This is a genomic window from Acinetobacter sp. ANC 4218 (assembly GCF_002135245.1).
Taxonomy (GTDB): domain Bacteria; phylum Pseudomonadota; class Gammaproteobacteria; order Pseudomonadales; family Moraxellaceae; genus Acinetobacter.
Genome location: NZ_NEGD01000007.1, coordinates 56,930 through 114,600, shown reverse-complemented (window position 1 = coordinate 114,600; position 57,671 = coordinate 56,930). Strand labels below are relative to the sequence as shown.

Below are 57,671 nucleotides of genomic sequence, written 5' to 3'. Positions count from 1 at the left end.
GGATCAGGCACGCGCTTCAAAGGCGGGTGCATTGATCGTTACTTCCTCTCTAAAAAATCAGTTAGATACGCACAATAATTTTATTGTAGTTGACAATCCTTATCTGGCTTTTGCCATTCTGACGCATGTATTTGAAAAGAAAAATCTGCATCAGGGCATAGAAAGTACAGCTCAAATTCACCCTTCTGCCATAATTGCCGATAGTGCCTATATTGGACATTATGTTGTTATTGGTGAGCATTGTGTGGTGGGTGATGATACCGTCATTCAGTCACACGTTAAAATTGATGATGATGTCGAAATTGGTCAGCAATGCTTTATCGATTCACATGTCACATTAACTGGTGAGACAAAAATTGGGGATCGTGTCCGTATTCATGCCAATACCGTGATTGGGGGAGAGGGCTTTGGTTTTGCTCCTTACCAAGGTAAATGGCATCGTATTGCACAATTAGGTTCAGTTAAAATCGGAAATGACGTCAGAATTGGATCAAATTGCAGCATTGACCGTGGCGCACTCGATGATACTCTTCTGGAAGATGGTGTCATTATTGATAATCTTGTGCAAATTGCCCATAACGTAAAAATTGGTGCAAATACAGCACTTGCTGCGAAATGTGGTATAGCAGGTAGCACAACAATTGGCAAAAACTGTGTACTGGCTGGAGCCGTGGGGGTGGTAGGTCACATTAATATTGCCGACAATGTCACAATTACCGGTATGTCAATGGTCACAAAAAGTATTTCTGAGGCAGGAAGCTATTCTTCTGGCACACCAATGCTGGAAAGTTTGCACTGGAAACGGGCTGCAGTACGCTTTAAACAATTAGCAGATGTGCCATTGACCCAGTTACTTAAACGGCTTGATCATATACAGGCTCAAATCGAGTCCCTTGAATCAACTTTTAAGCGTAAATAGATATGATGACTGAGTCGAATACTCCTGCATTTACGAAACCTGAATTGCCAATGCACATTCAACAAATTCGTGAATATTTACCTCACCGCTATCCATTCTTATTGGTCGATCGCATTGTAGATGTGACTGACAATGGCATTGTGGGCTATAAGAATGTTTCAATCAATGAAGAGTTTTTACAGGGGCACTTCCCGGGCTACCCGATTATGCCAGGCGTTTTGATTGTTGAGGCATTAGCTCAAGTCTCTGGTATACTTGGTTTTATCATGAATAATGAAAAACCTGGTCCAGGATCATTGTTTCTTTTTGCGGGTGTTGAAAAAGTCCGTTTTAAAAAACAGGTCGTTGCTGGTGACCAATTGGTATTAAAATCAGAATTGGTTATGCACAAACGTGGAATTTACAAATATAATTGTATCGCCACAGTGGATGGCGTTGTAGCAACAACCGCGGAAATTACGGTTTCGCATCAGAAAATAGAGCAGGCATGAGTAATAACGATTTAATTCACCCAACCGCCATTATAGACTCATCTGCAGTCATTGCTGCAGATGTACAAATTGGCCCTTATTGTATTATTGGGCCACAGGTCACCATTGGTGAGGGCACCAAGCTACATGCACATGTAGTGGTTGGTGGTTATACTCGTATTGGGAAAAACAACGAAATATTCCAGTTCGCGAGTGTGGGTGAAGTTTGTCAGGATTTAAAATATGCTGGCGAAGAGACCTGGCTTGAAATTGGCGATCATAACTCTATTCGTGAGCATTGCAGCTTGCATCGTGGTACGGTTCAAGATCAAGGTCTTACCAAAATCGGTAGTCATAATTTATTGATGGTCAATACACATATTGCACATGACTGTGTGGTGGGCGATCATAATATTTTTGCCAATAATGTTGGTGTTGCCGGACATGTTCAGGTTGGCGATTATGTGGTTGTGGGTGGAAACTCAGGTATTCATCAATTCTGCAAAATTGATTCTTACAGCATGATCGGTGGTGCTTCCTTAATCTTAAAAGATGTACCTGCTTATGTCATGGTTTCAGGTAACCCAGCGCATGCCTTTGCTATGAATGTTGAAGGTATGCGTCGTAAGGGTTGGTCTAAAGATGTGATCCAGGCCTTACGTCAAGCCTTTAAATTGATTTATAAAGAAGCTTTAACCACTGAGCAGGCCATACAGCAGATTCGCACCGACCTGTTGCCTGAAGCTCCTGAAGTACAGTTATTGATTGATTCATTAGAGCAATCCAAGCGTGGTATTGTTCGTTAATCGAATATACTGCTATAAAAAAGACACCTATTAAGGTGTCTTTTTTTGTCTTTTATTTCTTTAAATATCCAACTTCTTCAGATTTGGGATAATTTTTTTGTAATTTTATTTTTAACTGATTGGCGAGAGTCGTATTGTGATCGACATCTTTGGCTATATTGTAGAGTTGATATAGGGAACGTGATGCCTTGGCAGAATTGGGGTATTGATTGACCACGATATTATAGTTCTTTTTAGCTTCTGCATAATTGGTCGGTTCCACGGCCAGATTAAATTCAGCGAGCCAGAAATAGGCATTACTAATGTAGATACTATTGGGATTGTTCTTGATAAAGTTTTGCATAGGAGCAATGGCTTTTTTTGCACCGCCTTGTTTATAAGCATCCAGCGCTACAGTATAGGCTGCTTTATCAAGTTCAGTTGAAGAGGGCTGAGCATTGGCGGAAACTGCTTGCTTGGCTGTTGCTGGAGCCACTTCTTTAGCGGATGTATGAGATGCTACTGTGGCTTGGCTGTTTGAGCTGCTGGGAGAAGTATCCTGTTGATTATCCTCCTCTGGAGCTGCACTTTCTGGGTCTACTTTCTGTTGTAGAAGTTCCAGACGTTGGTCCAAGTCGGTATAACGATTGGTCAATTCGTGTTTAAGCTGTTCAATTTCGTTGTCCTGTTCTTCAATTTTGCCGCGTAATACGCGAATGTCATTTTCTAATTGCTGGTTTTTTTGCATGATTTGCCAATTTAAATTGGTTGGCACATTGGCAACTGTTGCACCTGGGTTCATAGCCACATTGTTGGCACTGAGGTCAATACTGTTGTTTTGACTCAAGCCGCGTGATTCAATCGGCACATTGGCGTAAAGTGAAGCCGAACCCAAGAAGGTGAGTACGCATAAGGCATGCTGTTTGAGCATCATAAAAAACATCCATTTTGTATTTTTCGGTCCATTCTAAATACAATATTTTAGAGTGTGACCATTTAAAAGACATGACGACATTAAAAACGTCCGGCCCATGAAATGCAATATGCGTTTACAATCTTGTCATAGTTTTAAAGTAATTGATTGTGCAGATAAAAAACATTCAAGAATGCTGTTTTTAATCAAGATTGTTTTTTTAATAAGCAAACAAAAGCAATGTTGCTAGAAAACAGGTTGGAGTACTTGCAAGTTAATTAAAAATCTCTATACTCTGTTCTTGCAATGGTAGCCCTGCCGGTTACTTCGCAATTGTACTCTACGAACCCCGCCAGGACCGGAAGGTAGCAACGGTAGTAGAACTATGATGTGCCGAAGGTTTGCTGGTAGGGTTGCCACCAATTTTTATAATAATTCATATTTCCCTATATTTATATTTCATCTGCTTTTTTGCTAATTGCTTTCATAATTGCATCCATTTCAAACCCACGATACATCAAAAAGCGTATTTGTTTGGCTTTCAGTTTTGGCTCTTTTTCAACATCAAGACCGAATTTTTTTACTTTCAGTTGATAGGCTTGTTCATTCCAGTCTGTTTCTTTTAATTCATCCTGAATTAGACTGCTATCAATTTTTTTTGATTTTAATGCCATCTTGATGCGGTTTGGACCTTTACCTTTACGTTTCTGGCTCGACAGCATCATTTCAGCTACACGCTGATCACTCTGATAATTTTCACTCGCCAGTTCATCCACCAATTTTAGCACTTCATCACGATCCACTGCATAAAGTGCAAGTTTCTCGACCAGATCCGCTTTTGAGTATTCCTTACGTGTCAGTACAGCAAAAGCGTAGGAGCGTAAGCGTGTGCCCGTCAAGCCTTGATGTTTGGGCTGGGTTTCAGTTTCAAAGTGTAAAGCATCGGATTCTTTAGGTGGAATTGAACAGGTGGACAATTCTTCAGGCGACTCATCAAATTGTTGCTTGAGTGCTGCGTAATCCAGCATATTGGGAAATTTGGGATTGCTCATAAGGGTCTATATCACATCAAATATAAAACGCCCCGTAGGGCGTTTTACAGTTTAACTTTTATTATGCCGGAAATTAAGCGTCTAAAAAGTCTGGTTCAGCTTCATCCTTGTCTTCTACCGGTGCTGTACCTGTAGTGAGGAGCTGTTCACGAATCAGTTTTTCCACTTCCACTGCAATTTGTGGATTTTCTTCCAGATGGCGAATCACGTTGTTTTTACCTTGGCCAATTTTATCGCCCTGATAAGAATACCATGCACCTGCTTTCTGGATGATCTCTTGCTGTACGGCGAGGTCAATCAATTCGCCTAAATGGTTGACACCTTTACCATACAGAATCTGGAATACCGCTTCTTTAAATGGAGGCGCCATCTTGTTCTTCACGACTTTTACGCGGGTTTCCGAACCGATGATTTCATCACCTTCTTTTACCTGACCGATACGGCGGATATCCAGACGTACGGAAGCGTAGAATTTAAGCGCATTACCACCCGTTGTGGTTTCAGGGCTACCAAACATCACACCAATCTTCATACGGATCTGGTTAATGAAGATCACCATACAGTTAGAGCGTTTTGCATTACCGGTGATTTTACGGAGTGCCTGGCTCATTAAACGGGCTTGCAGACCCATATGCGAGTCGCCCATTTCACCTTCAATTTCTGCGCGTGGGGTTAGGGCTGCAACGGAGTCGACCACGATCAGGTCAATGGCGCCAGAACGTACCAGCATGTCGGCAATTTCAAGAGCCTGTTCACCATTGTCAGGTTGTGACACCAAAAGATTGTCGATGTCTACGCCTAACTTGCGGGCATATTGTGGATCAAGTGCATGTTCAGCATCAATGAACGCACATGTACCACCCGCTTTTTGGCATTCTGCAATGGCTTGCAAAGTCATGGTGGTTTTACCTGAAGATTCAGGACCGTAAATTTCAACGATACGGCCTTTAGGTAAACCACCAATACCCAGAGCAATATCTAGAGTTAAAGAGCCTGTAGAGACCGCTTCAACGGCCTGTACAGTATTGTCACCAAGGCGCATTACTGTATTTTTACCAAACTGTTTTTCAATTTGGCTTAGGGCAGCATTTAGCGCCTTGCTTTTATTATCATCCATCTCACAACCTCAAAACGATGTCACAAAAATATTCACTTAAGTGGATGTGTTGCTTTCAAACGTGTTCCACCCAAGTATAGTGACAGATTCATTCCTTATGTACTATATCAATTCAGTCGAATGCGACAGAATGTGACGCTTAAATATCAACAGCTTCTAATCATGATATGACCAGTGCTGATCGAACTGCTGATCATTATCTTGTTTGAATTTACTGATTTGTCTTCGATCTTTTTTACTCGGCCGATGTTCAGGTCGGGCTAGATTATGCAACTTTCTTTGGGTGGCAATCAACTCTCGTCTTGCAACACTCACTTCGGTTTCTTCATAAAGTTGCTGGGCAATCGGTGCTGCACCGCGAACGGCGGATAAGGCCTTGATGACAACGGTTTTACGGTCAAAACCCTGCTGGATGGTGAGCTCTATACCGACACGAACTTCTTTGGAAACTTTAACCCGTTCACCGTTATGATGAACTTTACCGCCTTCAATGGCAGCTTTGGATATTGAACGTGTTTTAAAAAAACGTGCTGCCCACAACCATTTGTCAACACGCATACTTTCAACATTGTTCTGTTGAGAAGAATTAGGCATATTTTTTCAGATCCTCAGCTTGTTCTAAGATCACCATTAAATCGGTCAGCTCTTGTAAAATGGGATAGGAACTTTCAGTCCTAACTTCTTTTTGAGATGAGGGCTGGGCAATGGTAATTAAATGCTGGATACCAAATTTTTCTGCACCTTTGAGTACTTTTTCAGTGTCATCAATAAAATAGGTATGTTCGACCTGAAAGGGGTGCAGTGAATGGAGTTTCTGCCAAAATTCGATGTTTTCTTTGGCGTGACCAATCACTTCACTACTGATTATGACATCAAAGTAATGTGCAATCCGGGTCTGTTCAAGTTTGAATTTTAGGCCTTCACAATCGGCATTGGTTGCAATCCAGCAGGCATAGCCCTGAGCTTTAAGATATTCCAATAATTCAATACAGCCTGGGCGTAAAGCCACCTTGTGTTGAAATTCCTGTTGCAGCGCCAATGTATCAACCCCTACTTTTGCACTCCAGAAGCGTGTGGAATACCAATTTAAGGTATGATTGTATTGCTGGTAAAACTGAAATAGCGCTTGGGTACTTTGTTCGAGTGTACAGTTATGCTTTTCTGCATAGCGAATAGGGAGTTGATGATTCCAGATGAAATCATCATAAGCAAGATCGAGAAGCGTACCATCCATGTCAAAAATGATGGTGGGTTTTTCTGAGGAATTCGGCATATGAAGGTAATCTATGTTTAATGCAACTACGGCACCGCAAGATGCTCTGATTTTACAGTTAGTTCCCATTGTGACACAGGCATGTGAAATTTTGCGAGCAGAATATCAAGCCTATTGTGCAGGTGAAACTTTTGATGTCGAGCATAAAAATGATCAATCACCCGTAACCCAGGCAGATTATCGGGTCAATGCGTTTATCACGACCGCATTACACAAAATTTTTCCGAACATCTCGTTGTTGTCTGAAGAAGGTGACTATACCGAGCGTGAGCAATGGCAAAAATTCTGGTTGCTTGACCCTTTGGATGGTACCAAGGAATTTCTGCATAAACGTCCTGAATTTACCATTAATTTGAGTCTGGTTGAGGGGGCGCATACCACCTTCGCTGTATTAGCCATCCCTGGTGAACAAACGATATATTTTTGTCCTAAACATGGCCTGCCTTTAAAATTAGAAATTGCAACGGGGCAATGGCTGCAATATGTTGATGATCTGCCGTCTGAAACTGTTCAGGTCGGTTTAAGTCAAAGTAGTCAGAACAAACCCAAATATGCTGAATATCTGGACATCCTGAAACAGCAGGTGGATATTGTAGAGTTTAGGGCGGGCAGTGCCTATAAGTTCTGCATGATGCTGGAAGGTAAAGTGGATATTTACCCACGCTTTCATCCGACCAGTGAGTGGGATACCAGTGCAGGGCAATGCCTGATTGAACGCATCGGTGGCGGGCTGGTAGATTTTAAAGGCAGACCCTTTATATATAATCAGCGCGAGAGTTTACTGAATGGTGGTTTTATCGCATTTCGTAATATCGAGATGAAAAATTTGGCATTCCAGGCTCTAGGACTTATGGCGAACATACATTGAGCGGATGCATTAACATGCTATAGTATGCTATGTACCCATGTTTAATTTTGGCTGCTTCATGGCGTTAGATTTACTCCCTATAAGTATGCTGAAGGCGATTGATTTATTGCCTGATGCTAAAACACCTGTCACTCTGTTTACCCGCCATTCTATTCGCGAGGTCGTTACAGGGCAGGGTTTGGCAGGCTATGACTTGCAGTTAACCGAACAAGGCCGTGAGCTTGCCCAGGCATGGGGTAACTATTTAATTGATAATACGGACCGTAGCATCCAGCACTGCATTTCAAGTCCGATTCAACGCTGTGTCGATACTGCTGCTTTAATGATACAGGGTGCCGATTCAAGTACGCTGGTACAAAATACCCATCATATTGAAATTGTCCAGCAAGGCTTACTGGTTGAGCCGGGAAGTTTTGTGCTCGATATTAAACAGGCGGGGCCTTATTTTCAGAAACAGGGTGCTTTGGGTTTTATTAACAGTTTTGTCAATAATGCCTTGCCGGGAATGAAACATCCGATTACCGGTGTGGTCGATGTATTGGAGCTGATTTATAACACCCATCCGCAAGATCATTTTGGTTTAAGTCTGGCTGTGAGCCATGATACTATTTTGGCAGCCATTATTGCGGTGATTTCCGGGCGTAATACCGTTAGCCATGAAGACTGGCCAAAAATGATGGAAGGCCTGTTTGTCTGGTTTGAAGGTGATGTGTTTTTAGAATCCAAACTGAAATGGATTTGGCGTGGTCAAGTGAATGAGCTGTCGATTCGCGAGTTTCAGAACCTGGAAAAAATAAAATAAAACAGCATTGCTTTTAAAAAACGCCCTCTTGATATTCTTCCTGAAGAAAGTAAGCCTAAAAAAAATTTTAATAGAAGTTTTGAAGTGCCTTATGTTTTTATAAGGTGCTATTTTTAGACCTAATAATTTTTTATAGACGTAAAAAAAGCCCTAAAAGGGCTTTTTTTAATGCAACAACTTAGTTAGCTAAAGCTTTAACTTGTGCATTTAAACGGCTCTTATGACGAGCAGCTTTGTTTTTATGGATGATACCTTTATCAGCCATACGGTCAATTACAGGAACCGCAGTTTTGTATGCTTCTGTAGCAGCAGCATAATCACCAGCAGCGATTGCAGCTACTGTACGTTTAAGATAAGTACGAACCATAGAACGTAAGCTTGCGTTGTGTTTACGTGCTTTAACGTTTTGACGAGCACGTTTTTTAGCTTGAGCAGAGTTTGCCACTCGTGCACTCCTTGAATTAGATTGGTCTGGGCGGGCTGAAATTACAACTGAAAACCTTCATCAGAAGAATTATCACCAGCCCGTAAACAAGTGCCATATTGTGATTAAACTATGGCGTTAAGTCAAGTCTTGACTTGATTCAGCAACATTTTAGATGCATAAAAAGTATAAAAAAACTGTTACGTTAGTAAAACCTATAGAGATCGATTAAAAAATGACTAAATCAATTAAAAGTGTAATTGTGATTGGTGCAACAGGTCTAGTGGGACGTGAATTGCTGAAACAGCTCAACGAGCTTGAAAGCTGTGAGAAAATAACGGCTGTGGTTCGGCATGAAGATCAGCAGATTAAAAGTCTGGAAAAAGTACAACAATTTATCTTGCAGGATTTTCTGTTACTGAACGATGAAGATGTAAATGGTTATAGTCATGCCTTCAGCTGTTTAGGCACGACACTAAAAAAGGCCGGTTCAAAACAGAATTTTTATAATATTGATTATGAAATCAATGCACATTTTGCCGATTTATTTGAATCGACCCAGACCCACTATTTATTAATTAGTACCATGGGCGCAAACGCACAATCCAGAATTTTTTACAATAAAGTCAAAGGTGAGCTGGAACAGCATATCCAAGGCTTAAATCTGGAATATGTATCTGTTCTGCGCCCATCACTATTAATCGGTGAACGACCAGAACAACGCACCTTAGAAGATATGACGCAAAAATTGTATCAAAAATTCTCGCATTGGGTTCCTGATACATTTAAATATAAGCCCGTGACAGCAGTACAAGTAGCTCATACTATGGTCGAGGCTGCACAAACTCAGACTGAAAAGTTTGAAATTTATGATAATTTACGCATACAAAATTCCAAACGAGGGAAATAAAAAGTGTCTAATCCAGCATTCGTAACCTGTGACCTACTTGATGACAATCCAGAAAAAGAAATTCAGGTGGTCACCCCATCAATGGATGGAAAATTCTTTAAAAGCTATGGTGCACGTAAAAGTTTTGGTGGTCAGGCAGTCACTGTAAAGTGTTTTGAAGATAATTCACGTGTCAAAGAACTGCTCGCAACCGATGGTACTGGTAAAGTGCTTGTGGTGGATGGTGGAGCATCTATGCGCTGTGCCTTGATGGGCGATATGATTGCTGAATCAGCGGTGAAAAATCACTGGAATGGGGTAATTATTTACGGGTGTGTACGTGATGTCGATGCCATTGCCGAACTGGACCTGGGTGTACATGCATTGGCTGCAATTCCGCAAAAAAGTAATCGCAAGGGCATAGGCGAAGTGGATTTAACTTTGTATTTTGGTGGTGTAAGCGTCAGTTCTGGCGATTATATCTATGCCGATAACAACGGCATTGTGGTGGCAAAAGAAAAATTAGTCGATTTATAACGACAAATAAACAAGGACAAAATATGGTGAATCATCAAATTAAAGTGATACAAGCGCTGGCTTCATCTTTGACTGAAGGCGGACGAGGTGTGAGCGGTACGGCTTTTCCCAAGCAGCCTGAAAAATCACTGAAACTTTATGAGTTTGAAGGTTCGCCATTTTGTCGCCGTGTGCGTGAAGTTTTAACCTTGTTAAATCTGGATTATGAGGTTTATCCTTGCCCTAAGGGTGGCCAGAAATACCGGAAAATTGTCAAAGAAAAAGGTGGCAAAAAACAGTTTCCATTTTTCGTAGATGAAAATACCGGTACAGAAATATATGAATCACAAGCCATTATTAATCATTTATTTAAACATTATGGCCGAACGGGAACCACACCGAAAAAATTTGCCCATTATCCTAAAATCCCTGTTGTAGCTTTAGCTGGCACCATCGTGAATGGTGCACGAGGCGTCTGGATTAACCGGAAAATTAAAGATCGTGCAGCACCTGAGCAACTTTTGGAGTTATGGGGTTTTGAAGCCAGTCCTTTTACGCGTGTGGTACGAGCGATGTTAACCGAGCTTGAGCTACCGTATATTTATCATAACGTGGCTAAAGAGCGCTGGCAGGATATGGGGCCGGCAATATTGCGTTTAAAACCTGGAAAATATCAACCCTTAGCTGGTGGTAAACGTGAAAAGACTGTTGAAATTATGGGGCAAGATATTCAGGTTCCTTATTTAATTGATCCGAATACCGGAGTGAAAATGTTTGAGTCTGCAGAGATTGTGAAATACTTAAACCAGCAATATGGTCACTAATCTCATCCGAAGTAAGAAACCGCTAAAACAGCGGTTTTTTTTTGACCTATATCTGATTAATTTAAGCAAAAACTAAAGTAAGTTATACCCTGTATGATAGTCAGAATATTGAATGGATAACTGATGGCTAAATCATCGATTGAAACTTTAAAATTTGTATTTTATGGTCTTAACTCTGGCTGATTACAATGCAATAGTAAATAAAATTGATCGTTTATTAATATAAAAGTTATTAAATTACCTGATTTTAGGGATATTGTTTAGCTTGTATTTTTCGCTATAGTAGGCAGTTATAATAGGGGGTGCTGTGTGTCAGAATTAGCAACGATTTTACCCGTTCCAGTTTTAATTGTTGAAGATGAAGGGCTGATTCAAGAACGATTAAAAAAAATATTGGCAGAACTGGGCTATAGTGAAGATATGCTTATTTTTGCTAAAAACTTGCAACAGGCTTTTGTAGAAATAGAGCAGCAACCTGTTTCCTTAGCTTTGGTTGATTTGGGACTGCCTGACGGTAACGGCATAGAGCTGATTGAAAAGCTTCATGCACAGGATAGCAATGCCATGATCTTGGTGATTTCAGCCTGGAGTACTCAGGAAAGTTTATTTTCAGCAATCAAGGCAGGCGCGACAGGTTATGTTCTGAAAGAACGTGATGATGTTGAAGTTAAGTTATCCATTCGCAGCATTTTACGTGGCGGTGCGCCGATAGACCCTTTTATTGCTCAAGAAATTTTGAAACAGATATCAGCTGCGGTTATACTGGCAGTGGCTGATCAGAAAATCATAGATGCAGATATGGAGCTGTTAACCAGCCGGGAAACTGAGATTCTAAATCTGGTCGCTCAGGGCATGAGTAACCGGGAAATAGCCGAACAACTCTTTGTTTCTAAATATACGGTTGAAAGTCATATTAAGCATATTTACCGGAAATTGTCGGTAAGCAAAAGAACAAAGGCCGTGAGTGCAGCACGATCCTTAGGGATTTTATGAAGCAGTTGATTGGGCATTATTTTTTTATTTTTGTTCTTAGCCTGCTGAGTCAATTTAGTTATGCTGAAATAATTGAAAATATCAATGCACAATGTGCAGTGCACATTCATTCTGTTGATACCGTTAAAACCAGTTCATTTACAGTTTTACCCCGACAGGGCTGGCAATCTGTAGATTTGCCTGATCAGTGGCAAAAGCGCTGGAAAAATTATAATGGAGCAGCATGGTATAAAATTCAGTGGAGCTGGTCATGTCAGAATCAGGCCAGACTTGCAGAACCGATTGCTTTTGCAATTGATTATATTAATTCTGCCGGCGCAGTGTTTTTAAATGGCGATTTACTCTGGAGAGACAAGCATTTACAGGAGCCGCTGTCAAAAAGCTGGAATATGCCGCGTTACTGGATTTTACCGATATCGGGATTAAATAGTGGCGAAAATGAAATTTTAATTTATGTGAAGGGCTTTGCTTACCAGTCTCCTGGTATTGGTCAGATTTCTTTTAATAATATACAAAACAATTATGAGTCATATCAAAGTCAGGTATGGAATCGCCGGACTTTATTTCAAATTAATCTTATTGTATCCCTTACCTTTGGAGTGGTCTGTTCTGTTATATGGCTATCGCGGCGAAAAGAAAGCACTTTTGGATGGTTTGCCTTAAGTTCCTTGTTATGGGTGCTATTTATTTCCAATATGCTGACTACAGAAACATTTCCCTATCCAAATACACTAATTGCAGCACAGGCCAATTTGGCTTTTTTTGTTCTTTATGTCGTAAGTTTTTGTATTTATTCATTCAGGTTTATCCAAAAGCGCTTTATTAAAGTTGAGACAGTTGTTTGGGGAATTACGGGACTGATTATTGCAGGTATTTTTCTAACCCCGCAGCAGTCTGCTTATTGGGTTTTTGCGCTGATATTTTTAATCTATGTTGGACTGTTTATTATCGGTTATTTATATGCCTGTTATCATGCAATTCAATCTAAAAGAACAGATTATATCTTTTTAGCCATTTGCCTAAGCGCTATTGTCATTTTTATGATATTCGACCTTTTATTATTATCGGGAGAGGTGGTTGTAAAGGATGTTCGACCATTATCTCCCTATACCGGACCGATTATCACCTTTTTTATGGTGATTATATTAGGTTCAAGATTGGCACGTAATGTTAAAAAAATTGAAACATTTAATGCCCAGCTAGAAATGAAAGTTCAGCAGGTCAGTAATGATTTAAGCTCCAGTTTGAATGAAAAACATCAATTAGAGCTTAAAAATGTCAAGCTACAAGAAAGAATCAATTTATCTCATGATTTGCATGATGGTTTAGGCGCATCATTGGTTCGCTCGATGATTTTAGTGGATCAAAGCACGCATGATATTTCCAACAAGCAATTTTTATCGATGCTTAAATTACTAAGAGATGACCTCAGGCAAATTATCGATAGTGGTTCATCTGCAGATAATAAAATTCCAGTCAATCCCATACTGTGGGTGGCACCCGTTAGGCATCGTTTTAGTCAGCTTATGGATGAGCTGGACATTCGTTCTAAATGGATTTTTCCCCAGGAATGGCAAGCCGTGCCGAGTGCTTTGCAGTGTCTCACCTTGATTCGGGTACTGGAAGAAAGCCTGACCAATATTATTAAACATAGTCAGGCCAGGCTGGTAAAAATAGCGATGGTCTATATTCGAGAAAACCAGTTTATTTTGAGTATAGAAGATGACGGTGTCGGTTTTGACGCAGATAGTGTAGTGCAACAGGGATTAAGTATTGGCATGCGCAGTATGAAAATGCGTTTGGAACGCATGGGCTGCGAGTTTAAATTATCTTCTGAACCGGGTTGCACCATCATTCAGGCGATTGTTCAGCTGAAATAAGCAATTAAATTTTTTTTGCTTTTTAAATGTCGGTTGCTATTTCAGCATTTTATAAAATTGGAAGAAATTAAAATAAGTGAGTTATTTTGTTTTTGATCTAGAGAAGAAATAAATATAAATTTTTTAAAATATAAAAATGGGGAAAATGTTATTTTCCCCATTTTTGTAGCTTTATTTATTCTTCATCTTCTGCAGGCAACAGCATCAGAATAGATTCATTGAGCAAATTCACAATGTCTTCGAGAATGTCGGAATCGTAAAGATTTTCATCCAGTAATACTGAACCGCCATCAGCCAACTGTTTTAAAATTGGGGAAAAAACTTCGGAGATACAAATGCCTTCACCATTTGCCCAAAATAGCAACTCACCTTCAGCTTCAGTATAAAGCAGGCGTGATGCAGGCTCGAGCATAAGTGAATAGCCCTGATCCAAAGCTTCTTCCAGATCACCTGTACCAATGGCTTCTGCCTCTGGAATATTTTCCGGATATTTCGCTTCTGACATTAGGCTCATCAGGGCATCCTCAAGCACAGCCGGATTTTGCAATTGTGCCAAAAGTTCAGTTTTTAAATACTCCAGCTCATTTTGGGTAATTTGACCAATCGGGCTGATCTTGTCACGCAGAATGTCTTTTAATGGATTTTTAAGCAACTGATCGTCTGCGAATTTGTCACTGACGCGATCCATCATTTCTGCCACATTTGGCATGCGGAAACCGAAAGAAAAAGTCAGGCAATCATCTTCCGCTACGCCGTAGTGTGATAAACCAGGTGGTACATATAGTAGATCACCGGGAGCAAGTACCTCATCAAAATTGACTTCCATGTCTGGCAGTAATTTTAAAGGTTGGCCTGCAACGAAGTCAGTGTCGGCATCACACATTTGTCCTAATTGCCAGCGGCGATGACCATAACCTTGAACCAGAAACACGTCATAAAAGTCGAAGTGCTTACCGACAGATCCACCTTTGGGTGCATAAGACACCATGATGTCATCACGGCGCCACTGAGGAATGAAGGGGAATTTTTTCCACAGCTCAGCCAGATCAAAGGAATAATGGTCTACCGCCTGAACCAGTAATGTCCAAAGTTTAGGCATCTTTTGGAAGTCTGCTTTAATCAACGGTGAGGATTTGACTGACCATTGGTTTGGATCTTTATCTTTTTGCTTGATTAAGCGGGCAGTGATATTTTCATCCAGCGCCAGTTCCATAACATCATGAGGTTCTAAAAGGCCTGCAATTTCAGGGAGAGCGTTACGAACCAGTAATGGCTTTTTTTGCCAGTATTCGGCAAGGAATTGTTCGGCGGTAATTCCGCCAAGCACGTCTAGAGGCTGGGACATAAGATAAAGCACCTATAAATTTATGCTTATTGTCTATGGAGTTGCAGGTGAGAGCAAGTTGTAAATCAGTTGGTGGAGATTCCTTAGTCTGCATTATGGGAGTGAAGTAGTGTGGGAAGTTTTGAAATTGATAATAGCGCAATGCTAGCCATGAATCATGGACAAGAAAAGCTTGAGCAAGGAGGGCGGAACCCTCAAATAAGCCAACCATTCAACATGGAAGGATTGGCTTAAGCAGAATTTGAGCTAGGGTACTAACACATTCAACTGACGCAGGATATGACAAAGCTGAATCATCGGCATACCCATCAAAGTGGTTTGATCTTGCCCGGTCATCTGTTCAAACAGACTGATGCCTAAGCTTTCACACTTAAAACTGCCTGCACACATTAAAGGTTGATCGACTTCAATATAACGTTCAATTTCGGACAAACCCAGTTTGCGGAATTTCACTTTATAATGTTCAACCAGGGTCTGTTCAAATCCCGTCGATTTTTGCTGTACGCTGAGGGCGGTACTGAAATAAACGATTTTGTCCGAATTGGCCTGTAACTGTTTGATGGCTTTTTCCACAGTCAAAGGTTTGCCAATAAAAATATCGGGTGCCCCTTCACGCCACGCCACCTGATCGGAACCAATCACAATAGCATCGGGATATTGTTCGGCAATAACGTTGGCCTTTTCAAAAGCCAGCCGTTTCGCCAGTTCATCTGCATGGTCTTCGCCCCGTGGGGATTCATCGATATCTGGTACCAAGCTCTGATAGTCGATACGGAGACGATTCATCAGGTCTTTACGGGTTTGACTGCTTGAAGCCAAAATAATGTTGGGAGTATTCATTACACTGCATATTCCATGAGCACATCAAGCGGAACATATGAGAGCACAGCTTGATGGCAAGCTTGTATTTTAATAGGCGGAGCAATACCAGCCTGATATGCTTCAACCCAACGGGTCACACAAATGCACCAGAAATCACCCGGTTCTAGACCTGGGAAATCGACTTCTGGAAGAGGTGTGATCAGGTCATTACCTACTTTTTGCGAAAAATTAAGAAACTCAGCGGTCATTTGTGCACACATCGTATGCTGACCTAGATCTGTGGTCGCCGTATGACAAAAGCCGTTACGAAAATAACCGGTAATAGGAGAGTAGCAACAGCTTGCCAAGGGTTCGCCTAAAACATTTAAACGATTGATATTTGGGTCTGGGTGAATAGACATAAGCTCTAAATCGTGAGGTGGCTTTTGACTATAATAATCAAAACTTTGTCTTTCGACAGCTTTTCTGCAAAAGATGCTAACCTTTTTCTACATAATCATTTAAAATCGGGGCGTTTTTTATATCTATAAAGTGAGCTATACATGAACTTTCAGCGTATGACTGACCTGGATTTGGCAGGTAAGCGTGTACTAATTCGTGAAGATTTAAACGTTCCTGTTAAAAACGGTGTAATTACCAGTGATGCACGTTTACGCGCAGCATTGCCAACCATTAAAGCGGCTTTGGAAAAAGGTGCAGCAGTCATGGTTTATTCACACCTTGGTCGTCCAGTTGAAGGTGAGCCAAAACCTGAACAATCTTTGGCTCCAGTTGCAGCGTACTTAACTGAAGCTTTGGGCCAGGAAGTCAAACTTTTCACTGATTATTTAGATGGTGTTGAAGTTGCAGCTGGTCAAGTGGTACTTCTTGAAAACTGCCGTTTCAATGTAGGTGAAAAGAAAAACAACCCTGAACTTGCACAAAAATATGCAGCACTTTGCGATGTATTTGTGATGGATGCGTTCGGTACTGCACACCGTGCAGAAGCGTCAACTGAAGGCGTGGCACGTTTTGCAAAAGTAGCGGCTGCGGGTCCTTTACTTGCAGCAGAACTGGATGCTTTGGGTCGTGCACTTAAAACCCCTGAAAAACCAATGGTTGCCATTGTTGCGGGTTCTAAAGTATCAACTAAGCTTGATGTACTCACTTCACTTTCAGATATTTGCGATCAAATTATCGTAGGTGGCGGTATTGCCAATACCTTCCTGGCTGCGGCTGGTTACAACGTGGGTAAATCACTTTGCGAAAATGACTTGATCGATACTGCAAAAGCGATTGCAGCAGAAGTTTCTGTGCCGCTTCCAACTGACGTTGTGGTTGCAGATGCTGCTGAAATTAACTTTGATGATTTCCTCGGTTCATTGGCTGCGGCTAAAGCTGTAGTGAAAAAAGTGGAAGATGTTGCAGACAACGACATGATTTTGGATGTGGGTCCAGAAACTGCGAAAGCATTTGCTGAAATCCTGAAAACATCAAAAACGATTCTCTGGAATGGTCCTGTTGGCGTATTTGAAGTAGATCAGTTCGGTGAAGGCACTAAAGCACTCTCTTTAGCAATTGCAGAATCTGATGGTTTCTCTATTGCAGGTGGTGGTGATACTTTAGCTGCGATTGATAAATACGACGTTGCAGATAAGATCGGTTATATCTCTACGGGTGGTGGTGCATTCCTTGAATTTGTTGAGGGCAAAATCCTTCCAGCGGTTGCTGTGCTTTTAGAACGTGCTTAATACATTCTTTTAAAAGTATCAAAGGTTGACTTCGGTCAGCCTTTTTTCATTGCTTTTTCATTTGAGTGATTCATTTTTTGGTCATAAAAATGCAATATATCTGCAATAAAATTCCGGTCATTAAATCTCCTGTCGTAGGAAAATGTGATGAACCTGAAATTAACACTTGCAGCACTTGTGATTTTACCTTTGGCTTTGACTGCCTGTGCCAAGAAAGATGAAGCACCTAAAACTGAAACTGCCGCTTCAGCAGCAGTAGAGGAGCAAACGACTCCAGAACAGCAAAAAGCGATTGATGCACTGGATAAGCCTGTCCTGGATGAAAAAAATACTGATGTACCTGCTGAAGTGGCAAATGCACCAGCAGATGAAGCGACTGCTGCTACCGATGATGCTGCCTCTACAGCAACTGCTCAATAAGTTTGTAGTTTTTTATTTAAAAGTCCCTGCATAAGCAGGGACTTTTTTTTGAAATAGTGTGTTTTGTTGCTGAATTGAAATGATTCAGCATGTAGAATATGGCGCATCACCTGGGAGGATATTATGGCTCTAATCTCGATGCGCCAGCTCTTGGATCACGCTGCAGAACACAACTACGGCGTACCAGCGTTCAACGTAAACAATTTAGAACAAATGCGTGCAATTATGTTGGCCGCAGACGAAACAAATTCACCTGTCATTGTGCAAGCATCTGCGGGTGCTCGTAAATATGCAGGTGCTCCATTCTTACGTCACCTGATTTTAGCTGCAATTGAAGAATGGCCACACATTCCAGTGGTAATGCATCAAGACCACGGTACCAGCCCTGACGTATGTCAGCGTTCTATCCAGTTGGGCTTCTCATCAGTAATGATGGATGGTTCTTTGGGTGAAGATGGTAAAACACCAACTTCATACGAATACAACGTAGACGTGACTCGCCGTACTGTTCAAATGGCACATGCCTGTGGCGTTTCAGTTGAAGGTGAAATTGGTTGCCTGGGTAGCCTTGAAACCGGTATGGCGGGTGAAGAAGATGGTGTAGGCGCAGAAGGTGTGCTGGACCATTCTCAACTACTTACTTCTGTAGAAGAAGCACGTTCGTTTGTTGCTGATACCGATGTAGATGCGTTGGCGATTGCTGTAGGTACTTCACACGGTGCGTACAAATTCACGCGTCCACCTACAGGCGACATCCTGGCAATTGACCGTATTAAAGAAATTCATGCGGCATTACCAAATACCCACCTTGTCATGCACGGTTCAAGCTCTGTACCTCAAGAATGGTTGGCTGTAATCAATGAATTTGGCGGCGACATCAAGGAAACTTATGGTGTACCTGTTGAACAACTGGTTGAAGCAATTAAACACGGTGTTCGTAAAATCAATATCGACACGGACTTGCGTTTGGCATCGACTGGTGCAATGCGCCGTATGATGGCGGAAAAACCAAGCGAATTTGATCCACGTAAATTCTTTGCGGAAACTATTGTTGCAATGAAACAAATTTGTGTAGATCGTTATACAGCGTTTGGTACTGCAGGTCATGCAGACAAGATTCGTCCAATTTCTTTAGAAAAAATGGTGAATCGTTATAAATAATCGTTAAAGATTATCTATAATCAAAAGCTCACATCTATTGTGGGCTTTTCTGTATCTCATTCCTAAAGCATGATAAATCAGGAAAATAAGGCAAAAGATGGAACTTATATTGGCTGCAGCATGCTGTAGTGTCGTCATCTCAATTTTGTTGAAATTATGCAAGGCTAATGGTTTTGATGCCTTGCAGATGATTGTCTGGAACTATGCCTCTGCAAGTGTCCTCTGTTTTTTATGGTTTAAGCCCGATTTACAGCATATATCAGTTATCGATACGCCGTGGTGGCTGATTGTGGCGCTGGGGGTGTTACTACCGAGTATTTTCCTGTGCTTGGCGAAATCACTGCAATATGCCGGTATTATCAAAACTGAAATTGCCCAGCGTTTATCAGTGGTTTTATCACTGTTGGCAGCATTCTTTATTTTTCAGGAACAGTTTAATACCTTAAAAATAATTGGAATCGGATTAGGGATTTCCGCCGTACTCAGTATTTTATTTTCACATCAAGCAGCAGCGCAAGGGCAACCATTTTCAAAGCAAGGCTTGCTTTATCTGGCATTGGTCTGGTGTGGCTATGCCCTGATTGATGTACTGCTTAAGTACACCACTGGACTGGGAGTTCAGTTTGCGGTGGCACTGAATTTAATGTTTATCAGTGCTTTTATCTTGTCTTTGTTCTATATCCTTCTAACCACGAAAACAGGAGGCAGTAGTCGAAATATTCTGGCTGGATTGGGGCTGGGAATTTTAAATTTTGCCAATATAGCCCTGTATGTCAAGGCACACATATTATTAAAAGACACACCTGCAATTGTGTTTGCAGGCATGAATATTCTTGTGGTGCTGCTGGGAGCTTTAAGTGGCTTAATGCTATTTAAAGAAAAATTAAAACCTGCAACTGCATGCGGTCTTGCTTTAGGTTTGGCCAGTGTTATTTGCTTAGCCTATGCCATGTTTGTCTGACATAGCTCGATACAAAAATCAAGGGATGCTGCAGAAAATCTTCCTTTTCTGCCAAACCCAATAATAAGTCATTTTGATGGCAGACAGGGCGGGCAGAATAGTGATGATTTTCTTGTTGATAAAGCTGAAGATAATATTGCTGGCAATGCAAGAATTGCAATTACAAATCCAGCTCATTTAAATGCGCTGTATTTGTAGTGTTCAAGCCTTATAGAATAAGGACATTGGCTCAATTATGAGCGTTGAAAGCGTTGTAATGTATCTTTCCAATAGTAGTTAGCCATAATAATAGGATGTTTGAATAGATCCTGTATTTCAATCGTGCCCTGAAGTTGACCGGGTTGCTGACAATGTGGACATTTAGGATAAGACGTCAAAATAGCATCTGCGCTATATTTCTGCATGTAAACCGTTTGGCAAGAGCGACATTCAAATTTTATCGGCATTTTGATAGCTGGAAGCATAGTAAGGACTACCGTTTATTTTTTTTGCCAATATACCTGAGTCCTGTTACAAAAATAAGTCCTGAAATGACATGAAAGGGGCATATTTGCCCCTTTTATTGTAATTTTTTTTAATCACAGCTTGGTGAAAATTTCTTCACGACTTAGGCGTGACTTGGGTAACTGAGCATTGAAATCATTTTCGCTGCGGAAACCTAGCGTCATAATCACTGATGGAATTAACCTTTTTTCATCTAATTCCAATTCCTGGCGAATGATCTGTTCATCAAATCCGCCAATAGGGGTGGCATCAACTCCTTCAATAGCTGCGGCCAGTAACATTTGACCGAGCGCAATAAAAGTCTGATTTTCTGCCCAGCGCTGAATATCCCCTTTTTCATTACGGTAATAATCCACATAACCGCTACGGCTGTCTTTTTGGCCCTGTTTGGCTTTTTCATCTTTAAAACGGCCACTAAGATCATCTTGCTTGAGCAGGGTATCAAGGTGCTGTTCTGAAATATCCGCTTTGGTACAGAACAGAATGGTATGAGAAGAATCTAGAACTTTAGGTGCATTGTAGGCATATTTCCCAATCAGTGCTTTCGCGATACGCTCTTTGGCGGCTTGATCCTCGGCAATAAAAAAATGCCAGGGCTGAATATTGATGGAGGATGGCGTGAGACGCAGGATTTCTAATAAACGTTCAAACTGCTCTTGAGGAATTTTTTTACTGGGATCATATGCTTTCGTTGTGTAGCGTGATTTTGAAACGTTTAATAAATCCATGAGTGACATTTCCACTATTAAATTTTTAATGATTTTACCTGATTCCTTGCTGAAATGGCTTGGAAGAATTCTGGGATAGCTTATATTTTGGCATCAAGCGTGTGAATTTTTATGGTGAATAAAAGTAAAAACTTAATAAAATGTATAATTAATAGCAATATACAATGACGAAATACGAAATCTATATTGGTACTTTTTGTTAAATCACGTTTAATCGAATAATTACATCGCCTGTAGACCGAGTCAGACAATGATAGATGATACAAACCATTTTAAAAGACGATTAAAAACCCAACAGCAGATTGGGTTATGGGTGGGACTGGCAGATGCTTACGGCACTGAAATTGCTGCCAATGCCGGCTATGACTGGTTACTCATCGATGGTGAACATGCGCCGAGTGATTTAAGAACCACACTGGCACAATTACAAAGTATTGCGGCCTATCCCTCGCAGGCTGTGGTTCGTCCACCTATAGGCAGTGTACAGCTGATTAAACAATTACTGGATATCGGGGCGCAAACTTTACTGATTCCGATGGTGGAAACGGTTGAGCAGGCTGAGCTGATGGTGAAAGCGGTACGCTATCCGCCAGAAGGGATTCGTGGTGTAGGTGCGGCACTGGCACGTGCAACGCGCTGGAACAGTATCCCGGATTATTATGCAACAGCCCATGAAAATATTTGTCTGCTGATTCAGATTGAGTCGGTGACAGGTTTGGAAAATCTGGATGATATTTTAAAAGTGGAGGGTATTGATGGCGTGTTTATTGGCGCTGTAGATTTGTCTGCCACTATGGGTTATCAGGGGAATCCCAATCATCCGGAAGTACAAAAAGCGGTGGTTGATGCCATTCAACGCATTCGGGCATCAGGTAAAGCAGCGGGGATTTTATCGACTGCGCATGAGGTGACTCAAAAATATATCGATTTGGGTGCAGAGTTTGTTGCTGTAGGTGTGGATACCAGTGTCTTGATGAATTCACTACGCGAACTTTTGGCAAAATATAAAAGTGATGCGGAAGTGGTAAAAACTGAAGGTGGTTATTAATCTCTAATATGAGCTTCTATATTAAGTATCATTGAGTCTGAATGACTTTAGCTGTAATGATAGAAGCTCAGCAATAAAAATTTGTAGTTAATAAGCCCAAGTCTTTAACTCTAATTTTACATTTTTTTGCTCAGAGTCAATCTCTAAAATTTGTGCAGAATGTTCACGCCAGTCTCCAAGCACAATCCTTTTTTTACCCTGTATATCATGTATCGTAGGGCGATGTGTATGACCATGAATGAGGATATCGACATCACTTAATCCAATTTTCACTGCCTGCTGGTTCACATCCATGATGTCATAAGACTTCACTTGCTTGGTTTCTGCACTTTTTTTACGAAAACCATTGGCCAGTTTTTGCCGAAAACTTAAAGGCATGCATTTTAAAAAACCTAAAAGTAATGGATTACGAATGATTTTACGGAACTTTTGGTAAGACACATCATCTGTACAGAGCAAGTCACCATGTTCTAAACGGTATGTGGTTTCGGATATTTTTAAAATGGCCGGTTCGGACAGCAATATGCCATTGAATTGTTTTAAGAATTTTTTGCCTAAAGCAAAATCGCGGTTGCCAGCCAGAAAATATACCTGATTGCCGGCATGATGAAACTTTTGCAGGGCATGGACAATGTCATCTAGCCAGGGGGCTGTATAGTCATCACCAATCCAGGCATTAAACCAGTCACCCAAAATATAAAGCTGGGTATTTTTATCTTTATAACTGTCTAATAAATCTAAAAACCCCCGAACGAGTCGAGGGTGTTCAGGTGACAAATGTAAATCAGAGATAAACAGATAGGTCACGTATTTTCCTTTTATAGAATCCCTCCTGAGGAACAACGTTCCGCAAGTCCCTTTTCTATAAAGAAGCTCCCTCCTTTATTAAAGGACTTGCGTAGCAGTGCTACTCAGGGAGGATTTAAAATTACTCAGCAATGATTTTTGCAGATTCAATCACAACGTTCTCTAGAGGAACGTCAGCGTGGTAGCCACGGTTACCTGTGCGAACGCCTTTGATATCAGCAACGACATCCATACCTTCAACTACTTTACCAAATACGGCATAACCCCAACCTTGAGCTGTTTTACCAGTGTGGTTAAGGAAAGAGTTGTTTTTCACGTTAATGAAGAACTGAGCAGAAGCTGAATGAGGAGCTTGGGTACGCGCCATTGCGATCGTACCTTCATCATTGCTTAAACCGTTGTCTGCTTCGTTTTCAATTGAATCGCGAGTTGCTTTTTCTTTGAAATTTTCATCCATGCCACCGCCCTGGATCATGAAACCGTCAATTACACGGTGGAAAATTACGCCATCATAAAAACCATCACGAACATATTCCAGGAAGTTAGCCACAGTTTTAGGTGCTTTTTCTGAATTAAGTTCAAGAACAATACGTCCTTTATTGGTGTTTAATTCGACTTGAGGAAAACTCATTCTATAATCTCCTGATCATGGACAAAAAAGCCATGGGTTTTTGGTTGAGAGAAGCATAAGCAAACTGTAAACTACAAGGCAAGCGAAAACGTTATTTTCTTTGTTAAAAAAACCAGAAAAGCGTTTTAATTATCCTATTTTATCTTATAGAAGTGATTTATCAACTATGAAGCCGAATGATGTTGTTTCATCCCTGCCAAATAACCCGACAACAAGTAATCAACCTGTCGATGCTGCGCAGCAAGAACAACAGCCGGGCTTAGACTTTGTACGCCAGGTCATTACTGACGATTTGGCAGCAGGCCTTACACAGCAAGTGATCACGCGTTTTCCACCAGAACCGAATGGTTATTTACACATTGGTCACGTGAAAGCGATTTGTTTGAACTTTGGTATTGCACAAGAATTTGACGGTTTATGTAACCTGCGTTTTGACGATACCAACCCGGACGCAGAAGAACAAGAATATGTGGATGGGATTGCCAACGACGTAAAATGGCTCGGTTTTAACTGGAATGGTGAACCTCGCTATGCATCAAGCTATTTTGATCAATTGTACACATGGGCAGTACAACTGATTGAGCAGGGTGATGCCTATGTAGATTTACAAACACCTGAAGAAATCAAGTTAAACCGTGGTTCATTTGTAGAGCCAGGTAAAAACTCTCCATTCCGTGACGCGACTGTAGAAGAAAATCTGGCGCGCTTTGAACAAATGCGTAATGGCGAGCTGGGTGAAGGTCAGGTTGTATTGCGTGCTAAAATTGATATGGCTTCTCCAAACGTGCATATGCGTGATCCGATCCTGTATCGAATTCTGCATTCTGCTCATCACCAGACTGGCGATAAATGGAAAATCTATCCAATGTACGACTATGCGCATCCATTATCCGATGCCATTGAAGGTGTGACTCACTCTTTATGTACCTTGGAATTCCAGGATCACCGTCCGTTTTATGACTGGGTTATCGAGAAAGTTAAATCTCCAGTTGTTCCACGTCAGTACGAATCTAGCCGTTTAAATGTCGATTACACCATTACCTCTAAACGTAAGTTGCGTAAACTGGTAGAAGGTGGCTTTGTACAAGGTTGGGATGACCCGCGTATGCCAACCGTAGTCGGTATGCGCCGCCGTGGTTTCACGCCTGAAGGTTTGCGTGATTTCTGTAAACGCGTGGGTGTGTCCAAGTCTGACGGTATTGTCGATGTAGCCATGCTGGAATACTGCATCCGTCAGTCTTTGGAAAATACCGCTGCACGTGGCATGGCGGTGTTGAATCCATTGAAAGTGACTTTGACTAACCTGCCTGAAGCAATGAACCTGAGTCATGCACGTCATCCGAACGTTGATATGGGTGATCGTATCATTCCATTAACGTCTGAAATTTACATCGACCGTAAAGACTTTGAAGAAGTACCGCCTAAAGGCTTTAAACGCTTAATTCCAGAAGGTGAAGTTCGTCTGCGTCATGCCTACGTGATCAAGTGCGATGAAGTGATTAAAGATGCCAATGGTGAAGTGGTTGAACTGAAATGTTCAATCGATCCGGAAACTTTGGGTAAAAACCCGGAAGGCCGTAAGGTGAAAGGTGTCATTCATTGGGTATCTGCAACTCAAGGTGTGCCTGCGGAAGTGCGTATCTACGACCGTTTATTCACTGAATCTGATCCGGAAGTGGGTGATGACTTCCTTGCCAACTTAAACCCTGCATCACTCAAAGTGGTTCAAGCGGTGATTGAACCGGCTTTAGCTGAAGCGAAGCCTGAAGACCGCTTCCAGTTTGAACGTGAAGGTTATTTCGTTGCAGATCAATATGATCACACAGCAGCGAAACCAGTGTTTAACCGTATTCTGGACTTAAAAGACAGCTTTAAGCCTGGAAAATAACATTGTTTATGCTCTAGGATGATTCACTGTTGAGTCAAAAATGTTTAGATCAAGCTCAACTTCGGTTGGGCTTTTTCATGACAGCTATTTTATAAACATTGAAGCGACTAGGTTTCATGAGGGGAAATTTGTGATTATTCGAGATAAAAATAATAGCTTTATGCTGTTATTTGCATGGCATGGCACAATTTTACCTAAAGTGATGCCAGCTCTAGCGGTTGTAGTTAGTTTATCGGCATTGTTGGTGTATTTAAGTGCAGCACATTTCTTGACTATGCCAGAAGTTCCTGCCATTGGCTTTACCATCTTCGGTGTGATTCTTTCGATTTTCTTAAGTTTTAGGAATACGGCTTGTTATGATCGCTGGTGGGAAGGGCGCAAGCTTTGGGGTGCACTGATTGCCAATACACGGCATATTATTCGTGATAGTCATGTGCTGGAAGGCTCTAAACGTCAGATTTTGATGTATCGGGTTATGTTATTTTGTTACCTGCTACGCGACCGCTTACGTCATCAAGCAACAGATATTCAACATTTCCGAAATGCTGTCAATTTAAGCGATGGGCAATGGCAGCAATGTGCTGAACATATCAATGCGCCGCAGTATTTACTTGAGATCATCCAGAAAGATTTGGTGCTGTGTTATAAGCAAGGTCAAATCAGCGACATTATCTATAGCACCTTGACTCGACATACGGTTGCCATGGGCGATATTCATGCAGGCTGTGATCGTATTATGACTACGCCATTGCCATTTTCTTATTCAGTTTTATTACATCGGGCAGTTTATTCATTCTGTTTAATTTTGCCGTTCAGTATTGAAGCGAGTTTCGGTATTTGGACACCTGTAATTGTTGCATTAATTGCCTATTTGTTTTTAGGTTTGGATGCGCTCAGCGCAGAGTTGGAAGAACCATTTGGACTTCAGGAAAATGATTTACCCCTCAATTCGATTGTGCGAAATATTGAACGGGAAATGTTAAGTTCATTAGGGGCTGAAATTCCACCAGTACTTTCAAGCTATAAAGGTAATTTAAGTTAAGTTTAGAAAAATTATTTTTGCATCTACATGGCGCCGTTTAAGTCTTTAACAATTCAGTGATAGCCATGAATTTCGGATGTGTGCTATCACTGAGAAGAAGAATAAAAAGGAAGACCTCAATGAGCGTAGTCATAGAAACCCAGATGTTAATTCGCAAACCGGTTGCAGAGGTGTTTAATGCCTTTATTGACCCCGAAATCACCAGCAAGTTTTGGTTTACTTCATCTACCGGATACTTGATAGAAAACAGAACGGTAGACTGGTATTGGGAAAAATATGAAGTGACCCGCAGTGTTTATGTTGAACAGCTGATTCACAATGAGCTGATCCAGATCATCTGGGGAGAACCCAAGAGCACGGTAGATTTTATTTTTGAGAAGTTAACAGAACAAGAGACTTATCTTCGCATTCGCAATTATGATATTTCTCTGCAAAGCTCAGACTTAATTGCTTTTGTGATTGAGCAAACAGGTGGTTTTACCACTGTGCTGGATGGCTGTAAGGCTTACCTGGAATATGGAGCGCAGTTAAATCTGGTCAATGACAAGTTTCCGCCATTTGTCGAAATGGGGGTGATTTAAACCTGAATATAAACTGTCATGGATCGGGGGTAAGCCTAGGATCTGCAGATAGAAAAAGCGTCATCCTGCAGCTCACTAAAACATCTCCTGTTCTGGTTGAGGCCACTTGAAATTTTATGGCTGGAATGGAAAAGACAGACTGGTTTGATCACTGCTTGGGATTCTGTTCTTTTAACCATAAATAATGCGGAATCTGTTTTTTTGCCTTATCACGTAACTTTTTCTTGATGTACAACACCAATGCAAAACAGGTGGTGGTGAGGGTCAGTAGCATGCTGTTCATAAAACTCATGAGAGAGCTGACATAACCAATAGTGGTTAAACGGTTCATCATGTGGATGACTTGAGGACTGCTTTCCACACCGGTAATGGCCCAGGTACACAAGTGTTCGCAGTTGTTAATAATCAGATGATACTGGTTTTCGTTCATGCGTGAACGCATACGCCGTACCACTTTGCGGCCACGAAATTTAGGATTGTTATATTGCTGAACCATGATGGTTTTGCCAAAGCTGAATTTTTCCAGTGAGGTAATCTCAATGGGACGTTTCTTAAATAAATGGGCAAAACCTGAATAATGAATAACCCGGCCACGACCTGCATAAATGCCGTGATGAGAATATCCAAAATGTTTAACGATAAGATGCGCCCCTAAAGGAAATCGTATTTTCTGCTGTTGCATGTAGACGTTTAACCAATAAAGTTACAAATATATTTTAGTGACTTAGTTTACTGCTTCTTTATAAAAGAATCGACTATTTCACTGAGTTGACTAGCTTTTATATAGACACTACAGCGCATTAAAAATGTCAGGATTCAGCATACTTCATGAGCCATAGCAGCATGAAGAAAATATTGTTAATAAAATGTGCAGTTATCACCTTAATCGGTTTGAACCACGTCACTTATGCAGAGCTTTATACTCAGCGTTGGCAAAGTGATACCGTAGATGTTGATATTGTAAAAATAGATCAGCCACAAAACTTGCGCCTGTTTTTAAATGATCGCCAGACCCATCAACCGCTAGGTAAATTCAAGGCCGTGGCAAAGCAACTGAAAGCATGTGAGAAGCTGCTTTTTGCCATGAATGCCGGGATGTATCATGCTGACTATTCTGCGGTAGGCTTATATATTGAAGCAGCTCGGCAACAGCAAAAACTCAACACGGTAAAGCAGGCATATGGCAATTTTCATCTGCAACCCAATGGTGTATTGGCCTGGAATCGGCATCATAGCCTGATCGCAAAGACCGAAGATTATCAAAAGCTCAATTTTAATGCCGAATACGCGACGCAATCGGGGCCTATGCTGGTGATTGATGGGCAGATTAATCCCCAATTTTTAAAAGATTCAAATTCCTTGAAGATAAGAAATGCCGTCGGGATTAAAGATCAAAGCTTATATTTTGTGATCAGTCGAAATGCAGTCAGTTTTTATCAATTTGCACAATTTTTTCAACAACAGCTTAAAGTGCAAAATGCCTTGTATCTGGACGGCTCAATCTCTAGTGCCTATATTCCGCAGTTAAAACGTTCAGATTCATTGTTTAATCTGGGACCGATGGTGGCCTATATTGATCAACAGAACTGTTCTGATCAATGAATGAAACTCACCAGACATTAAAACCTGTAGCCAATTTTTAAACCATAGCCTATCGCATAGCTGTTGTTAAATTCACCGACCTGTGAAGCTTCAGATACCCCGGGAAGGGGAAGATAATAAGTGCCATCTTGTGTGGTGGCATCACTAAGCCAATAGTATTTGATACCCCCTGAAATAAAATAGTTGGGTTCAGGATTAAACTGTAATCCCAGGCTGACGCTCTTATAGCCTTTGGTAGGATTTAAAATTGATGCAGGATTCCCCGCGCCTGAATCCCAACCAAGATCAAAAGCAGCGGACCATTTCGTGCTCAGTTGTCTTGCAATGCCTAAGGTCACACTCCATTGGTCTTTTTGATAATTATCCAGATTAAAGCCTGCGCTATAACTGCCATTGCTCAGTGTCGTGGTGGCAAGTGCCGATAATGCGCCGAACTGGGTAGGACGTATCACAAAATCTTTCCAGTTGACCCATCGAATGTTCGAGTACAGTAAAGTTCCGCTCATGATACTGGTCTGGAAATCCAGATTGACCGATTGTGGGGTAGAAATTTTGGTTTTGGCATTGTCTGTTAGGAGTAGAGGTGTGCCCAAAATGTTTTCTTCTACATTGATTTTATGATTTATTTTCGAGTGATAAGTCAAGGCAGCCTTTAATTCAAGTTCGGGAACTTGATAGGCAAAACCGGCTTTCCAGCCGAGTGAAGTATCTTGTTTAAATGTAGCGTTATATCCATTAAATTGGGCATATACCAGCCCACGTAGCGCGACATGACCTTCCACAGTTTGATAGGCAGGACCGGCATACAGGTTAATATTTTTGACAGGTTGATAACCTAAAATAAAACTCAGATTTTGGCTGTCGACATTGACCTGAGTACCTTGCTGGCTAATTGCGGTATCGGAGAAACTGCCATTGTCTTTTAATGGATAGTGTAAATCTGAACCAAATGGCTGATCATAGAGAATGCCAAAAGAGAAATTTGGAACGAATTGCAGTTTCAGCGCGGCACTCTGGTACTGAAAATTCTGGGCAATATTATCGGTTGTATTATCAGCACTGTCAGGATTAACCAGATCTGGACGTGAACCTAAGGTATGCCCGGACACTTCAGGATCGGCAGCAGTAATGGAGGCTTCAAAATAATGCCCGGATTCTAGAAAAGGCAATACGGATTGTCCTGATTGATCCATGGCTGCCGCCAGACTATGGGTTGAGATTAGGCTGCATAATATTGCCAGTCTAGGATAATACCGTTTCATATATTTTCCTTTTTAGGCTTATTTTTATTTTTTGCTCTTGTTGTTTTTTATCTTGTATTCTTGCTTGCTTTTATTCTTACTTGCTTGGCTGTTCTATTGGTTTGTTAAAATTCTTATTCTAGTAGAGCACTTTTACATTGTATGGCATAGCAGATTCTGGATAAATGATGGGAACTGTGTTTCGAAGTATTAAAATTTGGCCATAATGGGCTATATAACAATTTTCGGGGACAAATAAAAAGGCATTTAGTTGACTAAATGCCTTCATATAGAGGGTTTAGACTCTATTGTCGCAGTGGTAGATGCTGTAATTCATTTAACTCTTTTCGGCTATAACCTCTTGAAATTAAGACTTTCTTAATTCCAATGATGACTTTTTCATCTGTTGTTTGAGTTAAAGCCTGGATTAATTGTTCATTTGATTTGCAAGAGCAATCATTTTCAACACAGGAGATTTGATTCTTGTGTTCATTTTGCTGTTGATGAGCAGAAAACAGCTTTTGCCAAAAACTCATAGAGCCTTCATACACAACCTAACATAGATCGAAATATATCCAGTTTTTTGAGGAATACAAGTCTACCAAAGCTATAAAAGAATCAATTGAACCTTTAATTTTCCGATAGTAATTGAACACTTTAACGATATTATGAGATTTACTATTCAGAATTATTTATAAATGATTTATTTTCAATGAAATAAAAATGAAGCTCAATTGAGCTTCATTGATGTAAAGATATTTACAAACTTAACAATGAAATAAATTGTTTAAATCTTTTCCAGTAACACACCCGATTCAACGTGATGGGTATAAGGGAACTGATCAAACAAGGCAAATTTGGTCACTTTATGCGTACGCGATAAAGTCTTTAAATTGTCCTGTAAAGTGTCCGGATTACATGAGATATAAATGATTCGTTCAAAACGCTGTAGCAGTTTTAATGTTTCATCGTCAATGCCTGCACGTGGCGGATCAACAAATACGGTGTCGAAATCATAGCTGGTGATATCGATTTCTGCTTCCTGCAAGCGACGGAATTCACGTTCGCCATTATAGGCCTCGGTAAATTCTTCAGCGGACAGACGTGCAACCTGAATATTATCGATCTGGTTTTGTTCAATATTCCACTGCGCCGCATAGACCGATGATTTGGCCAATTCGGTTGCCAGCACACGATTGAATTTTGTTGATAAAGGCAAGGTAAAGTTACCATTGCCACAGTACAATTCGAGCAAGTCTTTATCAGACTGTTTGGCCGCGTTACAAGCCCATTCCAGCATCTTTTGGCACACTTGAGCATTCGGCTGGGTAAAGCTGCTTTCGATTTGCTTATATTGATAAGTACGATCGAATACTTTTAACTCTTCCACCACATAATCATCTGTCAAAATGACACGTTGACCACGGCTACGACCATAAATTTTAATGTTGAGCTTATCAGACAGTGCTTTTGCTGCAACTTCCCATTCTGCATTGAGTGGGCAACGGTAAACCAGTGAAACCAGCATTTCACCTTTTAATGTTGCTAGAAAATGAACTTCAAATAAACGCTTGGATAGAATTTCTGTCGCTTTCAGTTCTTTTAACAGAACAGGCATTAAATCGTTAATGCTTTTATCTGCAATTGGAAATTCATCAATCCGAATCACCTGTTTTTGATTATCTTCACTGCGTTCGAACATCGCATAAAACATATCGTCGTCAGTATGCCAAATACGGAATTCTGCGCGCATACGGAAGTTTTGTTCAGGCGACTGAAATACTTCTAAAGAAGGGGGATTAAACTCGGCAAATTGAGCAGAAATACGTGCAATCTTGGCATCAAGTTGTAACTGATAAGCTGAAGTCATATGCAGTAAAAATCACAAACACATTGAAAACAGGGATGGTAACAAAGTTTGCATAAGATGACTAAACTTATTCCCTAATCAGCAGTAGAAATATAGTGATTGAACTCAAATCCGAATGCGGTTTTTTTGATATTGAGAATGATCCAGGCTCATTTTAATTAAAAGACAAAAATGAGGATCATTTGAATGGTTGTGAAACCAAAAAGAAACCAAGTCAACCAGACCAGGGAGAAGTTGACTTGGCAAAGAGGAAACGATATTTCGTTATAAGGTTAAACGCTGACGCGCATTATTTACGTTTGGGATGACGTTAAGGTTTTAATTTAAAGTCATCAGACTGGCATTACCTCCTGCAGCTGCGGTATTGATACTGATGGCACGCTCAATCACCAATCGTTCTAATGGAATATCGTGATCCAGCGGTTTTAAATGCGTGATGCCAATAATCGCTCCGGAACGGGCAGCAATTTGAGTTTGCAAGTATTGCAGTTGTGCTTTACTGCCGTGATGCAGTACGGCATCAAAATCACCGCTTTCGATGTTCTGGATTACGGCAAAACGCTGTGTAATTTCTTTGGGCATTTGAGCCAGATACTTGAGCACAAAGGTATTCTCAGTCAGCACTACAGGCTGGCTGCCAACCGCAAAAATTGCCGCCAATTGCTGAATCTGATCCTGTTCCTGCTCTGCCAAAGACAGCACCCGTTTTCTTGCTAATACTACATATTGATTGCTTTCACCGGTCGGACCTCGCAATTCATAATGATGGCCAGCACAGAATGCAGGGCACGGTTGCAATTGATATTGAGGGAAGGTTTTTTCTGCCCATTGATAAAACACTTCATATAAAGGCTGATGCGCTGGCTGTGTAACCTGTGCCAGAGTTGCAAATGGTCGAGCCAGTTTTTTAGCAGAGCAGTGCTGCATTAAACGATACAGGTAAATCGGGCCACCTGCTTTAGGACCTGTACCGGACAAGCCTTCACCACCAAAAGGCTGAACACCGACCACCGCACCGACAATATTACGGTTGATATACAAATTGCCGACTTCTGCATGTGTAATCACGGTCTGAATGGTCTCATCAATACGGGTATGCAGTCCCATGGTCAGGCCATAACCTTTGGCATTGATCTGCTCAAGCAGCTGTTCTAATTGACCATATTTGTAGCGGATGATATGTAAAACCGGACCAAATACTTCACGCTGCAAATCGTCCAGATTCGGCAGTTCAATCAGGGTTGGCGGAATAAAAGTCCCTTGTGCTAGGGTTTGATCCTGTTCAGGATTTAACATCAGCTGATGCACGGAATGACCTTTACTGCACATCTGATCAATATGTTTCTGAATATTGCTTTGTGCTTCAAGGTCAATTACCGGGCCGATATCGGTTTTTAATAGTGCGGGATTACCAACACGCAGTTGTTGCATGGCACCTTTTAGCATATGGATAACACTATCGGCATTGTCTTCTTGCACGCAGAGCACACGCAGGGCGGAACAGCGCTGACCGGCACTGTCATAAGCCGAGCTCACCACATCCAGAATCACCTGTTCGGTCAATGCCGACGAGTCAACAATCATGGCATTTTGCCCACCTGTTTCCGCAATCAGTGGAATAGGATGACCTAATGGACTCAGTCTTTGCGCTAGGGTTTTTTGTAAAATTTTGGCAACCTCGGTTGACCCGGTAAACATGATGCCTTGGATACGGTCATCAGAACTTAACTGTGCACCGACTGTTTCACCTTGCCCCGGCAGTAGCTGTAACACGTCCTGAGGGATACCTGCTTCCCATAAAATGTGAATCGCTTGTGCGGCAATCAGTGGGGTTTGTTCGGCAGGTTTGGCAATCACGGTATTGCCCGCCACCAATGCCGCTGAAATTTGTCCAGTAAAAATCGCCAAAGGGAAATTCCACGGACTGATACATAATACCGTACCTAAGGGTTGAATCACGGTATCTCGATCCAGATCGATCATTTGCGCTGCGTAATAACGCAGGAAGTCGACTGCTTCGCGAACTTCGGCAATGGCATTGGCATAGGTTTTACCACTTTCACGGCATAACAGAATCATCAGTTCCTGCATGCGTGATTGCATGATATCTGCTGCACGCTGTAGGTAAGCGGCACGTGTGTCTTTAGCGGTATTGCTCCATTCAGCTTGTGCATTCACGGCATGATCTAGGGCTTGATTGACCTGATCAGCGCTTGCTTCCTGTACATGACCCACGATATCTAGATGATCGGCAGGATTGACAATAAGAAGTGACTGCGAACTTGCATCATTTGAGTCATTTTCAAGACCGAGGTTTTTACCCAAAACCTGCGCTTGCCATTGCTGCTGACTCAGGTTGTGTGCAGTCTGGTTGAGGTCGGTCAGGTCATGATCATTGGCTAAATCCAGACCCGCTGAGTTTGGACGGATATCACCGTACAAATCAGGTGCTAGGGGAATAGCCGGGTGCTTCTGACCCACCTGTGATTCTTTGGCTGCATTTTTCAAAATCTCTGCATGCGGATTTTCAATCAGATCTTCAATTTTTAGGCTTTTATCTGCAATGCGGTTGACGAAAGAGGTATTGGCGCCATTTTCCAGTAAACGTCTTACCAGATAAGCCAGTAAGGTTTCATGATTCCCTACAGGGGCATAGATACGGCACGGCACCCCCAGTTTGTTATCTGTTTTATTGCCCACCACCTGTTCATACAGTGGTTCACCCATGCCATGCAGGCACTGGAATTCATATTGGCCACTGTAGTATTGGTTCGGATCGGCCAAATGATAAATGGTTGCAAGAGTCTGGGCATTATGTGTCGCGAACTGCGGGTAAATCTGCTCTGGCGCAGCCAACAGTTTTTTCGCACAGGCAATATAAGACAGGTCGGTATGCACTTTACGGGTAAACACCGGGTAGTCCGTCATGCCTTCAATTTGGGCCTTCTTGATTTCACTGTCCCAGTAAGCGCCTTTAACCAAACGGATCATCAGGCGTTTTTGACTGCGTGTGGCTAAGTCCACCACATAGTCCACCACGTAGAAGCAGCGTTTCTGATAGGCCTGAATCACAAAACCAATGCCTTTCCAGTCGGCAAGGCCCGGCTCAAAACATAAACGCTCTAATAGTTCTAAAGAAATTTCCAGACGTTCGGATTCTTCGGCATCAATGTTCAGGCCAATATTGTAGCGTTTTGCCAGTTCTGCCAATTGCAGTACTTTTGGATACAGCTCCTCATGTACGCGATGTATTTGTGCACGCTGATAACGTGGATGCAGGGCGGAAAGCTTGATGGAAATACCCGGGCCGTCATAGACATCTTTGTCTTTGGAGGCCTGACCAATGGCATGGATGGCATTGCTATAATCCTGGAAATAGCGTTCAGCATCATGTTCGGTCAGCGCGGCTTCACCGAGCATGTCATAAGAATAACGGAAACCTTTATCTTCTAGCGGTTCTGCATGTTCTAGCGCTTCCTGAATGGTTTCACCCGTAACAAACTGCTCGCCCATCATCCGCATGGCGACATCCACAGCTTTACGGATAATCCCGCGACCACTACGGGCTAAAAGCCCTGTGAGCACGCTGGATAAAGTCTTTTGTTTTGGGGTTTCCATCAGTTTTCCGGTCAGCATGAGCCCCCAGGCAGCCGCATTGACAAACATCAGGCTGCTTTGCCCTACATGTTCTTTCCAGTTGCCCTGATTGATTTTGTCGCGAATCAGCAAGTCCCGTGTCGCGCTGTCCGGAATTCGCAGCAAGGCTTCAGCCAGACACATCAGGGCAATACCTTCCTGAGAGGAAAGTGAAAACTCTTGCAATAATCCCTGTACGATCCCGGCTTTACCGTTCGAGCTTTTACGTTCCCGTAAGCTATGAGCAAGATCGAATGCCAGATCATAAATACGCTGGTTCAGCTGTTCAGAAATCTGGCTATGTTCCAGTAAATGCTCAACACAGTCAGGTTCAGCACGGCGCCAGGCAGTATTTACCTCAACTTCATAATCATTTTTTTCTTTGAATTCGGTAATATATCCAAAGTGAGGTTTTGTCTGGTCAAAGCGGGTTTCAGTGTCCATTATATTCATGCCAACATCCTGTGACTGCCAAATTTTTGTTGAGTAAAATGCTTTATATAATTTATGATTACAGAAAGAATGCCGAATAACTCACTATAATTTTGGTTCATTTTAGAGAATAATTCTGATGTACAGCCCGATTTTTACCCTGGACCGAACAGATATCAAAATTTTAGATATTCTGCAAAATGATGGCCGGATTTCGAATATAAAACTGGCCGAAGCAGTAAATTTATCCCCGACCGCGGCTTTGGCAAGGGTACAGAAACTGACCAAAGATGGGTTTATTCTGGGCTATGAAGCCAAGCTGAATCCTGACATGCTTAATGCCAGTTTCGTGGTGTTTGTCGAGATTTTACTGGATAAAACTACCCCCAATGTTTTGGAGGAATTTTCTGATGCGATCATGCAATATCCTGAAATTGTGGAATGTCACATGATCAGTGGCGGATTTGATTTTGTTGTGAAAATCCGCTGTGCCAATATGGAAGAATTCCGGAAAATTTCAGGGCAGGTCCTGTGGCGTCTTCCCGGAATTAAAGAGACACGAAGTTATCCGGTGATGGAAGTGATTAAGGAAAGTTCTAAAATTTATCTGAAAAATAAAGGATAAAAATAAAACAAGGGGCTTAATGCCCCTTGAAGTTTATCTGGTGAAAGAAAATATCCTCAAAGCTTTATCCTGCATTCTTAGATTGGGCGGGTAGCCCCTTTTGCAGTTCTGCCATTTCTTTCTTGTACAATTCGTCTGCCTGCTCGAAACGCTGAAGTACTTCTTGCGAAGGAGCTTTTTCTAATAAGCTGACCACGACAATGCTCACAAATGACAGAATAAAACCGGGAATAATTTCATATAAACCGGTACTGGCCATGGTGTTTTTCCATAAAATAACGGTTACCGCACCGACAATAATCCCCATGATTGCACCGTTTAAGGTCATGCGTTTCCAGAACAAGGACAGGATAATCAGCGGGCCAAATGCAGCACCGAAACCGGCCCAGGCATAGGCAACCAGACCTAGAACCTTACTGTTTGGATTACTTGCCAGAATAATGGCAAGCACTGCAATCGCCAGTACCATCAAGCGTCCAACCCAAACCAGTTCTTTTTGCGAAGCATTTTTGCGTAAAAACGCTTTATACAAATCTTCCGTCAGGGTACTGGAGCAGACCAAAAGCTGACAGCTCAGGGTACTCATTACCGCAGCTAAAATTGCGGCCAAAATCACGCCTGCAATCCAGGGATTAAACAGGATTTTGGTCAGTTCCATAAAAATGGTTTCAGGATTTTGGGAAACCACGCCGGCAAGTTCTGCATGCTGCTGGAAGTAAGCAATGCCAATGAAACCGGCACCGACTGCACCCCCTAAACATAGAATCATCCAGCTCATGCCAATACGACGTGCCGCCGGAATGGTCTTGACCGAATCTGCTGCCATAAAACGCACCAGAATATGTGGCTGTCCAAAATAGCCTAAGCCCCATGCCATAGATGATAGAATGGCGATTGTACTTAATCCTGAAAGCATATTGGTGGCATGCGGACGAGCTGTTTCAATCACTGTGGCCAACTGCTGGCTATGATCACCGATGGCCATATAAGCCATAATCGGTGTAAGCAGCAGCGCGAAAATCATCAGTCCTGCCTGAAAGGTATCGGTCCAGCTAATTGCTAGGAAACCACCAATGCATACATAGCTGATGGTGGCGATTGCACTGATCCAGAGCGCTGTCGTGTAAGACATGCCAAAAATACTTTCGAATAATCGTGCACCTGCCACCATGCCTGATGCACATTAAATGGAGAAAAATACCAGAATTACCAGAGCCGAGATCATCCGTAGCACACGTTTGCGGTCACCAAAACGACTGGTGAAATAGTCCGGCAGGGTTAAAGCATTGTTCTGCACTTCGGTATGGACACGTAAGCGACCGGCGACTAACAGCCAGTTCAGCCATGCGCCAATAATCAGGCCAATCGCAATCCAGGCTTCCGACAAACCTGAAAGATAGATCGCACCGGGTAAACCCATGAGCAACCAGCCACTCATATCGGAAGCTCCTGCAGAAAGGGCGGTGACCACACTGCCCAGACTGCGTCCCCCCAGAATGTAATCTGAAAAGTCGGAGGTGGATTTATAGGCATACAGTCCTATACCAACCATGGCAATAATATAAAAAATAAATGTGATGAGGGTGGGGTTAAGTTGACTCATGGGCGCATCCTTATGTCCTTATGAATAACATCTTTCCAAGATGATTTTTTGTGCAGGTTCACTCAGGCGCTGATTCAACCATAAAATTGAAATTACCTTCTGTAACATTTCTAAGGGATTTAATCACGTGTTATGTAGCGGAATGTATTTTTAGATACAATTGATAAAAATTTAATAAAATAAATAACTTATAATTGTGTAACTTAATGTCATTCATCTTGTTCGAATAATTATCTACTGTGAATTAGAAATAACGCTCAAAAATTTTTGCGCTTAATTTTTTAGTGATGAAAATTGGAAGTGCTAATATAGTTACAAATGCTTACATTCGCTACAGAGTCCATGTATTTGGTTAAAGAGCATTGCCAAATAAATATCTTTTTACAATATTTAAAATAGCGTAAAGCCTTAATATTTTTTCAATTGCACAATTCTAGTGCATACATGTGAGTATATTTAAAGTGACAACAGTTCAACCCGACAATACAAGAATAGAGCGTGATTTATTGGGAGCAAAAGAAGTTCCCGCCGAGTGTTATTATGGCATTCATACAGTAAGGGCTCTGGAGAATTTCCAGATTTCTAATCAGAAGGTGGGAAGTCAGCTTCACTTTATCCGTGCTTTGGCACAAGTCAAAAAAGCCTCTGCCCAAGCCAATTTAGAATTTGGCAAAATTTCAGAACAGGTCAGCCAAGCTATACAATTTGCCTGTAATGCCTTAATCGAATCGCCTGAACAATGGAGTGAAGCTTTTCCTTTAGATATTTATCAGGGGGGTGCAGGAACTTCCATTAATATGAACACCAATGAAGTGTTGGCCAATATTGCCTTGGAGCATTTGGGTTTTCATAAGGGGCAATATGAACACATTCATCCGAATGATCATGTGAATAAATCGCAATCCACCAATGATGTCTATCCTACAGCCTTACGTTTAGCGACTTATTATAGTCTGGACAATTTGTTGCTTCAGATTCAAAAAATAGTTGATAGCTTATATATCAAGGCGACAGAGTTTCAATTTGTGGTAAAAATGGGACGTACCCAGCTGCAAGATGCGGTTCCGATGACTTTGGGACAAGAGTTCCGTGCATTTGCTACCTTATTAAAGGAAGATATACGTCTGATTCAACGTACCCGTGAGCTTTTACTGGAAGTGAATCTGGGAGCCACAGCTATTGGAACAGGAGTGAATACACCCCAAGGTTATGCCCATGCAGCGATTCAATCCTTAAACAAAATTACCGGCTTGAATCTGGTGGGTGCAGAAGACTATGTCGAAGCTACCAGCGATTGCGGGGTATTTATTATTTTATCCAGTACCCTGAAACGTCTGGCGGTGAAACTTTCAAAAATCTGTAACGATTTGCGCCTATTAAGTTCGGGGCCTCGTGCAGGTTTGGGGGAAATTCGTTTACCCGAATTACAGGCGGGTTCATCCATTATGCCGGCCAAAATCAATCCGGTGATTCCTGAAGTGGTGAACCAGATTGCCTTTAAGGTCATTGGCAACGATTTAACCGTGACTCTGGCAGCAGAAGCCGGGCAATTACAACTCAATGTCATGGAACCGGTGATTGCTGTTGCAATTAATGAGTCGATTGAACTTCTCACCCAGGCGGTGGTCAGTCTTGACCGTAAATGTATTCAAGGTATTCAGGCCAATGAGCAGGTCTGTTATGACGCTGTAATGCGCAGTGTCGGCATTGTCACTTTGCTGGATCCGATTTTAGGACATGCCAAATGTGATGAAATTGGGAAACAGTGCATTGCTGAAAATAAAACTATTCAGCAGGTGGTTTTGGAAAGGGAATTACTGACTCAAGCACAGCTGGATGAAATTTTTGCTTTTAGTAATCTGGTTTCAGAAGTAAGCTTACAGCATGAACCTTTGGCACAGGTTGGCTAATTGCTGGCTACAAAAATTTAATCATGATCTGAATAAAAAAGATCGCAATTTAAACAGCGATCTTTTTTATGAAAAAATAGGGATGAAGATAATGCAGCTCAGGGTTAAAATAGCTGGGATTTTTTCTATATGTCATGCTCATGCTGAATAAACTTGCCGGACTATTTACAGGTTCAAAGCCATCGCCTGAACAGTTGTATCTTCAGGAAAACAATATCCAGTTTGATCCGGAACAAGGCTATATTGTGGACGGAATCGTGGTCAATCAGCTGTCTGAACGTTTGGCTTATTTTTCCAATCGCAAATTGAACAACTTTGATGATTTAAAAACCCTATATTTTACTGCCATTCTGATTAATGAAAAAATTGATCTGGAAATTGCCAGTCAGCGTTTTGTTGCACGTTTGGGTAATACTGAAGAAAACCTGTTACAGTTCAAGCAGATCATTCAGAAACTGAATGATTACTATCGTAATTTCCTGCGCGAAAAATAATTGGACAAAGACTTATGTGCTCGGCATCTAAAAGGATTTAGATGCGATCATTTGCTGTATATAAAAATAACTCAACCAAGAAAAAACCCATGTTAATATACGGTCCATGTCATTTAGACCAAAAGCTATATACATGTTCCAACAAGAAATTTCTCAACTCCATCTGCAACAGTTAAAAGCAGGCGAAAAACGCTGGGTCGGTAATTTACAAGGCTCATCTGCCGCTTTACTCTTCAAAGAAATTGCCACACAAAGCAAGCAATTATTCATTTTGGTGGCCAAAAATAATCAGCATTTGGGACAGTTGGAAAGTGAACTGGAATTTTACGGGATTAAACCGACGATTTTCCCGGATTGGGAAATTTTGCCTTATGACCGTTTGTCTCCCCATCAGGATATTGTGTCAGAGCGGCTTTCCATTTTATCCAATATGCCGAAGCAGGGCGTGCTGCTTTTATCTGCATCAACTTTGGCACAGCGTGTTGCACCGGCTTCATGGGTATTGGGCGAACATTTTGATATTCAAGTGGGACAGAAATTTGAACTGGAACAGCAAAAACTGCGTCTGATTCAGGCCGGTTATCATCTGGTCGATACCGTTTATGATCATGGTGAATTTGCTGTGCGTGGCAGCATTATGGATATTTACGCGTCCGGTCAAAGTGCACCCATTCGTATTGATCTGTTTGATGATGAAATTGAAAGCTTAAAGTTTTTTGATCCTGAAACTCAAAGAACAACCCAAACGCTACAACAGTTTTCTGTATTACCTGCCAAGGAGTTTCCGCTTAAAGAAGGACGCGCCACTTTCCGTGACCGTTATGCGGAAAAATTTCCCACAGCAAATCCGAAGAAAAATCCAATCTATCAAGATGCATTAGAAGGTATTGCCTCACCAGGACTGGAGTTTTATTTTCCCTTATTCTTTAGTAAAGAGGCGATGCAAACGCAAAGTACCCTCATGGCGTACTTACCTAAGAATGGCATTGTCATTACAGATAAGCATCTGGAGGAAGGGTTAACCAGTTTCTGGAAAGATGTGCTGCATCGTTATGAAGACCGCCGTCATAATGTCGAGCAGCCTATTTTGCCGCCGGAAGACATCTTTTTGCAGCCGAATCAGGTGCTGGAACAGCTGAATCAGTTTGCCAGAATTATTGCCTCAACAGAAACATTCGCTGAAAAAAGCGGTGTGATTAATTTCAATACGGAAATTCCACCGCGCTTACCAGTAGATCCAAAACAGGAAAAACCGTTTTCTGCGGTTAAAAAATATATTGATGCTGCCAATCATCCAGTCCTGCTGGTGGCTGAAAGTGCTGGCCGTCGTGAAACACTCAAGGATGCCTTGCGTCCAGCGCTGGGAGACATTCCCAATGTTGAAAATTATGCACAATTCAGAAGCTCTTTACATGCTATAGCCATTACCAGTGCACCGTTGGATCGGGGTCTGGTCATTCCTGATCAGCTTACCATCATCTCGGAAAACCAGCTCTATGAACATCGGGTGGTGCAGCGCCGCCGCAAGCGTCAGCAAGAAGTATCCGAAGAATTCCTGATTCGCAGTTTAACTGAGCTGAGTATTGGTGCACCTGTGGTGCATATCGATCATGGTGTGGGACGTTATGCTGGCCTAGTCACTTTAAGTATTGACGACCAGGAACATGAATTTTTACAGCTGGATTATGCTGATGCTGCCAAGGTCTATGTTCCGGTCACCAATCTGCATTTAATCAGCCGTTATAGCGGCGGCGATCCGGATTTGGCCCCCTTGCATAAACTGGGAACCGATGCCTGGAGCAAGGCAAAACGTAAAGCGCTGGAGCAAATCCATGATGTTGCTGCTGAACTGCTGCATATTCAGGCACGCCGTCACTCTAAACCCGGTTTTAGCTTTGAACTGGAACAAAGTTCATATATGCAGTTTGCCAGCGGCTTTGCCTATGAAGAAACCTTGGATCAGGCCAATGCCATTGAAGCAACCCTGCACGATATGCAGCTGGCTAAACCGATGGATCGTCTGGTATGTGGCGATGTTGGTTTTGGTAAAACTGAAGTGGCGATGCGGGCAGCATTTGTTGCGGTACAAAACAACAAGCAGGTGGCTGTTTTGGTTCCCACCACCTTGCTGGCACAGCAGCATTATGAATCGTTTAAAGACCGTTTTGCCGACTGGCCGATCCGTATTGAAGTACTGTCACGGTTTGGTTCAGGTAAATCACATAGCAAAACCATTGAAGACCTGGCTGATGGTAAAGTTGATATTGTGATTGGTACACATAAAATTTTGCAGCAGAATATCCAGTTTAAAAATCTGGGTCTGATGATTGTCGATGAAGAGCATCGTTTTGGAGTACGTGATAAAGAACGTATTAAAGCCATGCGTGCAGATGTCGATATGCTGACTCTCACCGCGACGCCAATTCCACGAACTTTAAATATGGCCTTTAGCGGGATGCGCGACCTTTCGATTATCGCTACACCGCCTGCACGTCGTCTGGCTGTGAAAACCTTTGTACAGGAACAGACCAGCGAGTCGGTTAAAGAAGCCATTCTGCGTGAATTGCTCCGCGGTGGACAGGTGTATTTTCTGCATAATGAAGTGGATACCATTGAGCGTACTGCCGAAAATATTCGTGAACTGGTGCCTGAGGCCCGGGTGGCGGTTGCTCATGGCCAAATGCGGGAACGTGAACTGGAGCAGGTGATGCAGCAGTTCTATCATAAAGAATACAATGTGCTGGTCTGTTCAACCATTATTGAAACCGGGATTGACGTTCCCAATGCCAATACCATTTTAATTGAACGCGCTGATAAGCTGGGGCTTGCCCAGTTGCACCAATTACGGGGCCGTGTCGGACGTTCACACCATCAAGCTTATGCCTACTTGCTGGTACCTTCAATCAAGGGGTTAAAGGGAGATGCTGAAAAGCGTCTGGATGCGATTCAGCGCGCATCGAATTTAGGGGCTGGTTTCATGCTGGCGACGGAAGATCTGGAAATTCGTGGTGCCGGTGAACTGTTGGGCGAACAGCAAAGTGGTTCCATGCAGGCGATTGGTTATAGCCTGTATATGGAAATGCTGGAAAAGGCCACCAAAGCCATCCAAAAAGGCAAAACCCCAAATTTCGATGCACCATTGTCCCTGATTGCGGAAATCAATCTGCATATGCCAGCCTTGATTCCAGATGAATATCTGGGAGATGTGCATCAGCGCCTATTGTTCTATAAACGCATCAGTAATACCGATACCCAGGAAAAACTCGATAATATCCGCATGGAGCTGATTGACCGGTTTGGTGTGCCGCCGCAGCCAGTGAAGCAGTTATTTGCTGTGCATCAGATTCGTTTGAAAGCGGAGCAGCTGGGCATTACCAAAATTGATATCAGTGCTAACGGTGGTCATATTGAATTTTCACCAGAAACACCAGTACAGGCCATCAGTATTATTCAAATGATGCAAAAACATCCGACCTTTTTCCGTATGGATGGCGGGCAACGACTGAAAGTCATAGTCATGCTGGAAGATTATCAAAAACGTATCCAGTTTATTATCGATTTATTGGACAGTTTATTGAAAGAAATTCATTGATTTGACAGGGAGTGCATAAGATTTATGCACTCGCTTTGCAATTTGTGCAGATTTTAAAAAATCGTGAGATGAAGCGCTTGATTTTTTAAAGAAATTTATTAAATTCGTGAATGTTCATGCATTGATTGCAAATAGTGGTTTATTTGTAATGAAACACATTGCATAGAATATTCACGCCCCATTGGATGTGATAGTATTAGCCATCATTCTAATTTTGCATAATTTATAAAGATATGTTTAGTTTGCATCCACAACTTGCTCAAGATACTTTTTTTGTAGGCGACTTTCCACTGTCAACATGTCGTTTAATGAATGATATGCAATTTCCGTGGCTCATATTAATTCCACGCGTGCCGGGCGTGAGCGAATTATATGAATTAAGTCAGGCTGACCAGGAACAGTTCCTGCGTGAATCGAGCTGGTTATCGAGTCAGCTTGCACGCGTATTCCGCGCAGACAAAATGAATGTGGCCGCTCTTGGGAATATGGTTCCACAATTGCATTTTCATCATGTCGTGCGCTATCAAAATGACGTGGCTTGGCCAAAACCAGTCTGGGGTACTCCAGCTATTCCTTATACCAATGAAGTTCTTGCACATATGCGTCAAACCTTGATGCTCGCATTGCGTGGTCAGGGTGATATGCCATTTGACTGGCGTATGGATTAATTCCAAGCCATTGAAAGCCATAGTATGGAATTTATGGTGTCAAGACTCGAATCAGGAGTGATTGAGTGTCATTAGACGACTGGATTAGAAAAGAACCTAGACAATTTGAATATTTCCATCGTTTGATGGGATATATGATGTTATCTTTACTCGTTACTGTCTACCATTACACGGCTTCTGACACCCAATACCAGATTTATATTCCTTTTTTCCTGTTGTTCATTTTTCTGATTACGCCGAGATTATCGACCTGGCTGCAGTATCGTTATAATTCCAATATAAAACGCAGTGTCTTGTTTATTACCGATGTAGTTGTTATTTCGGTTATTTTATCTGCTATTCATTTAAACCTGGTTCTGACTTTCATTTCACTGTTTGTCATTTTATATACCGCAATCACCAACAAAATTTCTTTTTTAGCTGTGTCATTGGCAAGCCTGATTGGAATCGCAAATTTTTATCTGTGTAATATTCTGATTTTTGGTTTTGGTGAGTATTTTGAACAAACCACTGGTGAGTTAACCGTTTTAGGTTTTATCTGTTTAATTACTTTTTTTGGTGTGGGCAGTTTTTATCAAAGCAGCCAGATTCAACATATCAGTAATCGTCGAACCTATTATTACGATCAAATGAATCGTTATATGGAGTTCGCAAATCAGCTGAGCCGATATGCACCTGTGCAGTTGTGGCAATCGATCATGAAGGGAGAATCGGAAGCCAAAATTGAATACAAACGTAAGAAAATGACCATTTTCTTTTCGGATATTCAAGGTTTTACCGAACTTTCAGAAACATTGATTCCTGATGATTTGGCCTTCCTGCTCAATGACTATTTAAGTCATATGACTGAAATTGCCAAGCAGTACGAAGCGACTGTCGACAAGTTTATGGGCGATGCCATCCTGATTTTCTTTGGTGATCCAATCTCGCAAGGGGTGGAACAAGATGCCAAAACTTGTCTGGACATGGCAATTGATATGCGTCAGCAAATGAAACTGCTGCGTGAACGCTGGATCAAGATGGGCTATCCGGCTTTGCATATCCGTATGGGAATTAGTACTGGTTACTGTCACGTAGGCAACTATGGCGCAGCACATCGTATGGCATATACCATTGTTGGACGTGATGCCAATCTGGCAGCACGACTGCAAAGTGCGGCAGCAGTCGATGAAATCCTGATTTCAGATGAAACCTATAATTTAATTAAAAATGACTATTTATGTGCGCCGAAAAAACCTATTACGCTTAAAGGGATTCACGGTCCGGTAAAGACCTGGCAAGTTATGGAAAAATATACCTCGCGTAAATCGGATTATCAGCGCTGGTTTGATTATGAGTACAAGGGTTTCCATTTGTTGCTGAATCTGGATGAGGTTCAAAATTATGAATATCCAGAGTTGATCCAAGTTTTGGAAAAGATGATTAAGCGGATTCAAAAACAGCAAAAATTGACCAACTCAGAAGGTATTGTTCGACTCAATCTGGAAGATGTGATTGAAGATGAGAAAAACGAGCAGTACCACTAAAAATCATGATTGAGATGATGTTTACAGATAAAAAACCACGCGATTGCGTGGTTTTTTATGAGCGAAAATCTTAATGATTTTCTGAGGCGTGATTGATGGTGTATTTAGGAATTTCGACTTCCAAATCTTCATCGACAATTTTCACTTGGCATGAAAGGCGTGAATCCGGTTCCAGACCCCAGGCACGATCTAGTAAATCTGCTTCTACATCTGTCATTTCTTCGAGGCTGTCAAAACCTTTGCGAACTACGACATGACAGGTGGTACAAGCACAAGACATATCACATGCATGTTCAATCTTGATACCGTTTTTTAACAGGCTTTCGCACAGGTTGGCATCCTGTTCAACTTCGAACTCGGCACCATTAGGGCAAATTTGCGCATGTGGAAGAACTTTAATACGTGGCATAATTTTTTCCTATTTATTGGTCCGAGTTTGACCAGTCATCAAGTTTAGTGCCTTTCAAAGCTGCATCAATATGTTGGTTCATGCGTGCAGCAGCAAAAGCATCACTGTGTATTTTAAGCTGTTCTACAGCTTGTTCAATCGCTTTGATATCGGTGGTTTCGAGTTGAGCCTCAAGTTGAGCTTTGGTTTGATTTAATGAGGCTAACTGTTCAGCAGTTAATAGCTGGGCATCCACTTTCAGGGCTTGTTCCAGTGCTTCCAGTTCACGTTTTGCTTCGACCTTGGTTTCTTGCAAATGACGAAGATGTTTATCTTCTTCCGCATATTTGAAACCATCAATCAGTAAGCGTTCGGTATCGGCATCAGATAAACCATAAGAAGGTTTAATGTCAATTTGAGCATGTACACCAGACGTGGTTTCCTTGGCAGCAACAGTCAACAGGCCATCAGCATCAACCTGGAAAGTCACTTCAATACGTGCCTGACCGGCAGTCATTGGCGGAATGCCATGTAAGACAAAGCGACCCAAACTACGGCAGTGTTCCACCAGATCACGTTCACCTTGTACCACATGAATCAACATGGCGGTCTGGCCATCCTGATAGGTGGTGAATTCCTGACGACGCGCCACAGGAATGGCAGTATTGCGTGAGATTAAACGCTCCACCAGACCACCCATGGTTTCCAGACCGAGTGACAATGGGGTAACGTCTAATAATAATGAACCATCTTTGGAGTTGCCAATGAGCTGATTCGCTGTAATAGAAGCACCAATTGCGACCACCTCGTCCGGGTTAATGGTGCATAGTGGTTCTTGATTGAAGACTTCACGAACAGCCTTTTGCACTGCATAAGAGCGGGTAGAACCACCCACAAGCACGACATTTTTAATGTCATCCAGCTCAAGTTTAGCATCACGCATTACGCGTTTACATACGCTGATGGTTTTGTCTAAAGCAACTTTAATAATGTCTTCAAATGTAGCACGGTCTAAAGTCAGAGCCTGATCTAAAACTTTCAGTTCAACTGACTCGGCATCTGACAAGGCTTCTTTGGCTTTACGTGCAGAAACAATAAAATGTGCATATTCGGCATCATCTAAGGTCTCAATATTCAGTTGTTTTTTAGCCCATTTCACAATCAGGCGATCCAGGTCATCACCACCTAAAGCAGTATGTCCGCCAGTCGCTAAAACTTCGAATACACCTTGCGAGAAACGCAGGATAGATACGTCAAAAGTACCGCCACCCAGGTCATAAATCACATAATTTTGATCGTGAGCCAGATTGGTTTCCTGGTCTAGGCCATAAGCCACAGCCGCAGCAGTAGGCTCATTCAGTAGACGTAAAACATTTAAACCGGCCAGTTGGGCAGCATCACGTGTTGCCTGACGTTGTGCCTCATCAAAATAGGCTGGAACAGTGATTACAGCACCATTCACTTCATTTTTTAAACTGTCTTCAGCACGGTCTTTCAGCTGTTTTAGAATTTCTGCAGAAATCTCGACAGGAGTTTTACGGCCTTGTGCAGTTTCAAAAGCAGGCATCTGATTGTCTTCACCCACCAAAGTGTAAGGGTGCTGGAATTTGATGTCTGTTTTGGAACGTCCCATAAAACGTTTCACGGAGACGATGGTGTTTTTAGGATCTGTAGTAGTAAACGGCTTTGCTTCATCACCATAATGGGTGGTGTTATGGCTGTAGTGAACAATAGAGGGAAGTAACACTCGGCCTTGTTCGTCGTTCAGAACTTTAGCTTTACCGGAAAGTACTGTGGCAACCAATGAATGCGTCGTACCCAAGTCGATACCAATTGCAATGCGGTGTTCATGCGGTGCACTTGATTGACCGGGTTCTGCAATTTGCAAGAGAGCCATGGTGTTACATCCTTAGAACTAAAAATTAAAAAATAAAATTAAAGCGAATTAAAAATCATCATCTAAATCAAAGCTGTCATCATCCAGAAAACGATCTTCAGCCTTGTCGATGTCAGCCATGACTTTAACAAAGAAACGCAATTTGCGAACGGTATCGCGAGCTTCGCCCCAGTCTTCATCTTCATAGTCAATTTTGAATTCACGGACTAAACCGTCAATCCATTGCTGAACTTCATGCTTTAATGAAGTCAGTTCGTCAGCTGATGCAGCTTCATCCAGCTGTTCACGAATTTCTAGTGCAGACTGTAAAAACTCGAAATCTCCAATCGATTGATCCAGATGATAATCTTGTTTTTTAAGACTCAAGAGATAAGCGGCGCGGCTATCAACATTAGATAAAGCCTTGAATGCCTGGTTGATCTCGCTTGATTTAATCAGGGCCTGATCTTTGTCTTCGGCTTTATCTGGATGATATTGTTGCTGCAACTTTAAAAATTCATTTTTTAATGCTGCCAAATCAATATCGAGTGCTACAGGGAGGTTGAACAGCTCAAAATGATTCATGGGAGATTGGATCCGCGATAGATATGCAAAAGTGACTGCTATAAATGCAATTAAAACAGTGCATTTTACACTGTTTTAATCATCAAAAGAGAGAGCATGGAGTGGTTAAACGGTGAAAGATTCACCACAGCCACATTCGCCTTTTTTATTCGGGTTGTTAAATTCGAAGCCTTCATTGAGACCGTTTTTCACGTAGTCCATCTCCATACCTTCAAGATAAACCAGGCTTTTCGGGTCAACAAAAACTTTAACGCCAAACTGCTCAAACATCTGGTCATGGGTATCGACTTCATCGACAAATTCGAGTACATAAGCCAAACCAGAGCAGCCTGAAGTTTTCACACCAACGCGAATGCCTTCACCCTTACCACGATTCTTTAGGTAATTGCTGATATGAGTTGCAGCATTTTCAGTTAAATGGATCATGAAAACTCCGTTAATCTTTGATCAAAAACTCGAAACACTTAAGCTTTTGTTTTTTTGCTGCGATAGTCTTCAACAGCAGCTTTAATCGCATCTTCAGCCAGTACAGAACAGTGTACTTTTACTGGAGGTAAAGCTAGTTCAGTTGCAATGTCAATGTTCTTGATTGCTTGAGCTTCGTCCAGAGTTTTACCTTTTAGCCATTCAGTCACAAGCGAGCTAGATGCAATCGCAGAACCACAACCATAAGTTTTAAAGCGTGCTTCTTCAATCACACCTTCATCATTCACCTGAATCTGAAGACGCATGACATCACCACAAGCCGGTGCACCTACCATACCTGTACCAACATTTTCAGCATTTTTGTCTAAAACGCCAACATTACGAGGGTTTTCGTAATGATCAATTACTTTTTCGCTATAAGCCATGATGCTTCTCCAAACCTCGGGGTCAGCCTTAAGATTAATATGGGGGTGAAATTACGTTTATCAATGAGATAGCTTTAAATTTTAAAGCTATCTCCAGATCATGAATCAGTGTTCAGCCCATTCAACAGTGGAAAGGTCGATACCTTCTTTATACATATCCCAAAGCGGAGAAAGTTCACGTAATTTCTCAACAGCAGCTTTAGTGATTTCAAGAACGTGATCGATATCTTCTTCAGTAGTGTATTTACCGAAGCTGAAACGGATTGAACTGTGAGCAAGTTCGTCAGAAAGACCGAGCGCACGAAGTACGTAAGACGGTTCAAGAGTTGCAGAAGTACATGCTGAACCAGAAGATACAGCTGCATCTTTCAATGCCATCATCAATGATTCGCCTTCAACAAAGTTAAAGCTGACATTCAGATAGTTTGCAACGTTGTAAGTAGGATGACCGTTTAAGAATACTTGTTCCAGACCTTGTAAACCGTTCCATAATTTATCACGGAGGATACGTAAACGGGCTTGTTCAGCTTCCAGATTTTTGCCTGCAAGTTCAAATGCTTCACCCATACCTACGATTTGGTGGGTTGCAAGTGTACCTGAACGCATACCGCGTTCATGACCGCCACCATGCATTTGTGCTTTAAGGCGTACACGTGGTGAGCGACGAACGAATAACGCACCGATACCTTTAGGGCCATAAATTTTGTGAGCAGAGAAACTCATTAAATCAACTTTTAAAGTTGAAAGATCAATCTCTACTTTACCTGCAGCTTGAGCCGCATCAACGTGGAAGAAAATTTTCTTGGCACGGGTAATTTCACCGATAGCTGCAATGTCAGTGATGGTACCAATTTCGTTGTTGACCATCATCAGGGAAACAAGAATGGTATCTGGACGAATAGCGGCTTCAACCATTTCAGGGGTAATTAAGCCTGTTTGTGGTTGTGGCTCAAGATAGGTGATTTCAAAACCTTCTTCCTCTAATTCACGGCAAGTATCTAAAATTGCTTTGTGTTCAATTTTACTGGTGATGATGTGTTTGCCTTTAGACGCGTAAAACTGAGCCACACCTTTGAGTGCCAGGTTATCAGATTCTGTGGCACCTGAAGTCCAAACAATCTCGCGTGGATCTGCTTTGACCAAGTTCGCAACTTGTTCACGTGCATATTCTACTTTTTCTTCAGCCTGCCAACCGTAAGCATGAGAACGAGATGCAGCATTACCGAAAGTACCGTCGAAAGTTAAGCACTCCATCATGCGTTCTGCAACTTGAGGGTCTACAGGAGTGGTTGCTGCATAATCAAGATAAATCGGACGTTTCATGTCAAATACCTGTAACCGATAAAAGGGCTGAATCAAATGATGCTGTATTTTGGCGAATGGAAACGGTTTGAACGTTGTCTCGTGCGACCAGATCAGCAAGGGTGATTTTTGCTAAATAATCGGCAATGTGGTGGGAGAGTTCTTGCCATAAATCATGAGTCAAGCACATTGCACCATTCTGGCAATTACCTTTATGATCACAACGTGTTGCATCAACTGCTTCGTTTACAGCTTCAATAATTTCTAATACTGTGATTTCTTCAGCGCTACGAGCCAGGTGATAACCACCGTTGGCCCCACGAACACTAGAAACTAAGCCGTGGCGCTTGAGTTTCGCAAATAACTGCTCAAGGTAAGCAACAGAAATACTTTGACGAGCTGCAATTTCAGCAAGCGTAATCGTTTGTTCAGTTGGCTGCAAAGCTAAATCAAGTAGAGCAGTCACTGCGTAACGACCGCGAGTAGTAAGACGCATGATTCGATACACATATTAAGACTAGATGAATTGATTTTATGAATCCTGACTAAAATAGTCAAGTTTTTTTATTGGTCTTTAAATTATTTTGTTTTATAGGAAAATTATATGTTTATACAATCCAGTAATTATATACTAATAACGCAACTAATAGCACGATAATTAGACTAAAAGTGACATTCACTCTTTTTTGTTTTTGTTGCATACGCCGAATGCGATTCTTATATTGTTTGACTTCTACCTCTAAGGTATTGATCTTTGAACGTTGCTGGTCAATTTTTTCTAATAGGGGAGCAATACGCTTTTTGGAAGAAATAACTTCCTGTTCATCAGCGGGTTGGCTGAGCCACTGTTTCCAGTCGGATAAAACTTTTGGAAAGCTGAACAGCAAGCTTAAATCTCGAAACTCATCTTTTAAGGTACTGTCACCATCAATACGCATTTTTTTAATACTGCGGCGATTGGCAAAGACAAATACTTTAATTAAATCCATGAGGGTAGTGCGGATATCCAGATCGACTACTTTCTCGGGAGCTTTGCTGTCAAAGAGTATGCCTTGTTCAGTGAAAACAACATAAAAATCGAAATAAGGCAAATAGCTGTTAATTTTAATGGTGATTTTTTGGTCTATAAATTTTTTAGCCTGCAAGCCAACGACCCGATCATGGTTTAAGATGAAGGTAAAGATTGTTTCTAAAACAATCATGGTCATTGTGAGCAACAAATGCGGTTGATTCTGACCTTGTTGCGATTCACTCATAAAACTTAATCCTTACCTGAAAGGAGCATCCTATGCTCGAAAATGTGTTTCAGGACTTATAACAAATATATTAATCTTGCTTTGTAGAACAGTTTAGCAAATCGATCAAGTATTTAATTTGCTATTATAGCTGTATTTTTTGAGTAATTATATTCAAGTTGTATAGAAAATAGGCTAGGAGATGGCGGGTATGGATAAATCAAAAACAGATCAAGAGATTGATCAACTAAAAAATGAAAATCCTGATAAAACAAAGAATAAATTACGTTCAGGCCGTAAGTCGGGTCTGGATTTTCGTAAATATACTCAACAAATATGGCTTGCGGGTTTGGGTGCTTTTTCACGTGCAGAAGAGGAAGGAAACAAATTCTTTGACTCTTTAGTCAAGGTGGGGGAGGAGCTGGAATCTAAGACCACTGAAATTGCCGATCAAACCGTAGAAAAAGTCTCGGAAAAAGCCAAAGAATCGGTCAATGATACCAAAGATAAGGTGGAAAAATTGCTCGACCATAGTGTTAACCATTCTTTAAACAGAATTGGTTTGGTCAGGGTAAAAGATATTCAACATTTAGAAAGTCTCATATTACAATTACATAACAAGGTCGATTGTCTTATTGAAGAAAATAAAATACTCAAGGCACAAATATTAAAAAAATGAAACTTTTTGGCTTTTTCTGCATTTTTCAACAATTTTTTTCGCAATTATTTTGTAGAAAAGCCTATTCAGAGTATTGCGTTTTGCCCCAAAGCATTGATATAAAGGTGTTATGGAATCCTTAGACCTTAAATAAACGATATTAAGAGGACGTAATCTTCATGAATAAATCAGAATTAATCGATGCAATTGCAGAGAAAGGGGGATTGTCTAAGACTGATGCAGGTAAAGCCTTAGATGCAACTATTGCTTCAATTACTGAAGCACTTAAATCTGGTGATACTGTTACACTTGTTGGTTTTGGTACATTTAACGTTAAAGAACGTGCGGCACGTACAGGTCGTAACCCGCAAACTGGTGCAGCTTTAGAAATTAAAGCAAGCAAAGTACCAAGCTTTAAAGCAGGTAAAGGTTTAAAAGATTCTGTAGCTTAATCTTTTTGAAAGCCTATCAACGCGCCCTATATGGCGCGTTTTTTATTAATAATGCCGATTTACAGTCTGAACGCATTCATTCAAAGCAGGTTTTCGGGTAAAATCGCCCACAAATAAAATATTGGAATACTTATGGAATCTTTTCGTAAAGTTATTAAAGGTTGGTTGGGCAAAGCTTTGCTCATTTTGTTTTTGACCCCTTTAGCACTTGTAGGTATTGAAGGATATTTTAGCGGTGGAAAATCTGAAGACACGGCAAAATTGGTCAATGGCCAAGAAATTTCTAAAAAAGAATTAGAATCGCTGAGCAAAACATTTAAAGAACAATACCTGGCTTATGCCAATGGCGACGAAACTTTACTGAATCAATCTTTTATCGAAAATAAGGCGATGGAGAGTCTAGTTGCTCGTACCTTGTTATTACAACAAGCGGAAGAGTTGGGTATTTCTTTGAGTGATGCACAAATTGAACAAATGATTGCCCAGCAACCGAGCTTTCAGGAAAGCGGTAAGTTTTCTGAAGCCTTATATTCAAATTATTTACGTTCAGTGGGTATGACCAGTCAGGCTCTGATTGCAAACTTGCGTAAAGACCATGCCTTAAAAATGGTGACGTCAACATTTATGGATTATGCATTGGTGAGCAAGCTTGATATTCAACAAATTGCCAATTTGCAAACTGAACAACGCACCTTGCATCTTGCCAGCATTAAACTGGATGAATACAAGAAAAATATCAAAGTCACACCTCAAGATATTGCTGCTTACTACAACAAGCATCAAAATGCATTTAAGCAGGTAGCCAGTGTGGACGTTGATTATGTTGTGCTCACACCAGCCAATGTTGCACCAGCGAATACTCAAGTGACAGATGCTGAATTGCAGCAAGCTTATAGTGCATTTGTTGATGCACAAAAGAAAAATGCTCAGCCATTGGTAAAACATATTTTAATTACCGTAGATACCCGTTCAGATGCTGAAGCGAAAAAATTGGCCACTGAAGTCGCTGCGAAAATTAAAGCAGGTATGTCTTTTGCCCAAGCGGCGGCACAGTATTCGGATGATACTGAATCGAAGACCAAGGGCGGTGTGGTAGAAGCTTATGCCAAAGGTGTGTTTGGTGATGCATTCGATCTAACTGTTGCTTCTTTAAAACCAGCACAAGTTTCAGCGCCGGTTAAAACCCAGTATGGTTATCATTTAATTGAAACAGAAGCAGCTGCTGTGAAGTTGCCTTCATTTGAAACTGAAAAACCACGCCTGTTAGCAGAGTTGCAAAAGAACAAAACGGCGAATTCATTTTCAGATGCTGTAAATAGCCTGAATGAGTTGGTTGTAGGTAGCGATGCACTGGATGTGGTGGCTCAGGAAGTTAAGGGTGTGACAGTTCAATCTGTGAAAGGTATGACCCTGTCTACACAGCATCCTATACTGAGTGATGCCAATGTCAAAGTTAAGCTGTTTAATGATGATGTGAAAAATGGTGATCGCAATGCTTCTAGCAGCATTCAAATGGCAAATGGTAATACCGTTTGGGTGAAAGTGCGTAACTATCATGCAGCTGGAGTACAGACTTTGGCTGAAGCAACGCCACGTGTAAAAGCCAAACTGATTGAACAAAAAGCAGTTGATGCAGCTAAAGCGAAAATCCAGACAGCATTGAATAACTTCAAATCGCAACCGGCTGCTAGCGCTTTGGCACAAAGTCAGATTGCTTTTGAAAGTGCCGGTGTATTTGCACGTTCTCAAGGCTTGAAACGTGAGATTGAACGTGCGGCATTCAGTGTTCCGGCACCGAAAGCAGGCATGTGGTCAGTGACAACTGCTTCATTGCCAGATGAGTTGGTGGTAGTGGCTGTGTCAAATGTGAACAAGACCACGTCGAATGCCTTAACCAATGAACAATTGGGTGAATTGTCCAAGCTGTATCAACAGCTTCGCGGTCAGCAGGAACTGGATGATTACACGCAATATCTAAAATCACATGCGAAGATTAAGTAATCTTAAGTGAAATAAAAAAACCTGCGTTAACGCAGGTTTTTTTATGGTTGAATTTAAAGTTATTCAGCACGGATTTTTAGTTCATAGCCTGAATATTTGCGGATATTAATGACACCGGTATCCAAGATTAGATATTGTCCTTTAATGCCCAGTAATTTGCCACGAATAATCGGTGTTTTATCCAGATTGTGCGACTTGATTTTTTCAGGATATTGCTCGACTGGATAGACAAACTCGCGTGGCAGCTCATCTTCCATGACTTCAATCGTTTCATTGAACTCGAGGTTCTGATTAAATTCATCACGAATGGTCTGAATTTTCGGTGCAAATTCTTCCAGTAGCTGTTCACGTACCTCAATTAAATTGAGCGGTTCAGCTTCGCCTTTGAGCAGTTTACGCCAATCGGTTTTGTCCGCTACCTGTGTTCCAAACATAATTTCCAGTTGGCCTGAGAGACGGCGCGAACCCACTTTCATAATGGGTAATGCCTGTGTTGCACCCTGATCCAGCCAGCGTGTTGGCATTTGTCCAAGACGGGTAATGCCGACTTTTAATGCGCTTGAATTGGCCAGATAAACAATATGGGGCTGGAAACAGACCTCTTTGGCAAAGCTGTCCTCACGGCAAGTCCCGAGGTGATAATGACAGGTTTCCGGTTTCATAATACACATGTCACAAGACGCTTTGGTTTTGAAACATTTAAAGCAATGACCCTGCGAAAAGGATTTGCTGGTTTTACTACCACAAGATACACAATAGATATTACCTGTCCATTCAATCTCGATTTCTTGGCCTAAATTGAATGGTAGATCAACTTCTGAACGATCTAGAATAAATTTATATTCAACATTTGCCTTGTGTGTATGTCGATCAGTTACACTAAGGTCCTTAAGACCTGCATGCATTTTATGGCAAATGCCTTGTAGTTCCATACAAAATACTCTCTTCAATAATAAGGATGCAGTTATGGCTGAACAAAATGTCATTACTTCAATGCTAGACGATTTATCCAACGAACAGCCTATCCAAACTGCATTATGTATTGGTCAAAATATTGCGCAATACGACAATAATCAATCAATTCAATGGCACTATTTTAACGTAACTGAGTTTTTAAATCTGCCTTTTACCCGGCGATATGATCTGGGTTTTGTAGTGATGGATTCACAAGAGTTGGCTGTACTTTCTGATGTGCAGAAGTCTCAGCTGTTAGTGAGATTGCGAGACCTGATGGCAAAACGAATTGTTGTGGTGAGCCGGTTGCAAGATGAAAAATTATTGCGCGCTTTGGGCTTTACCCAGCTCATTGATAAAACCCGTCATGACAGTGATTTTGCATTGTGGCAATTCAATATTTTAACGTATAAGCATGTGCCTGACTGGTTTAACTCCAAATTCTGGGCAAACCCTGAAAACTGGAATAAATTTCGCTGGTAATGTATGGGCTTTTTGCAAATTTTAACAGCAGGAGGAGAGAGTCAGTCGTTATGAGTGAATTCTAATGATTTAATGTTCAATTTGACGGTAGGGTAAGGCAAGATTATTGTGAATTTTCCATGCTAAATAAATTATTGGATTTTGAAATTTTTTTAGCAATATAGTGGGACTTTTTTAGGCGGATTAAAATAATCTGCGATTGAAATTCCAGTTCGCCAAATTCAGGCTCGACCTGGACATAATGTAATTGACCAAAACTGTCCCGTACCCGTGCCTGTGCGGAAAATCCCGGAC

General features: G+C 41.6%; 56 protein-coding genes, 1 other RNA gene and 1 pseudogene (2 of these 58 running past the window's edge). 30 read left to right on the top strand and 28 right to left on the bottom strand.

Annotated features, from left to right (window positions below; translation table 11 throughout):
* The 3 genes in view from lpxD to lpxA are tightly spaced (at most 5 nt apart) and all read left to right on the top strand, a layout consistent with a single transcriptional unit that may run on beyond the window.
* Positions 1-919, top strand: partial view of a UDP-3-O-(3-hydroxymyristoyl)glucosamine N-acyltransferase gene (gene lpxD, locus B9T38_RS08535; protein WP_086196389.1) — the 3' portion only. 149 nt of this gene lie to the left of the window's left edge; only the last 919 of its 1,068 coding nucleotides appear in the window; its start codon lies beyond the left edge, outside the window; the stop codon is at positions 917-919.
* A 5-nt stretch (positions 920-924) separates the two neighbouring features.
* Positions 925-1,410: a 3-hydroxyacyl-ACP dehydratase FabZ gene (gene fabZ, locus B9T38_RS08530; protein WP_171263214.1), complete on the top strand. Its 486-nt coding sequence runs from the start codon at positions 925-927 to the stop codon at positions 1,408-1,410.
* Positions 1,407-2,195 (top strand): acyl-ACP--UDP-N-acetylglucosamine O-acyltransferase, encoded by a 789-nt coding sequence (lpxA, locus tag B9T38_RS08525; RefSeq protein ID WP_086196388.1) that lies wholly within the window; start codon positions 1,407-1,409, stop codon positions 2,193-2,195. The genes fabZ and lpxA overlap by 4 nt, the downstream gene beginning before the upstream one ends.
* Positions 2,196-2,247: 52 nt before the next feature.
* On the opposite strand, the gene B9T38_RS08520 is transcribed toward lpxA, so the two are convergent.
* Positions 2,248-3,108 (bottom strand): YbgF trimerization domain-containing protein, encoded by an 861-nt coding sequence (locus B9T38_RS08520; protein ID WP_086196387.1) that lies wholly within the window; start codon positions 3,106-3,108, stop codon positions 2,248-2,250.
* Between the two features lie 295 nt (positions 3,109-3,403).
* Between B9T38_RS08520 and ffs the strand changes: the two genes are divergently transcribed.
* Positions 3,404-3,500: signal recognition particle sRNA small type (gene ffs, locus B9T38_RS08515), an RNA gene on the top strand.
* 39 nt (positions 3,501-3,539) lie between these two features.
* Here ffs and B9T38_RS08510 read toward each other — a convergent pair.
* The 4 genes from B9T38_RS08510 to B9T38_RS08495 form a co-directional block, all read right to left on the bottom strand.
* Positions 3,540-4,139, bottom strand: coding sequence for a regulatory protein RecX (locus tag B9T38_RS08510; protein ID WP_086196386.1), 600 nt, complete (start codon positions 4,137-4,139; stop codon positions 3,540-3,542).
* Between the two features lie 73 nt (positions 4,140-4,212).
* Positions 4,213-5,256 carry a recombinase RecA gene (gene recA, locus B9T38_RS08505; RefSeq protein ID WP_086196385.1) on the bottom strand — a complete coding sequence of 348 codons (1,044 nt, stop codon included), beginning with the start codon at positions 5,254-5,256 and terminating at the stop codon, positions 4,213-4,215.
* Between the two features lie 156 nt (positions 5,257-5,412).
* Positions 5,413-5,850, bottom strand: coding sequence for an RNA-binding S4 domain-containing protein (locus tag B9T38_RS08500; protein WP_086196384.1), 438 nt, complete (start codon positions 5,848-5,850; stop codon positions 5,413-5,415).
* Complete coding sequence (locus tag B9T38_RS08495) at positions 5,843-6,529, bottom strand: HAD-IA family hydrolase (RefSeq protein WP_086196383.1); 687 nt, start codon at positions 6,527-6,529, stop codon at positions 5,843-5,845. Before B9T38_RS08495 ends, B9T38_RS08500 begins: the two co-directional genes overlap by 8 nt.
* A gap of 13 nt (positions 6,530-6,542) precedes the next feature.
* On the opposite strand from B9T38_RS08495, the gene B9T38_RS08490 reads away from it, so the two are divergent.
* Positions 6,543-7,397, top strand: coding sequence for a 3'(2'),5'-bisphosphate nucleotidase CysQ family protein (locus B9T38_RS08490; protein ID WP_086196382.1), 855 nt, complete (start codon positions 6,543-6,545; stop codon positions 7,395-7,397).
* 58 nt (positions 7,398-7,455) lie between these two features.
* Complete coding sequence (locus tag B9T38_RS08485) at positions 7,456-8,199, top strand: histidine phosphatase family protein (RefSeq protein ID WP_086196462.1); 744 nt, start codon at positions 7,456-7,458, stop codon at positions 8,197-8,199.
* 178 nt (positions 8,200-8,377) lie between these two features.
* Here B9T38_RS08485 and rpsT read toward each other — a convergent pair whose 3' ends face one another.
* The gene (gene rpsT / locus B9T38_RS08480; RefSeq protein ID WP_039622003.1) at positions 8,378-8,644 is read right to left on the bottom strand and encodes a 30S ribosomal protein S20; all 267 of its coding nucleotides are present in this window, start codon (positions 8,642-8,644) and stop codon (positions 8,378-8,380) included.
* Between the two features lie 214 nt (positions 8,645-8,858).
* On the opposite strand from rpsT, the gene B9T38_RS08475 reads away from it, so the two are divergent.
* The 5 genes from B9T38_RS08475 to B9T38_RS08455 all read left to right on the top strand — a co-directional run bounded on the left by B9T38_RS08475 (position 8,859) and on the right by B9T38_RS08455 (position 13,725).
* Complete coding sequence (locus B9T38_RS08475; protein WP_086196381.1) at positions 8,859-9,533, top strand: NAD(P)H-binding protein; 675 nt, start codon at positions 8,859-8,861, stop codon at positions 9,531-9,533.
* Positions 9,534-9,536: 3 nt separating this feature from the next.
* On the top strand, positions 9,537-10,049 hold the full coding sequence (gene rraA, locus B9T38_RS08470; protein WP_086196380.1) for a ribonuclease E activity regulator RraA: 513 nt from the start codon (positions 9,537-9,539) through the stop codon (positions 10,047-10,049).
* Positions 10,050-10,072: 23 nt separating this feature from the next.
* Positions 10,073-10,852 (top strand): glutathione S-transferase N-terminal domain-containing protein, encoded by a 780-nt coding sequence (locus B9T38_RS08465; RefSeq protein WP_086196379.1) that lies wholly within the window; start codon positions 10,073-10,075, stop codon positions 10,850-10,852.
* Between the two features lie 309 nt (positions 10,853-11,161).
* Complete coding sequence (locus B9T38_RS08460; RefSeq protein ID WP_086196378.1) at positions 11,162-11,845, top strand: LuxR C-terminal-related transcriptional regulator; 684 nt, start codon at positions 11,162-11,164, stop codon at positions 11,843-11,845.
* Entirely contained in the window at positions 11,842-13,725 is a 1,884-nt protein-coding gene (locus B9T38_RS08455; RefSeq protein WP_086196377.1) for a sensor histidine kinase, read from the top strand. The genes B9T38_RS08460 and B9T38_RS08455 overlap by 4 nt, the downstream gene beginning before the upstream one ends.
* Positions 13,726-13,900: 175 nt before the next feature.
* On the opposite strand, the gene B9T38_RS08450 is transcribed toward B9T38_RS08455, so the two are convergent.
* From B9T38_RS08450 to B9T38_RS08440, 3 genes are all read right to left on the bottom strand, one after another.
* Positions 13,901-15,070 carry a ribosomal protein uL16 3-hydroxylase gene (locus B9T38_RS08450; protein WP_086196376.1) on the bottom strand — a complete coding sequence of 390 codons (1,170 nt, stop codon included), beginning with the start codon at positions 15,068-15,070 and terminating at the stop codon, positions 13,901-13,903.
* A gap of 246 nt (positions 15,071-15,316) precedes the next feature.
* A complete protein-coding gene (locus tag B9T38_RS08445) occupies positions 15,317-15,910 on the bottom strand; it encodes a Maf family protein (RefSeq protein ID WP_086196375.1) in 594 nt (197 codons plus the stop codon).
* Entirely contained in the window at positions 15,910-16,293 is a 384-nt protein-coding gene (locus tag B9T38_RS08440) for a DUF2237 family protein (protein WP_086196374.1), read from the bottom strand. Before B9T38_RS08440 ends, B9T38_RS08445 begins: the two co-directional genes overlap by 1 nt.
* Positions 16,294-16,434: 141 nt before the next feature.
* Here B9T38_RS08440 and B9T38_RS08435 point away from each other — a divergent pair, with 141 nt between their 5' ends.
* From B9T38_RS08435 to B9T38_RS08420, 4 genes are all read left to right on the top strand, one after another.
* Positions 16,435-17,622, top strand: a complete 1,188-nt coding sequence (locus tag B9T38_RS08435; protein WP_086196373.1) for a phosphoglycerate kinase — start codon at positions 16,435-16,437, stop codon at positions 17,620-17,622.
* A gap of 147 nt (positions 17,623-17,769) precedes the next feature.
* A complete protein-coding gene (locus tag B9T38_RS08430) occupies positions 17,770-18,042 on the top strand; it encodes a hypothetical protein (protein ID WP_086196372.1) in 273 nt (90 codons plus the stop codon).
* A gap of 123 nt (positions 18,043-18,165) precedes the next feature.
* Positions 18,166-19,203: a class II fructose-bisphosphate aldolase gene (fba, locus tag B9T38_RS08425; RefSeq protein ID WP_086196371.1), complete on the top strand. Its 1,038-nt coding sequence runs from the start codon at positions 18,166-18,168 to the stop codon at positions 19,201-19,203.
* Positions 19,204-19,300: 97 nt separating this feature from the next.
* Positions 19,301-20,164, top strand: a complete 864-nt coding sequence (locus tag B9T38_RS08420; protein ID WP_086196370.1) for an EamA family transporter — start codon at positions 19,301-19,303, stop codon at positions 20,162-20,164.
* Positions 20,165-20,742: 578 nt separating this feature from the next.
* Here the strand turns inward: B9T38_RS08420 and nfsB are convergent.
* A complete protein-coding gene (gene nfsB / locus B9T38_RS08405) occupies positions 20,743-21,396 on the bottom strand; it encodes an oxygen-insensitive NAD(P)H nitroreductase (RefSeq protein WP_086196367.1) in 654 nt (217 codons plus the stop codon).
* A gap of 250 nt (positions 21,397-21,646) precedes the next feature.
* Here nfsB and hpaI point away from each other — a divergent pair, with 250 nt between their 5' ends.
* Entirely contained in the window at positions 21,647-22,444 is a 798-nt protein-coding gene (gene hpaI, locus B9T38_RS08400) for a 4-hydroxy-2-oxoheptanedioate aldolase (RefSeq protein ID WP_171263211.1), read from the top strand.
* Between the two features lie 87 nt (positions 22,445-22,531).
* Here hpaI and B9T38_RS08395 read toward each other — a convergent pair whose 3' ends face one another.
* A complete protein-coding gene (locus B9T38_RS08395) occupies positions 22,532-23,251 on the bottom strand; it encodes a UDP-2,3-diacylglucosamine diphosphatase (RefSeq protein ID WP_086196366.1) in 720 nt (239 codons plus the stop codon).
* Positions 23,252-23,372: 121 nt separating this feature from the next.
* Positions 23,373-23,882 (bottom strand): peptidylprolyl isomerase, encoded by a 510-nt coding sequence (locus B9T38_RS08390; RefSeq protein ID WP_086196365.1) that lies wholly within the window; start codon positions 23,880-23,882, stop codon positions 23,373-23,375.
* Positions 23,883-24,048: 166 nt separating this feature from the next.
* Between B9T38_RS08390 and B9T38_RS08385 the strand changes: the two genes are divergently transcribed.
* From B9T38_RS08385 to B9T38_RS08375, 3 genes are all read left to right on the top strand, one after another.
* Positions 24,049-25,770 (top strand): glutamine--tRNA ligase/YqeY domain fusion protein, encoded by a 1,722-nt coding sequence (locus B9T38_RS08385; protein WP_086196364.1) that lies wholly within the window; start codon positions 24,049-24,051, stop codon positions 25,768-25,770.
* Between the two features lie 130 nt (positions 25,771-25,900).
* Entirely contained in the window at positions 25,901-26,812 is a 912-nt protein-coding gene (locus B9T38_RS08380; protein WP_086196363.1) for a bestrophin family protein, read from the top strand.
* 119 nt (positions 26,813-26,931) lie between these two features.
* The gene (locus B9T38_RS08375) at positions 26,932-27,393 is read left to right on the top strand and encodes an SRPBCC domain-containing protein (RefSeq protein WP_086196362.1); all 462 of its coding nucleotides are present in this window, start codon (positions 26,932-26,934) and stop codon (positions 27,391-27,393) included.
* 148 nt (positions 27,394-27,541) lie between these two features.
* Here B9T38_RS08375 and B9T38_RS08370 read toward each other — a convergent pair whose 3' ends face one another.
* Positions 27,542-28,075: a lecithin retinol acyltransferase family protein gene (locus tag B9T38_RS08370; RefSeq protein ID WP_086196361.1), complete on the bottom strand. Its 534-nt coding sequence runs from the start codon at positions 28,073-28,075 to the stop codon at positions 27,542-27,544.
* 146 nt (positions 28,076-28,221) lie between these two features.
* Between B9T38_RS08370 and B9T38_RS08365 the strand changes: the two genes are divergently transcribed.
* Positions 28,222-28,995, top strand: coding sequence for a phosphodiester glycosidase family protein (locus tag B9T38_RS08365; RefSeq protein WP_251992219.1), 774 nt, complete (start codon positions 28,222-28,224; stop codon positions 28,993-28,995).
* Between the two features lie 17 nt (positions 28,996-29,012).
* Here the strand turns inward: B9T38_RS08365 and B9T38_RS08360 are convergent, their stop codons facing one another.
* From B9T38_RS08360 to putA, 4 genes are all read right to left on the bottom strand, one after another.
* Positions 29,013-30,257, bottom strand: a complete 1,245-nt coding sequence (locus B9T38_RS08360) for an OmpP1/FadL family transporter (protein WP_086196360.1) — start codon at positions 30,255-30,257, stop codon at positions 29,013-29,015.
* Between the two features lie 284 nt (positions 30,258-30,541).
* On the bottom strand, positions 30,542-30,772 hold the full coding sequence (locus B9T38_RS08355) for a hypothetical protein (protein WP_086196359.1): 231 nt from the start codon (positions 30,770-30,772) through the stop codon (positions 30,542-30,544).
* 251 nt (positions 30,773-31,023) lie between these two features.
* Positions 31,024-32,106, bottom strand: a complete 1,083-nt coding sequence (gene trmA, locus B9T38_RS08350) for a tRNA (uridine(54)-C5)-methyltransferase TrmA (RefSeq protein WP_086196358.1) — start codon at positions 32,104-32,106, stop codon at positions 31,024-31,026.
* A gap of 318 nt (positions 32,107-32,424) precedes the next feature.
* Positions 32,425-36,195, bottom strand: a complete 3,771-nt coding sequence (gene putA / locus B9T38_RS08345) for a trifunctional transcriptional regulator/proline dehydrogenase/L-glutamate gamma-semialdehyde dehydrogenase (RefSeq protein ID WP_086196357.1) — start codon at positions 36,193-36,195, stop codon at positions 32,425-32,427.
* Positions 36,196-36,313: 118 nt separating this feature from the next.
* Between putA and B9T38_RS08340 the strand changes: the two genes are divergently transcribed.
* Complete coding sequence (locus B9T38_RS08340; protein WP_086196356.1) at positions 36,314-36,799, top strand: Lrp/AsnC ligand binding domain-containing protein; 486 nt, start codon at positions 36,314-36,316, stop codon at positions 36,797-36,799.
* Between the two features lie 64 nt (positions 36,800-36,863).
* On the opposite strand, the pseudogene putP reads toward B9T38_RS08340, so the two are convergent.
* Positions 36,864-38,402 (bottom strand): annotated as a pseudogene (gene putP, locus B9T38_RS08335) (sodium/proline symporter PutP).
* A gap of 461 nt (positions 38,403-38,863) precedes the next feature.
* On the opposite strand from putP, the gene aspA reads away from it, so the two are divergent.
* From aspA to B9T38_RS08310, 5 genes are all read left to right on the top strand, one after another.
* Positions 38,864-40,312, top strand: coding sequence for an aspartate ammonia-lyase (aspA, locus tag B9T38_RS08330; RefSeq protein ID WP_086196355.1), 1,449 nt, complete (start codon positions 38,864-38,866; stop codon positions 40,310-40,312).
* Between the two features lie 140 nt (positions 40,313-40,452).
* Entirely contained in the window at positions 40,453-40,806 is a 354-nt protein-coding gene (locus B9T38_RS08325) for a hypothetical protein (protein ID WP_086196459.1), read from the top strand.
* Positions 40,807-40,939: 133 nt separating this feature from the next.
* Positions 40,940-44,398: a transcription-repair coupling factor gene (mfd, locus tag B9T38_RS08320; protein WP_086196354.1), complete on the top strand. Its 3,459-nt coding sequence runs from the start codon at positions 40,940-40,942 to the stop codon at positions 44,396-44,398.
* A 233-nt stretch (positions 44,399-44,631) separates the two neighbouring features.
* Positions 44,632-45,066: an HIT domain-containing protein gene (locus B9T38_RS08315; protein WP_086196353.1), complete on the top strand. Its 435-nt coding sequence runs from the start codon at positions 44,632-44,634 to the stop codon at positions 45,064-45,066.
* A gap of 65 nt (positions 45,067-45,131) precedes the next feature.
* Positions 45,132-46,592 (top strand): adenylate/guanylate cyclase domain-containing protein, encoded by a 1,461-nt coding sequence (locus tag B9T38_RS08310; RefSeq protein ID WP_086196352.1) that lies wholly within the window; start codon positions 45,132-45,134, stop codon positions 46,590-46,592.
* A gap of 70 nt (positions 46,593-46,662) precedes the next feature.
* Here the strand turns inward: B9T38_RS08310 and fdx are convergent, their stop codons facing one another.
* The 8 genes from fdx to B9T38_RS08270 form a co-directional block, all read right to left on the bottom strand.
* On the bottom strand, positions 46,663-47,001 hold the full coding sequence (gene fdx, locus B9T38_RS08305; protein WP_086174266.1) for an ISC system 2Fe-2S type ferredoxin: 339 nt from the start codon (positions 46,999-47,001) through the stop codon (positions 46,663-46,665).
* 13 nt (positions 47,002-47,014) lie between these two features.
* Entirely contained in the window at positions 47,015-48,877 is a 1,863-nt protein-coding gene (hscA, locus tag B9T38_RS08300) for a Fe-S protein assembly chaperone HscA (RefSeq protein ID WP_086196351.1), read from the bottom strand.
* Between the two features lie 48 nt (positions 48,878-48,925).
* The gene (gene hscB / locus B9T38_RS08295) at positions 48,926-49,441 is read right to left on the bottom strand and encodes a Fe-S protein assembly co-chaperone HscB (protein WP_086196350.1); all 516 of its coding nucleotides are present in this window, start codon (positions 49,439-49,441) and stop codon (positions 48,926-48,928) included.
* A 105-nt stretch (positions 49,442-49,546) separates the two neighbouring features.
* Complete coding sequence (gene iscA, locus B9T38_RS08290; RefSeq protein ID WP_086196349.1) at positions 49,547-49,867, bottom strand: iron-sulfur cluster assembly protein IscA; 321 nt, start codon at positions 49,865-49,867, stop codon at positions 49,547-49,549.
* Positions 49,868-49,905: 38 nt separating this feature from the next.
* The gene (gene iscU / locus B9T38_RS08285) at positions 49,906-50,292 is read right to left on the bottom strand and encodes a Fe-S cluster assembly scaffold IscU (protein ID WP_086174262.1); all 387 of its coding nucleotides are present in this window, start codon (positions 50,290-50,292) and stop codon (positions 49,906-49,908) included.
* A gap of 105 nt (positions 50,293-50,397) precedes the next feature.
* On the bottom strand, positions 50,398-51,615 hold the full coding sequence (locus B9T38_RS08280) for an IscS subfamily cysteine desulfurase (protein WP_086196348.1): 1,218 nt from the start codon (positions 51,613-51,615) through the stop codon (positions 50,398-50,400).
* A gap of 1 nt (position 51,616) precedes the next feature.
* Entirely contained in the window at positions 51,617-52,090 is a 474-nt protein-coding gene (locus B9T38_RS08275) for an Rrf2 family transcriptional regulator (protein ID WP_086196347.1), read from the bottom strand.
* A gap of 112 nt (positions 52,091-52,202) precedes the next feature.
* The gene (locus B9T38_RS08270) at positions 52,203-52,850 is read right to left on the bottom strand and encodes a hypothetical protein (protein ID WP_086196346.1); all 648 of its coding nucleotides are present in this window, start codon (positions 52,848-52,850) and stop codon (positions 52,203-52,205) included.
* Positions 52,851-53,040: 190 nt separating this feature from the next.
* Between B9T38_RS08270 and B9T38_RS08265 the strand changes: the two genes are divergently transcribed.
* The 3 genes from B9T38_RS08265 (at position 53,041) to B9T38_RS08255 (ending at position 55,940) form a co-directional block, all read left to right on the top strand.
* A complete protein-coding gene (locus B9T38_RS08265) occupies positions 53,041-53,508 on the top strand; it encodes a phasin family protein (RefSeq protein WP_086196345.1) in 468 nt (155 codons plus the stop codon).
* Between the two features lie 158 nt (positions 53,509-53,666).
* Positions 53,667-53,939: a non-specific DNA-binding protein Hbs gene (hbs, locus tag B9T38_RS08260; RefSeq protein WP_004651791.1), complete on the top strand. Its 273-nt coding sequence runs from the start codon at positions 53,667-53,669 to the stop codon at positions 53,937-53,939.
* A 132-nt stretch (positions 53,940-54,071) separates the two neighbouring features.
* Positions 54,072-55,940 carry a SurA N-terminal domain-containing protein gene (locus B9T38_RS08255; protein WP_086196344.1) on the top strand — a complete coding sequence of 623 codons (1,869 nt, stop codon included), beginning with the start codon at positions 54,072-54,074 and terminating at the stop codon, positions 55,938-55,940.
* Between the two features lie 59 nt (positions 55,941-55,999).
* Here B9T38_RS08255 and B9T38_RS08250 read toward each other — a convergent pair whose 3' ends face one another.
* Complete coding sequence (locus B9T38_RS08250) at positions 56,000-56,872, bottom strand: DUF2797 domain-containing protein (protein ID WP_086196343.1); 873 nt, start codon at positions 56,870-56,872, stop codon at positions 56,000-56,002.
* A 34-nt stretch (positions 56,873-56,906) separates the two neighbouring features.
* Between B9T38_RS08250 and B9T38_RS08245 the strand changes: the two genes are divergently transcribed.
* Positions 56,907-57,377 carry a DUF6231 family protein gene (locus tag B9T38_RS08245; RefSeq protein ID WP_086196342.1) on the top strand — a complete coding sequence of 157 codons (471 nt, stop codon included), beginning with the start codon at positions 56,907-56,909 and terminating at the stop codon, positions 57,375-57,377.
* Between the two features lie 103 nt (positions 57,378-57,480).
* On the opposite strand, the gene B9T38_RS08240 is transcribed toward B9T38_RS08245, so the two are convergent.
* Positions 57,481-57,671, bottom strand: partial view of an OB-fold-containig protein gene (locus B9T38_RS08240; RefSeq protein WP_086196458.1) — the 3' portion only. Its footprint extends 427 nt past the window's final position; the window shows 191 of its 618 coding nt (coding positions 428-618); its start codon lies beyond the right edge, outside the window — the gene reads right to left on this strand; its stop codon occupies positions 57,481-57,483.

Coding starts and splice junctions, on each gene's coding strand:
- B9T38_RS08355 (WP_086196359.1), bottom strand. CDS start 30,772: ATGAGTTTTTGGCAAAAGCTGTTTTCTGCTCATCAACAGCAAAATGAA.
- B9T38_RS08450 (WP_086196376.1), bottom strand. CDS start 15,070: ATGTCCCAGCCTCTAGACGTGCTTGGCGGAATTACCGCCGAACAATTC.
- nfsB (WP_086196367.1), bottom strand. CDS start 21,396: ATGGATTTATTAAACGTTTCAAAATCACGCTACACAACGAAAGCATAT.
- B9T38_RS08420 (WP_086196370.1), top strand. CDS start 19,301: ATGGAACTTATATTGGCTGCAGCATGCTGTAGTGTCGTCATCTCAATT.
- B9T38_RS08250 (WP_086196343.1), bottom strand. CDS start 56,872: ATGGAACTACAAGGCATTTGCCATAAAATGCATGCAGGTCTTAAGGAC.
- B9T38_RS08325 (WP_086196459.1), top strand. CDS start 40,453: ATGCTGAATAAACTTGCCGGACTATTTACAGGTTCAAAGCCATCGCCT.
- B9T38_RS08360 (WP_086196360.1), bottom strand. CDS start 30,257: ATGAAACGGTATTATCCTAGACTGGCAATATTATGCAGCCTAATCTCA.
- B9T38_RS08385 (WP_086196364.1), top strand. CDS start 24,049: ATGAAGCCGAATGATGTTGTTTCATCCCTGCCAAATAACCCGACAACA.
- B9T38_RS08445 (WP_086196375.1), bottom strand. CDS start 15,910: ATGAATACTCCCAACATTATTTTGGCTTCAAGCAGTCAAACCCGTAAA.
- B9T38_RS08275 (WP_086196347.1), bottom strand. CDS start 52,090: ATGCGTCTTACTACTCGCGGTCGTTACGCAGTGACTGCTCTACTTGAT.
- B9T38_RS08315 (WP_086196353.1), top strand. CDS start 44,632: ATGTTTAGTTTGCATCCACAACTTGCTCAAGATACTTTTTTTGTAGGC.
- hscB (WP_086196350.1), bottom strand. CDS start 49,441: ATGAATCATTTTGAGCTGTTCAACCTCCCTGTAGCACTCGATATTGAT.
- B9T38_RS08520 (WP_086196387.1), bottom strand. CDS start 3,108: ATGATGCTCAAACAGCATGCCTTATGCGTACTCACCTTCTTGGGTTCG.
- recA (WP_086196385.1), bottom strand. CDS start 5,256: ATGGATGATAATAAAAGCAAGGCGCTAAATGCTGCCCTAAGCCAAATT.
- B9T38_RS08490 (WP_086196382.1), top strand. CDS start 6,543: ATGTTTAATGCAACTACGGCACCGCAAGATGCTCTGATTTTACAGTTA.
- fabZ (WP_171263214.1), top strand. CDS start 925: ATGACTGAGTCGAATACTCCTGCATTTACGAAACCTGAATTGCCAATG.
- B9T38_RS08375 (WP_086196362.1), top strand. CDS start 26,932: ATGAGCGTAGTCATAGAAACCCAGATGTTAATTCGCAAACCGGTTGCA.
- fba (WP_086196371.1), top strand. CDS start 18,166: ATGGCTCTAATCTCGATGCGCCAGCTCTTGGATCACGCTGCAGAACAC.
- B9T38_RS08500 (WP_086196384.1), bottom strand. CDS start 5,850: ATGCCTAATTCTTCTCAACAGAACAATGTTGAAAGTATGCGTGTTGAC.
- B9T38_RS08365 (WP_251992219.1), top strand. CDS start 28,222: ATGAGCCATAGCAGCATGAAGAAAATATTGTTAATAAAATGTGCAGTT.
- B9T38_RS08440 (WP_086196374.1), bottom strand. CDS start 16,293: ATGTCTATTCACCCAGACCCAAATATCAATCGTTTAAATGTTTTAGGC.
- iscU (WP_086174262.1), bottom strand. CDS start 50,292: ATGGCTTATAGCGAAAAAGTAATTGATCATTACGAAAACCCTCGTAAT.
- trmA (WP_086196358.1), bottom strand. CDS start 32,106: ATGACTTCAGCTTATCAGTTACAACTTGATGCCAAGATTGCACGTATT.
- hpaI (WP_171263211.1), top strand. CDS start 21,647: ATGATAGATGATACAAACCATTTTAAAAGACGATTAAAAACCCAACAG.
- B9T38_RS08510 (WP_086196386.1), bottom strand. CDS start 4,139: ATGAGCAATCCCAAATTTCCCAATATGCTGGATTACGCAGCACTCAAG.
- B9T38_RS08280 (WP_086196348.1), bottom strand. CDS start 51,615: ATGAAACGTCCGATTTATCTTGATTATGCAGCAACCACTCCTGTAGAC.
- B9T38_RS08475 (WP_086196381.1), top strand. CDS start 8,859: ATGACTAAATCAATTAAAAGTGTAATTGTGATTGGTGCAACAGGTCTA.
- B9T38_RS08270 (WP_086196346.1), bottom strand. CDS start 52,850: ATGAGTGAATCGCAACAAGGTCAGAATCAACCGCATTTGTTGCTCACA.
- iscA (WP_086196349.1), bottom strand. CDS start 49,867: ATGATCCATTTAACTGAAAATGCTGCAACTCATATCAGCAATTACCTA.
- B9T38_RS08370 (WP_086196361.1), bottom strand. CDS start 28,075: ATGCAACAGCAGAAAATACGATTTCCTTTAGGGGCGCATCTTATCGTT.
- B9T38_RS08265 (WP_086196345.1), top strand. CDS start 53,041: ATGGATAAATCAAAAACAGATCAAGAGATTGATCAACTAAAAAATGAA.
- lpxA (WP_086196388.1), top strand. CDS start 1,407: ATGAGTAATAACGATTTAATTCACCCAACCGCCATTATAGACTCATCT.
- B9T38_RS08245 (WP_086196342.1), top strand. CDS start 56,907: ATGGCTGAACAAAATGTCATTACTTCAATGCTAGACGATTTATCCAAC.
- B9T38_RS08255 (WP_086196344.1), top strand. CDS start 54,072: ATGGAATCTTTTCGTAAAGTTATTAAAGGTTGGTTGGGCAAAGCTTTG.
- B9T38_RS08495 (WP_086196383.1), bottom strand. CDS start 6,529: ATGCCGAATTCCTCAGAAAAACCCACCATCATTTTTGACATGGATGGT.
- B9T38_RS08485 (WP_086196462.1), top strand. CDS start 7,456: ATGGCGTTAGATTTACTCCCTATAAGTATGCTGAAGGCGATTGATTTA.
- hscA (WP_086196351.1), bottom strand. CDS start 48,877: ATGGCTCTCTTGCAAATTGCAGAACCCGGTCAATCAAGTGCACCGCAT.
- B9T38_RS08455 (WP_086196377.1), top strand. CDS start 11,842: ATGAAGCAGTTGATTGGGCATTATTTTTTTATTTTTGTTCTTAGCCTG.
- hbs (WP_004651791.1), top strand. CDS start 53,667: ATGAATAAATCAGAATTAATCGATGCAATTGCAGAGAAAGGGGGATTG.
- B9T38_RS08435 (WP_086196373.1), top strand. CDS start 16,435: ATGAACTTTCAGCGTATGACTGACCTGGATTTGGCAGGTAAGCGTGTA.
- B9T38_RS08390 (WP_086196365.1), bottom strand. CDS start 23,882: ATGAGTTTTCCTCAAGTCGAATTAAACACCAATAAAGGACGTATTGTT.
- B9T38_RS08465 (WP_086196379.1), top strand. CDS start 10,073: ATGGTGAATCATCAAATTAAAGTGATACAAGCGCTGGCTTCATCTTTG.
- putA (WP_086196357.1), bottom strand. CDS start 36,195: ATGAATATAATGGACACTGAAACCCGCTTTGACCAGACAAAACCTCAC.
- B9T38_RS08430 (WP_086196372.1), top strand. CDS start 17,770: ATGAACCTGAAATTAACACTTGCAGCACTTGTGATTTTACCTTTGGCT.
- fdx (WP_086174266.1), bottom strand. CDS start 47,001: ATGCCACGTATTAAAGTTCTTCCACATGCGCAAATTTGCCCTAATGGT.
- mfd (WP_086196354.1), top strand. CDS start 40,940: ATGTTCCAACAAGAAATTTCTCAACTCCATCTGCAACAGTTAAAAGCA.
- B9T38_RS08340 (WP_086196356.1), top strand. CDS start 36,314: ATGTACAGCCCGATTTTTACCCTGGACCGAACAGATATCAAAATTTTA.